Origin of the sequence: Aeromonas sp. S15(2024) (genome assembly GCF_041402265.1) — a bacterium.
GTDB classification, from domain to species: Bacteria; Pseudomonadota; Gammaproteobacteria; order Enterobacterales; family Aeromonadaceae; genus Aeromonas; species Aeromonas dhakensis.
In genome coordinates this window covers 1-46296 of record NZ_JBGLQY010000018.1, presented here as the reverse complement: position 1 = coordinate 46296, position 46296 = coordinate 1, and the positions used below count along the sequence as shown (strand labels likewise).

Genomic DNA, 46296 nt, shown 5'->3' with positions numbered 1-46296 from the left:
GCAGTGGAACCACCTGACCCCATGCCGAACTCAGAAGTGAAACGCTGTAGCGCCGATGGTAGTGTGGCATTCGCCATGCGAGAGTAGGACACTGCCAGGCACCCAATTAAAGAAGCCCGCTCATTTGAGCGGGCTTCTTTAATTGCCTACAATTTCTGATCCCCGCTATTTCTTGGTGCTATGCCTCTTCGGCCTGATCGGCACAGGGCAGCGCCATGTTGACAACCCCTTCCTCCAGCTGAATATCGATCTTGAAGCCGAGTCGCTTGGCAAGATTGATCATGCCGCGATTGCTGGGCATGGTCATGCCGGAGAGCTGGCCAATGCCGCGCTCTTTCGCGTAGCGCACTATCTTCTCCATCATCAGCTTGCCAAGCCCCAACCCTTTCAGGTCGGACCGTACCAGAATGGCAAACTCGGCATCGCTCAGATCCGGTGTCGAAATGGCGCGAACCACCCCTAAAATCTGATCTTTTCGTTCCCCATCCTGTCCTACGGCGACAAAGGCCATCTCCCGGTCGTAATCGATCTGGGTCATGCGGGCCAGCTCCTCGTGCCCCAGCTCCCCCACATCGGCGAAGAAGCGCTTGTACCTGTCTTCATCCGATACCTTGAGGACAAATTGCTTGTGGGCCGGTTCATCCTCCGGCCGGATGGGGCGCAGCAGCACATGGCTCTGATCCTTGAGCCAGGCCCCCTCTTCCAGCTCGGTGGGATAGGGACGGATAGCCAGCCTGCAGCTGCCCTCTTCATGGGGTTGCAGGGTCAGGCTGGCGTCCAGCACCACCATCTCGGCGCCGCAGGCCTGCAGCGGGTGCAGATCCAGCTGCTGGATCTCGGGGAAGGCGAGCAGCAGCTCCGACAGTTGGCACAGCACCTGGCAGAGGGCATCGATATCGAGCCGCTCCGGACTGGCCTGCTCACGGATCTTGCGACTCTTGAGCGCCCCTATGATCTGGTAGCGTGCCAGCGCCTGGTTGAGTGGCGGCAGGGCCGCCATCATCTCCTGCGGTTCAGCCCCTGATTCACCGAGCAGGATGACAGGGCCGAACACCGGGTCTTGTTGCAGCCGGATCCGCAGCTCCAGACCGCCGCTGCGCCGTGCCATCCGCTGTACCAGCAGGCCTTCGATGCGGGCACCGGGGTCGTGTTGCCTGACTCGATCCAGAATGGCGTCCGCAGCCTGGGCGACTTCGGTCGAGGTGCGCAGGTTGAGCATGACGCCGTGTACGGCCGACTTGTGGAGTATGTCTGGCGAGCGCAGCTTGACCGCGACCGGATAGCCGATCTGCTCCGCGGTCAGGGTGGCCTCGATGGCATCGGAGACGATCCAGGTCGGTAGGGTGGAGAGCCCAGCGGCCTGCAAAATGGGGTGTGCCAGATGGGTGTCGAGGGTGAGCTGTTTACGTTCCAGCGCCTGCCGGATCAGCAGTTGGCACTGGTCGACGTTGAGCCTGTCACCCTGCAGCGATGCGGGGGTTTCCATCAGCTGCTTCTGGTTACGGCGGTACTCCACCATATGCATGAAGGCGGCGACCGCACTCTCCGGGGTGCGGTAGGTGGGGAATCCCGCCTCGCTGAACAGCCTGCGCCCCTCCTGGGCTGAATATTCCCCCGCCCAGTTGGTCAGGATATTGAAGCGTCTGGCCCTGGGATGCTGTTTGACGTAGTCGATCAGGCTGCGGGCCAGGGCAGCACCGCGGGCGGTGAGTGAAGGGGCATGGATGAGCAGGATGGCGTCAGCCTCGTCCCCTTGCAGCAGGTCGTCGAGAGCCTGCTGATAGTCATTGATGTCGGCATCGCTGCCGATGTCGCGGGGCGGCATCGCCAGCTTGCCGCCACGCTCCAGCAACTTGTCGATCGCCATGTTGGCCAGGCCACGGCCATTGGAGATGATGGCGAGCCGCTCCCCCTTGAGGGTCAAGGAGTGGCTCAGGGTCTCGACGGCGGCAAACAGTTCGTGGGTATCCCGTACCCGCAGCATGCCGGCCCTGCGGATGGCGGCGTCATAGACGTTGTCGAGCCCGTTGTCCGGCTCATGGCGGCCGCTCTTGAGCACCAAGATGGGCTTGTTGCGGGCGGCGGCGCGGGCAGCCGAGAGAAAATGGCGGGCGTCCTGCAGCTTGTCCATGTAGAGCAGGATGGCGCGGGTCACGCTGTCGCGGGAGAGCTGATCCAGCAGCTGGCCGAAGTTGATATCGCAGTGATCGCCAAGGGAGATGAAGGTCGAGAAGCCGAGTTCATGCTGTTTGGCCCAATCCAGAATGGTGGTGCTGACGGCGGCCGACTGGGAGAGAAAGGCGACCTGACCGGGCTTTGCGGCAATCGGTGAGAAGCTAGCATTGATGCCCTGACCCGGCAACAACATCCCCATGCTGTTGGGGCCGAGCAGGCGGATGTCGTATTGCCGGCTCAGTCGCTGCAGTTGTTCGCGCTCAGGTGGGGTGAAATCGGCCGCCAGTATGATGGCGGCACCCGCTCCCCGCTTGCCGAGCGCCTCGATGAGGGTCAGTACCCGTTCCCGCCGGGTACAGACGATGGCGAGGTCAGGGGCAAGGGGGAGACTGTCGATGTCGGAATAAGCCAGCACGCCGGCAATGGCCTTGCTGTGCGGGCTGACCGGCAGGATGGGGCCCTTGAAATGGCCGGCGAGCAGGTGCCTTATGACCACGTGACCGGCCTTCTGCGGGTCGGTCGAGGCGCCGATGACGGCGATTGACTGGGGTTTGAAGAGCCGATCCAGGCCGCTTGGTTTCATGGGCACTCCCGTGGGTGGCGGATGGTGCCAGTGTAATATGCATTCAGCGCCGGTTCTGTGACCGGCTGCGGATCACTGCTTGGTGAGGGCGTTGGCGCGGAGGTAAAACCTCAGTTCACCCTGGATCTGACGTACCGCTGCCAGGTGGTGTTCCTGCAGATAGATGTCCTGTTCCTGATCCAGCAAGGTTGAGGGTACCCCCAGGCTTTGCAGGTACTCGTCGAACAGCAGCGAGCTGTTGATTTCGATCAGATTGGACATCATGGCGGGACTCCCTCTTCCACTCAGGTTGAACGTTCAGTCTAGTCTCTGATCTGCCCCTTGCCGTAGCTACTGTCATATTTGACATCGAGTCGCTCACATATCCGTGCTGCCACGCGCCCGGCGGTAGAGGAGGAGAGGTTATAGTGAGGAAGTGACAAGGGGAGGAGTGCAATGATCAGGAGCTGGCTATGGTGCGTCATTCTGCTGGCTGGCAGCGTGCAGGCGGCCGAGACTCCCATCAGGGCCTGGAATCTGCTGCTTGATCACCCCAATCCCGCCGTGGCTGCTCTGTTGCGACTCTCCCTCGATCTGACCGTGCCCGAATATGGCCCCTATCGGCTGATTGCCAGTCCGCCGATGGAGCAGGGTCGGGCGGTCAAGGAGTTGCAGGGGGGCGAACTGGTGCAGGTCGGGGTGTTTGCGCCCGATGAGGAGCGCGAGCGCACCCTGCTGGCCATTCATGTTCCGTTGGCGAAAGGGTTGCTGGGCTGGCGGGTGTGCCTCGTTCGGCAGGGGGACGAGGGGCTGTTCGCCAACATACGATCGCTGCCCGACTGGCGGCAGGCAGGGTTTCGCATCGGTCAGCACAGATCCTGGCCTGATACCCGTTTGCTCAAGGAGAACGGCCTCGACGTGGTGGTTGGCGGCCTCTATGAGGCCCTGTTCAACATGCTGCGTAAGCGGCGCTTCGACTGCTTTCTGCGCTCGGTCATCGAGATCGAGGATGAGCTCACACAACATCCTGATCTGGCCATTGAACCCCACCTGGTGTTTCGCTATCCACTGGCGCTGCTGTTCTTCGTCTCACCCAGGTATCCGGAGTTGGCCAAGCGCATCGAGCTGGGGCTGCAGCGGGCCCGCCAGTCCGGTGACTATGAGCGGATATTCGAGGCGGGTTTTGGCAGCACCATCCGGCGGCTGCAGCTCGATCGGCGGGTGATGCTGGAGCTGAGCAATCCGGATCTGCCGGCCGGCAGCCGCGCCATGATGCAGGATCCCTCGCTCATCTATGCACCAGTGTTGCCCGCCTTGTCAGCGCAGTGAACCCTGTCCCCGCGCCGTATCCCAGAAGGCGCGGATCAGCGGCTCTTCCAGCCGCTTCTTGAGCACCGCGATACCGACATCGAATGGCTTGAGCGCCGGCTTGGGCTCGACGATGCGTACCTTCTCACCCATGGGGCTGTGGTCGATCACCGCCGCTGGCACCAGTCCCACGCCGAAGCCGAGCGCCACCATGGCGACAATCCCCTCGTTGCCCGCCACTTCCGCATAGATGTTGGGGGCGATCCCTTTGTTGCGCAGCCACTGATCGCAGCGTTTGCGGGCCAGCCCCTGCTCCGAGAGGATCAGCGGCAGCCGCTCCCAGTCCGGCTCGCCCTGCTGGAACCACTGCCCCTGCTGCGGTGCGGTGCGGGGGGCGATGAACACCAGTGGTACCTGCTGCAGACTGGCAAATTCCAGCTTGGCGGAGAGGGCATCGGGGCGGGCGGCGATGGCGAGATCGGCCTCGTCGGCCAGGATCTTGTCCACCGCCAGCGCCGGGTCGCCGGTCTCCAGCTTGATCTCCAGCTGGGGATAGCGGCGGCGAAAGCGCTCCAGCACCTCGGGTAGCAGGAAGTAGCTGGCGGTGACCGAGCAGAACACCCGCAATCGGCCCTGCAGCGGTTCGTCGCTGCGCTTGAGCTCCTGCTTGAGCTGGCGCCACTCCTGCAGCAGCTCTCCACCAAACTCGCGCAGCTTCTCGCCCGCCGGGGTGAGCCGTACCGAGCGGTTGTCCCGCTCGAACAGCACGCAGCCGGTCTCCTGCTCCAGCCGCTGGATGGCGCGGCTGAGAGTGGAGGGGCTGACCGCCATGGCATCGGCGCTCTTGCCGAAGTGGAGGGAGTCGGCGAGGTGGAGAAACAGCTCGAGATTGCGAAGGTCCATCTTTTCAACTCCTGGTGCGGCATCTCTGCCTGAGATCCTGGGCAGTTGGCATCTACCATCTGGTAGTTCATTTTGCCGGCGATGATGAAGGGTTAACGTTTCAATTATTGCAACGTACTGTTTCGAATATATCAGTTCAGGCAATAAGTGTCCCGCGCTATAGTGGTTTCGACAACGCCGCCATCCGGCATGGAATCAATCGAACGGAGCAATCACCATGGCTAACTATTTCAACACCTTGAACCTGCGTCAGCAGTTGGCCCAGCTGGGCAAGTGTCGTTTCATGCAGCGCGAAGAGTTCGCGGACGGCTGCAACGTGCTGAAGGGCAAGAAGGTGGTGATTGTGGGCTGTGGTGCCCAGGGCCTGAACCAGGGCCTGAACATGCGCGACTCCGGGCTGGATATCTCCTACGCCCTGCGCAAGGCCGCCATCACCGAGAAGCGTGCCTCCTGGCAGAAGGCTACCGACAACGGCTTTGCGGTCGGCACCTATGAAGAGCTGATCCCGACCGCCGATCTGGTGCTGAACCTGACTCCGGACAAGCAGCACTCCGACGTGGTCAAAACCGTGATGCCGCTGATGAAGCAGGGCGCCGCACTGGGCTACTCCCACGGCTTCAACGTGGTGGAAGAGGGTCAGCAGATCCGCTCCGACATCACGGTTGTGATGGTCGCGCCCAAGTGCCCGGGTACCGAAGTGCGCGAAGAGTACAAGCGCGGTTTCGGCGTACCGACCCTGATCGCCGTTCACCCGGAGAACGATCCCCAGGGTGAAGGCATGGCCATCGCCAAGGCGTGGGCCTCTGCCACCGGCGGCGACCGTGCCGGCGTGCTGGAATCCTCCTTCGTGGCGGAAGTGAAATCCGACCTGATGGGCGAGCAGACCATCCTCTGCGGCATGTTGCAGGCCGGTTCCCTGCTCTGCTACGACAAGCTGGTTGCCGAAGGGACCGACAAGGCCTACGCCGGCAAGCTGATCCAGTTCGGTTGGGAGACCATCACCGAAGCCCTGAAGCAGGGTGGCATCAGCCTGATGATGGACCGTCTCTCCAACCCGGCCAAGCTGCGCGCCTTCGAGCTCTCCGAGCAGCTCAAGACCCTGATGCGTCCGCTGTTCGAGAAGCACATGGACGATATCATCGCCGGCGAGTTCTCCCGCGGCATGATGGCCGACTGGGCCGAAGACGACGCCAAGCTGTTCGGCTGGCGCGAAGAGACCGGCAAGTCCGCCTTCGAAAACGCCCCGGCCTTTGCAGGCAAGATTGCCGAGCAGGAGTACTTCGACAATGGCGTGGTGATGGTGGCCATGGTCAAGGCGGGTGTCGAGCTGGCGTTCGAGACCATGGTGGCTTCCGGTATCTACGAGGAGTCCGCCTACTACGAATCCCTGCACGAGCTGCCGCTGATCGCCAACACAGTCGCTCGCAAGCGCCTGTACGAGATGAACGTGGTCATCTCCGACACCGCCGAGTACGGCAACTACCTGTTCGCCAACGCCGCCGTGCCCTTGCTGCGCGAGCACTTCATGCCGACCCTGAAAGCGGGCGACCTGGGTGCCAGCAAGGCGGAAGGGCAGAGCGTCGACAACCTGGCGTTGCTGGCGGCCAACGAGGCGACCCGCAACCACCCCATCGAAGCGATCGGGCAGGTACTGCGCGGTTACATGAAAGACATGAAGCGCATCGCCGTCGGCGGTTAAGCCGGCATCGGGCAGGATGATGAAGGGGCGGGGGTGACGATCCCCGTCGCCGGTCGGGCTGGACACCCGACCGGCCAGCCAGCAAAACCAGCCCGACAGCCATAAAAAAGCCCCGCTCATCGAGCGGGGCTTTTGCATTCAGAAAGGCTGGCTAAATCAGGCTTTCCACGCTTTCCAGGTGTTGATCAGACCGTTGGTGGAGCAGTCGTGGCTGGTGACCGCTTCGGCAGTGTTGAGCTCCGGCAGGATCTTGTTGGCCAGCTGTTTGCCCAGCTCCACGCCCCACTGGTCGAAGCTGAAGATGTTCCAGATTGCGCCCTGTACGAAGATCTTGTGCTCGTACATGGCGATAAGAGCACCCAGGGTTTTCGGGGTCAGGCTCTTGAACAGGATGGAGTTGGTTGGGCGGTTGCCTTCGAACACCTTGAACGGCACCAGATCCTTGACCTGCTCCAGGGTCTTGCCAGCCGCCAGGAACTCGGCTTCGACCTGCTCCTTGCTCTTGCCGAAGGCCAGCGCCTCGGTCTGGGCGAAGAAGTTGGCCAGCAGTTTCGGGTGGTGGTCACCGATCGGGTTGTGGCTGATGGCCGGTGCCAGGAAGTCACAGGGGATCAGCTTGGTGCCCTGATGGATCAGCTGGTAGAAGGCGTGCTGGCCGTTGGTGCCCGGCTCACCCCAGATGATGGGGCCGGTCTGGTAGTCAACCGGCTTGCCGTTGCGATCCACGTACTTGCCGTTGGACTCCATGTTGCCCTGCTGGAAGTAGGCCGGGAAGCGGTGCATGTACTGGTCGTACGGCAGAATGGCTTCGGACTCGGCACCATGGAAGTTGTTGTACCACAGGCCAATCAGCGCCAGCAGCACCGGCACGTTCTGCTCATAGGAGGCAGTGGCGAAGTGCATGTCCATCTCGAAGGCACCTTGCAGCAGGGCTTCGAAGTTCTCGAAACCGACGGACAGGGCGATGGGCATGCCGATGGCTGACCAGGAGGAGTAGCGGCCGCCAACCCAGTCCCAGAACTCGAACATGTTGTTGGTGTCGATGCCGAACTCGGCCACGGCCTTGCCGTTGGTGGAGAGGGCGGCGAAGTGCTTGGCAACGTGGGCCTTGTCACCGGCGATCTTGATGAACCAGTCGCGGGCGGTCAGGGCGTTGGTCATGGTCTCCTGAGTGGTGAAGGTCTTGGAGGCCACCAGGAACAGGGTGGTTTCCGGATCGATCTTCTTCAGGGTCTCGGCGATGTGGGTGCCATCGACGTTGGAGACGAAGTGCATCTGCAGGTGGTTTTTGTAGGGACGCAGTGCCTCGGTGATCATCACCGGGCCCAGATCGGAGCCACCGATACCGATGTTGACCACGTGCTGGATCGCCTTGCCGGTGTAGCCTTTCCATTCGCCGCTGATGATCTTCTCGCAGAAGCCCTTCATCTTGGCCAGCACGGCGTTTACTTCCGGCATCACATCCTTGCCGTCACACTCGATGGGGCGGTCGGAGCGGTTGCGCAGGGCCACGTGCAGTACCGAGCGGCCTTCGGTCATGTTGATCTTGTCGCCATTGAACATGGCGTCGATCGCGCTGCGAAGATCGGTCTCTTTGGCCAGATCAACCAGCAACTTGAGGGTTTCTTCGGTGATCAGGTTCTTGGAGTAGTCGACCAGGATGTCGCCACCGAAGGTGAGGGAGAATTTGTCGAAACGCTGGGGATCCTGGGTGAACAGATCCTTGAGCCGGGTCTCTTTGTTCGCTGCAAAGTGGGCTTCCAGTGCCTGCCAGGCCTGGGTCTGGGTTGGATTGATGTTTTTCATAGGATTATCAGTCTTCCAAGTTGTGTATGAACCTTGCAGGCAAGGCTCCCGCCAAACCTTATTATTCGAGCACTATACCGGGCCCATTATACCGAGCCCATGGTGCGGCCCGTGTAACAGAGCTTTACCAATTGTCTGCCATCGACCGAGTTTACAACCAAAACGCTGCGATTATGAGTCACTCATGGCAGCCGGATCTTGCGTTTGCGCATACTTGGTCGGGCTTGCTGCCGTTGAAAGGGCTTTCAGGGCGGGGGCATGCTGCGGGCGGGGTGGCAACCTGGCATGGCAGCCAAAAGAGTATTCGATAGACGCCTTTTCGCTCATTTCATGCGCAGGCGCAAATTGTCGGCGGCCCAAGATGGCTAGCATGGGTGTCGCATGGACGAGATCTCCCAGGGATGGCTACTGTCTGGAGTGAGGAGATCGCTATGAAAGCTGTGTTGTCCCTGTTTGCCCTTAGCCTGATCGCCACCGGCCTCATCGGCCTGTTGACCCTGGTGCTGACCAGTGCGGCCCCTACCTTGCCGCTGCGGGTACTGGCGGTGATCGGTGCCGTGCTGGGGGGATATGTGCTGGTGCAACCGCTGCTCAACCGGGTGGCAAGTCGGCTGGTGTAAGCCGACGTCCCCGGAATGCTGAAAACAAAGTCCGGCCCATTGTGGCCGGCTTTTTTATGGCCGTGTTCACCCCTGCCGCAGCCAGAGACGACAATGCCAGCCCGAAGGCTGGCATTGTGGGTGGCTGCAAAACCGCGTTTACGCCTGCGGCTTTTGCATGTGCATGACCATCTGCGGGAAGGGGATCTCGATGCCTTCGGCATCGAAGGTGAGCTTCACCTTCTCGTGGAAGTCGAACCAGACTCCCCAGTAGTCGCCGGTCTTGACCCAGGGGCGCACGACTATGTTGACCGAGGAGTCGGCCAGCGCGGCGACGGCGATGGTGGTGGCCGGCTCCTTGAGGATGCGCGGCTCTTCGTTCACCAGCCGCTCCAGGATCTGCTTGGCCTTGCGGAGATCCGAGCCGTAGCCGATGCCGAAGGTCATGTCGACGCGGCGGGTATCCATGCGCGAGTAGTTAACGATAGTGCCGTTGAGGATGGCGGAGTTGGGCACCACCACCATCTTGTTGTCACCTGAGGTGAGAGTGGTGGTGAACAGCTGAACGGATTGCACCACGCCATTGGTGCCTGCCACCTCGATGAACTCGCCTGCCTTGATGGGGCGGAAGATGATCAGCAGGAAGCCGGCGGCGAAGTTGGAGAGCGAGCCCTGCAGCGCCAGACCGATGGCCAGACCGGCGGCACCGATAATGGCGACGAAGGAGGCGGTCTGCACCCCGACCCGGCCCAACGCGGCGATCACCACGAACACCAGGATGGCGTACTTGAGGATGCTGCCGACGAAGTGGGTGACAGTGGTGTCCAGCTTGCGGGACTGCATCACCTTGACCACGGCGCCGCTGATGAGGTTGGCGGCGATGTAGCCGACCAGCAGGGTGAGCAGGGCGGCCGCGATGTTGACGGCATACTCGATCAGCAGGCCCTGGTTGTTGACCAGCCAGGTCTGCGCTTCGGTAATGATTTCGGGTTCCATAGGGTGTCCTGTCAGGCGATAAAAGGTTTATGACGCATGAATCTAACATTGGCATGCGACAGTCCGGGTCGCATCTGGTGCTCACCGCCTCTTTTGTGCCACAAAAAACAAGGGAGGCCAAGGCCTCCCTCTTTACTGCAATCCATCTGGAGCGGCGTGGCCGCGGCTGATTGCGAATGCATTGTCGCCGGGCGTACTGCTCAGCTCTGCAGCAGCTGGCTGCGGATAAACTGCCACTGATCTTCAAACCCGGCGGTGGGTTTGATTTTGAACTCGGAGCGGACGAACTGACTGATCCGCCCCTCGGTATAGGCCAGCAGCAGGTTGGCCAGCATGGTTTCGTCGAGCTGGAAGCCCTGGCCTTCGCGCAGCCGTTTTTCCCGCAGCACCTGCTTGATCTGGGTCTCCAGCTTGTCGAACAGGATGCTGATGCGATCCCGCAGCCGGTCGTGCTCGCCCAGCAGGGCGTCGCCGTTGAGGATGCGGGTGATACCGGGATTGCGCTCGGCGAACACCAGCAGCAGCTGCAGTATGTGGTGACAGCGGCTCATGGTGTCCTTCTCTTCGGCCATGATCAGGTTGACCCGTGACAGCAGGGAATCTTCGATAAAGTCGATCAGCCCCTCGAACATCCGCGCCTTGCTGGGAAAATGTCGATAGAGGGCTGCCTCGGAGACCCCCACCTCGGCCGCCAGACGGGCCGTGGTGATGCGCTGGCCTGGGCTGGTCTCCAGCATGTGGGCGAGCGCCTGCAGGATCTGATCGCGCCGACTCTGTTTCTGATTACTGCTTGCCATGGATTCCCCTAAAAAAACAATGGCCTGATTCTGTTATTAGGCACCGCCGCTCGGGTCGGTGTGGTCTGTTATTGGCGACCAGAAGAACCAAAACCGCCTTCACCCCGTTCGCTCTGATTGAACTCATCGACCAGTTGGAAGCTGGCCTGAACCACCGGCATGATCACCAGCTGGGCGATGCGCTCGCCGGGCTGCATGGTGAACGCCTCTTTGCTGCGGTTCCATACCGAGACCATCAGCTGGCCCTGGTAGTCGGAATCGATGAGGCCGACCAGGTTGCCCAGCACGATGCCGTGTTTATGGCCGAGGCCGGAGCGGGGCAGGATGGTGGCGCACAGGCCCGGATCCTGGATGTGGATGGCCAGCCCGGTCGGTACCAGGGTGGTATCACCCGGGGCCAGCGTCAGCGGGGCATCCAGCAGGGCGCGCAGATCCATGCCGGCGGAGCCCGGTGTGGCGTAGGCAGGCAGCGGATAGTCGGTGCCGATGCGGGCATCCAGAATCTTCAGTTCAATTTGTGTTGTCATAAATCGTTTTTATTGGAGTGGAGGTGGTCGATTGACTGGCTCAGCGCCGGTAATGGCGTGCAATCAGGGCAATCAGGTGACGAGCCAGCGTCAGCTTATCGGCCAGAGGCAGAGGGGCTTGACCCCCTTGCCAGAACACGGTGAGGGCATTGTCATCGGCATTGAAGCCCTGGCCCGCACGGGATACGTCGTTGGCGGCGATCATGTCCAGCCGCTTACGCTGCAGTTTGTCGAGGGCGTATTGTTCCACATCCACGGTTTCTGCGGCAAATCCGACGGTGAAGGGTTTGTCTGACAAGGCCCCCACGGCGGCGATGATGTCGGGGTTTTTGACCAGGGTCAGCTGCATCTGGTCGTTGTCGCCGGTCTTCTTGATCTTCTGCTCGGCCACCTGGGCGGGGCGATAATCGGCGACGGCGGCGCAGCCGATGAAGAGGTCGCTCTCGCCGACCCGGCTCATGACCGCCTGGTGCATCTGCTCGGCGCTCTCGACGTCGACGCGGGTGACGCCGGCCGGGGTGGCCAGTGCCACCGGGCCGCTCACCAGTGTCACCTCGGCACCCGCTTCACGGGCGGCGCGGGCGATGGCATAGCCCATCTTGCCTGAGCTGTGGTTGCTGATGTAGCGCACCGGATCGAGTGCTTCACGGGTCGGCCCGGCAGTCAGCAGCAGCCTGACGCCGGCCAGCAGCGGCTCGGCGGCGAGCTGCTGGCAGCAGCGTTCAACCAGCTCGAGGGGATCCAGCATCCGGCCCGGGCCCACGTCACCGCATGCCTGGCTGCCGGAATCCGGCCCCCACAGCAGGATGCCGCGACTGGCGAGGGTCTTGAGGTTGGCCTGAGTGGCGGCGTTGAGGTACATCTGCTGATTCATGGCCGGCGCCAGCGCCACCGGTGCCGGGGTGGCCAGGCAGAGGGTGGTGAGCAGCTCGTCGGCCATGCCGGCGGCCATGCGGGCCATCAGATTGGCGCTGGCGGGGGCGATCAGCACCAGATCGGCCCACTTGGCCAGCTCGATGTGGCCCATGCCCGCCTCGGCAGCGGGATCCAGCAGACTGTCGGCCACCGGGTGGCCGGAGACGGCCTGCAGGGTCAGCGGGGTGATGAACTCCTTGGCGGAGCGGGTCATCACCACCCGTACCTCGGCGCCCTGATCTTTCAGGCGGCGCACCAGCTCGGCACTCTTGTAGGCGGCGATCCCGCCACTGACACCCAACAGGATGCGTTTATCGGCCAATCTCATCTGCTGTTTCTCTTCCGGCTCACTCTGACTGGTCGGCTAAGATACCACAGGCAGCAGTGGACGACAGAGGCTGACATGGGGGTCTTGTGGCCGGGCTCCCGTGATTTCTTTGCTATGTTTTCTCTCAATAGCGCGAAGGAGAGACAAATGAGCATCAAGGAGTGGCCAGAGGATGAACGACCCCGTGAGAAGCTGCTGCGTCACGGCCCGGGCGGCTTGTCCGATGCCGAGCTGCTGGCGATCTTCCTGCGCACCGGGGTCAGTGGCCTGAGTGCGGTCGATCTCTCCCGCAACCTGTTGAATCAGTTCGGATCGCTGCGCAATCTGCTGGGGGCGGACCGACGTGCCTTCTGCGAGGCGCATGGCCTGGGCCCAGCCAAATATGCTCAGCTGCAGGCGGTGCTGGAGATGGGTAAACGTCATCTGGCGCAGCAGCTGCAACGGGGGGATGCACTCACCTCGCCCCAGCTGACCCGAGACTATCTGCAGGCCCAGCTGCGGGATCGGCCGCGGGAGGTGTTTGCCCTGCTGCTGCTCGACAATCAGCACAGAGTGATTCAATTCGTTGAACTTTTTTACGGCACCCTCGACTCGGCGAGCGTCTGGCCCAGAGAAATCGTGCAGATCGCACTCAAACATAATGCAGCCGCCGTGATTCTGGCGCATAATCACCCGTCCGGCGTCGCCGAGCCCAGTAGGGCCGACCGCCAGATCACGGATCGGATCACGGCCGCCCTGGCCCTGATCGATATCAGAGTGCTGGATCACTTGGTGATCGGTGATGGCATCACGGTTTCTTTCGCCGAGCGCGGTTGGTTATGACTGTGCTCTGGCTCCGTATTAGTTGATCTTTGATCACGGATGCTGTATAAAATGCCGCCTTCTGTTTGCCCCGCAATCGAAGGCCAGCGGGGCAGATATTTGCTCGAGCAATGAAGTAAGATTTGGAGAGACTGACATGTCTAGAGTATGCCAAGTAACCGGCAAGCGCCCGGCAGTTGGTAACAACCGTTCGCACGCTAACAACGCTACCAAGCGTCGTTTCCTGCCGAACCTGCACACTCACCGTTTCTGGGTTGAGAGTGAAAAACGCTTCGTAAGCCTGCGCGTATCCGCAAAAGGCATGCGTATCATCGACAAGCGTGGCGTTGAAGTGGTTCTGGCTGAACTGCGCGCCAGCGGTGTTAAGGTATAAGGAATTAGATCATGGCTAAAGGTATTCGCGAGAAGATTCGCCTGAACTCCAGCGCCGGTACTGGTCACTTCTATACCACTACCAAAAACAAGCGCACCATGCCCGAAAAAATGGAAATCAAAAAGTTTGATCCCGTTGTTCGTCAGCATGTGATCTACAAGGAAGGCAAAATCAAGTAATTACTTGATGCTGCATTCCCAAAAACCCGGCCCTGTGCCGGGTTTTTTTATGGCTGGAATTCAGTACACTGCCGGTTCGAAGGGAGGCTTGTCATGTTCAAATTGAGCCGCAGAGGCTGGAACAACGTGATCATTGTGGTGGTGCTGATCGTGATCACCCTGTTGCACCGGCTGGAGATCGCCCAGCAGGAAAACACCGCCAAGCGGGCGCGTCCGCTGTTGCCGGAGAGCGCCGTGGTGCTCACCTGGCAGGGGCCGAGCTGGCAGATAGAGCGCATCGGACAGGGCTGGCGCAGCGGGCCGGATCTGGGGCTCAGCAGTGCCCAGCTGGCGGCGCACATCGAGGCCTGGCAGGGCTGGTTGCTGCCGCCCGGCGAAGCCGTGCGCGGCAATCCGGTTACCCTCAAGATCTGGGTCGCTGGCCAGAGCGACCCCATCGAGGTGGGGCTCTATCAGGATGACGGCAAGTTTGCCGCCCTGCTGCCCCCCTCGACCTGGCTCAGCCTGAGCCAGGAGCAGTATCGCAGCCTGCTGCGTCCCGCTCCCTAACCCATTTTTCAGCGTCAGCACGAGGATCCCATGCCTGAATTACCGGAAGTCGAAGTCAGCCGCCAGGGCATCTCGCCCTGGCTTACCGGCATCAAGGTCACTAGGGTGGTGGTGCGGGACGGCCGTCTGCGCTGGCCGGTGCCGGGGGAGATCCAGGAGCTGGTGGACCTCACCATCCACCGGGTCAGCCGCCGCGCCAAGTACCTGCTGCTGGAGACCGACTTCGGTACCGCCATCCTCCATCTGGGCATGTCGGGCAGCCTGCGGGTGCTGGACATCGGCACCCCGGCCGAGAAGCACGATCACGTGGATATCGAGCTCGAGAACGGCAAGCTGCTGCGGCTCAACGATCCGCGCCGCTTCGGCGCCCTACTGTGGACCCGCGAGCCGGCCGAGGCGCATGCGCTGCTGGCCAAGCTGGGGCCTGAGCCGCTCACCGACGCCTTCAACGCCGATTACCTGCGTGAGCGTGCCAAGGGGCGCAGCACTGCCATTAAAACCTTCCTGATGGACAACCAGGTGGTGGTCGGGGTAGGCAACATCTACGCCAACGAGGCGCTCTATGCCGCTGGCATTCATCCCAAGCGGGCGGCGGGCAACATCAGCGCCGAGCGGCTGGGCACCCTGGTAGGGGAGATAAAGCGGGTGCTGGCCGAGGCGATTCGGCAGGGCGGCACCACCCTCAAGGATTTCACCAGTGCGGATGGCAAACCGGGTTATTTCGTGCAGCAGTTGCAGGTGTACGGGCGGGGTGGCCAGCCCTGTTTTCACTGCCACACCCTGCTCAGCGAAATCCGGCTGGGGCAGCGCACGACCGTGTTCTGTTCCCACTGTCAGCGCTGAATCGCGGTTTTTTCGGCCTGAAACGGCCAAGTTGTAAGAGAGTATTTCCAGTCTGTTGAATATTTGCTCGCCCGTCACTACTATCTCGGCCGTTCAGGCGGTTTGAGACAATAAAATGACAGCTAAATCAATAGACTGGGACCATTTGTCCCAGCAGGGGCACTATTGTGCCCAAAAAATGGCGCGCTTCCTCTATCCCGATGACAGCGCCCGCAAAACCTTCAATCGCGCCAAGTTCGTGCTGCGCAGCCTGCTCTATCGGCAACAGCTGAGCCGGGTGTTCGAGCTGTTCCAGGCCGAACCGCTCAAGGCCCTGCCTGCCCACTATCCCGAGCTGCTCGACAAGCCGATGCGACCCTATCGCTTCGCCGGCTCCACCGCGACCGAGCGGGCCGAGATGCTGGAAAACCACTATCGGCTGATGCTGGCTCGCTACCCGGATCTGATCGACCCGCTCTATCTGGGGGATGGCATCGAGCTCGGCCGTTATCCCGAGAGCGGCTGCCGCATCGTGCTGCGCCACGACGGCACCTTCCGCCGCGAGGCGGAGCTGGCCCTCTCCATCGTCGACCCGCAGGGCAAGCGGCTCTACAGCTGCGCCTTCTCGCTGGCCGGCACCCCCAACCGGCTGGCGGTGGTGATCGGTTCGGTACAGGGCCCGGAGCCCTGCATCGAGCAGGCGCAGGACAAGGTGCGTGCGCTGACCAAGGAGGGCCACGGTCTACGGCCCAAGTCGCTGGTGGTGATGCTGGTGATGCAGCTGGCCGAGGCGATGCAGGCCGAGCATATCTCGGCGGTGCGGATGAAGGCTCACATCTATCAGGCCCGGCGCTACAGCAAGAAGAAGAAGGCCTGTCTGCAGGCGGACTATGACGAGCTGTGGCAGGAGTTCGGTGCCACCGATCTGGACGCCAACTTCGTGCGGCTGCAGCCCGCCCAGCGCAAACCGCTGGAGGAGATCGCCTCCAAGAAGCGGGCCATGTACCGGCGCCGCTACGAGTGGCTCGATCAGCTGACCCTGGCAGGCCAGCAGCTGCTGGGCCCGCGTCTGGCGGGCTGAGTCGCACAGGCCCCCAGCAGCAAACAGGCTACCCTCGGGTAGCCTGTTTCGTTGTTACTTGGTCTGTTTGGCCTTGATGGCGGCTGCCACTATGGGGTCGACGAACTGGCGGATGTCGCCGCCGTGCAGGGCCACCTCCTTCACCAGGGTGGAGGAGATGAAGGAGTTCTCCTCGGCCGGGGTGAGGAACACGCTCTCCAGCTCCGGCATCAGGCGGCGATTCATGTTGGCCAGCTGAAACTCGTATTCGAAGTCGGAGACGGCGCGCAGACCGCGGATCAGCACGTTGGCCTGCTGCTCCCTGGCGAAATCCACCAGCAGGCCGGAGAAGCCGACCACCTTGACGTTGGGAAGGTGGGCGGTTACCTGGCGGGCCAGCTGCACCCGCTCGTCCAGATCGAACAGCGGCCGCTTGCTCGGGCTGTTGGCCACCCCGACCACCACCTGGTCAAACAGTCTGGCGGCCCGGCCGATGAGATCGGTGTGGCCGTTGGTGACGGGATCGAAGGTGCCGGGATAGATTACCTTGTTGGTCATGCTGCTGATTCCTGCAACCGGGAAATTTGGTCGCATTATAGGGTCTGTTGGGGGATTGGCGCGACCGCCTTGGGGCGAGTTTTGGCGCCCCGATGGTGGCTTTGCCGCGTCAAATCAGCACCGACGGGCGTCTTCGCTTGAGAATAGCGATACATCAGGCAAGAATACCGCATCGCGCATCAAGCCTCCTTGCGTTGGTGACAGGGAGCAAAGGGATTTTTTATGAAACGTATTCTGGTAGTCCGCAATGACAAGATTGGTGACTTCATGCTGGCCTGGCCGAGTTTTGCCATGCTCAAGCGCTCCATGGAGTGTCATGTGACTGCCCTGGTTCCCGCCTACACGGCGCCGCTGGCCCGCCTCTGCCCCTGGATTGACGAGATCATCCTGGATCCGGGCTCACGGGCCGACAAGGAACAACAACGTGCCTTGCAGGCACGCATCAAGGCGGCCGCCTTCGATGCCTCCATCTGCCTCTTCTCCAACTCCCGCAACGCCATGCTGGTGTGGAAGGCGCACATTCCCTACCGGCTGGCGCCGGCCACCAAGCTGGCCCAGGTGCTCTACAACCAGCGCCTGATCCAGCGCCGCTCCCGCTCCCAGAAGCCGGAGTACGAATACAACCTGGATCTGGTGCGCCGTTTCCTTGCCGACCAGCAGGTGAGCGCGGTGGAGCCGCAGGGCCCCTACCTCAGCTTCGATGCCGAGAGCCTGCAACAGGTGCGCGAGCAGGTTGCCGCCCGCCTGCGGCTCGATGCCGGCCGCCCCTGGCTGATGGTGCATGCCGGCAGCGGCGGCTCGGCCAACAACCTCTCCATCGAGCAGTACGCCCGCCTCATCATCAAGCTCAACCAGGCCTGTCCCGAGCTGCAGTGCATCCTGACTGCGGGGCCGGGGGAGGAGAAGATCGCCGAACAGCTGGCGGCCGAGCTGCTGGCCCACGGCGGCAACGGCTGGATCTACCGCTCCGAGGAGGGGCTGCCCAAGTTCTGCCAGGTGATGGCCAACGCCGCCCTGTTCGTGGCGGGCAGTACAGGGCCGCTGCACATCGCCGCGGCGCTGGATGTGCCCACTATCGGCTTCTTCCCGGCGCACCGCTCGGCGACGCCGCTGCGCTGGCGTCCGCTCAACAGCGAGGGGCGCCACCTGGCGTTCAGCCCGCCGGAAGACAGCGATCACCCGGAAGACATGAGTCAGCTCGATCCCAAGACCATGGCGGCGGCGATCGCCCGCTGGGCACCGCCGTTCTGGCGCAGCGAGCAGTGATAGCGGATAGCGCAAATGCAGACAGGGCCCTTCAAGGGCCCTGTCTCGTATGGGGGGCTGCTCGCTGGCAGCCCCCGTCTGCGGCGGTTTACTTGTCCGCCTGTTCCGGTGCCTGCGGCTGCTGGCGGATCCAGAGGTCGGCGTACTTCACGAAGGTGGAGTGGGCCGACAGGATGGCCAGCAGGAGCCCCTGCTTGCCGTCGAGGAAGCCGGCCTTGAGCAGGTACATCTTGAGGAAACAGCCCAGCGCGTGCACCAGCCCCTGGCCGAGGGAGCCCTTCTTGCCGCGGGCGGTGCGCTGATCGGCCCAGGCGCGGGCATAGCCGGCGGACTTGACCAGGTAGTGCTCCAGATCCCGATAGGTGAAGTGGAGCAGGTCGCCGTGCAGGTTGACGATCTTCATGTTGGCACGTACCTCCACCTTCTCGTGCACCAGCACCTCGTTGTAGCTGGTGAGATCCTTGGGATAGAGGCGCAGCACCCGGTCCGGGTACCAGCCGCTGTGGCGGATGAAACGGCCGAACACCCAGGAGAGGCGCGGGATCGAGTAGATGGTGTCGCTGGCCGGGTTGGCCATGACGGCGGCGATGGCGGCTTTCAGCTCGGGGGTGAGCCGCTCGTCCGCATCCAGCCACAGCACCCAGTCGGATTGCACGTGGGACTGGGCGAGCCGGCGCTGGCGGCCGAAGCCCGGCCACACCGGGTTGACGAAGAAGCGGGCGCCGAATTCGGCGGCGATGGCCGGGGTCTCGTCCTGGCTGCCGGAGTCCATGATGACGATCTCGTCGACCAGTCCGTCGAGGGAGGCGAGGCAGGGGCGCAGGTTTTCGGCTTCATTCTTGACGATAAGGACAGCCGCCAGAGTCGGTTTGTTCACGGATTAAAGGCTCTTGTTGGCGCCCGACTGGCGGGCCATGCTCAAATTGGCGCCCATTCTAGCCTAAAACGGCAGGCGGAGCATGGTTCCGGCGGCGGGATACGAGTCGGTTTCAAATGGGTTGTTTTTTGGCGCCAGGATGCATGGCAGCGGGATCTTCTGTTATTTCTCGGGCCATTCTTCGGGCATAATCTCGGCCAGCAACGATTAACCGCAGGGCGTGGCCCTGGAGAAGTGCGAGATGAAAATATTGGTGATCGGCCCCTCCTGGGTCGGCGACATGGTGATGTCCCAGAGCCTCTACAAGGCGATCAAGGCCAACCACCCCGACAGCGAGCTGCACGTGATGGCGCCCGCCTGGTGTGGTGCCCTGCTGGAGCGGATGCCGGAGGTGGACAAGGCCATCCCGATGCCGCTTGGCCACGGCGACTTCAAGCTGGGAGCCCGCCGTCGGCTCGGCAAGCAGCTGGCGGCCGAAAAGTACGATCAGGCCATCATCCAGCCCAACTCCATGAAGTCGGCGCTGATCCCCTGGTTTGCCCGCATCCCGGTGCGCACCGGCTGGAAAGGCGAGCACCGCTTCGGCCTGCTCAACGACATGCGCAGCAACAAGTCCGCCTTTCCGCTGATGGTGGAGGCCTACCTGGCACTGGCCTATCCCAAGGCGCAGATGAAAAGCCGGGCCGACATCCCGACCATCCCCCAGCCGGCCCTCAACGTCGATCTCGTCAACCAGGAGAAGGCGCTGGCGCGGCTCGGGCTGGATCGCGCCCGCCCGGTGCTGGTGCTCTGCCCGGGGGCCGAGTTCGGCCCGGCCAAGCGCTGGCCGGAGGGCCACTACGCCGTGGTGGCACAAAAGCACCTCGACGAGGGCTGGCAGGTGTGGATCTTCGGCTCCGGCAAGGACGTGGCGGTGGCCAATACCATCCGCGACCGGATCAATCCGCTGTCGCGCCCCAACTGCCACGTGCTGGCGGGCAAGACCAGCCTGTACGAGGCGATCGACCTGATGGCGCTGGCCGGGCGGGTGATCGCCAACGACTCCGGCCTGATGCACGTCGCCGCCGCCCTCAACCGGCCGCTGATCGGGGTCTATGGCTCCACCTCGCCGCTCTACACGCCGCCGCTGGCGGACCGGGTCGAGATCGTCCACACCGACATCGAGTGCCGCCCCTGCTTCAAGCGCACCTGTAAGTTCGGTCACCTCAAGTGCCTGATCGAGCTGATGCCGGAGCAGGTCATCGAGGCCGGCCGCCGGCTGGAGTGCAGCGAGACGCCGGCCCCGCCGCTGGCACCCGGTGAACCGCCCCGTTTTGTCGCCGAGCCGGGCAAGCGCGGGGAGCCGCACTAGCATGGGCTATCGGCTGCTCTACAACCTGCTGATCCACCTGGGGCTGCCGCTGGCATTGCTGGCGCTCTACAAGCCGAAGAGGGGCAAGCCCGGTTTTGGCAAGCGCTGGGCCGAGCACCTGGGGCTAACGCCCGCCACCGGGCAGGAGGCGCCGCTCTGGATCCATGCGGTGAGCGTGGGAGAGACGCTGGCCATCAGCCCTTTCATCCGCGCCCTCAAGGCTGAGCGGCCCTTCTTGCCGATCCTGCTCACCACCACCACCCGTACCGGCGCCGAGCAGGCCGCTAGGCTGGGGGATCTGGTGGAGCACCGCTACGCGCCGCTCGACTACCCCTGGGCGGTGGCGGCGTTCCTCAAGGCCGTCAAACCGCGCGCGCTCTGGGTGATGGAAACCGAACTGTGGCCGAACTGGCTGGCCGCCTGCGAGGCGCGCCACCTGCCGGTGACCATCATCAATGCCCGCCTCTCGGAGCGATCCTGCCGGCGTTACGCCCGTTTTCAGGGCGCCTTCGATGCCCTCAGCCGGCCGCTGACCCACCTGCTCTGCCAGCACCAGGACGATGCGGATCGCTTCTATCGGCTGGGGTTGGGGCGCGAGCGGCTGGCGGTGACCGGCTCCATCAAGTTCGACATCCAGCTTGATGAGCAGGTGCAGGCCAAGGGCCGCGCCCTGCGCCAGCTGCTGGGGACGGATCGGCCGGTCTGGATCGCCGCCAGCACCCATCAGGGGGAAGACGAGCAGGTGCTGGCCGCCTTTGATCTGTTGCTCAAACGTCATCCCTCTGCGCTGCTCATTCTGGTGCCGCGCCACCCCGAGCGGTTCGAGCGGGTGGCGGCGCTGTGCGCCCCCTATGGCTGCGTGCGGCGCACGGCGGGCAGTGCGGTGGGCGAGCGCGACAAGGTCTACCTGGGGGATACCATGGGCGAGCTGCCGCTGATGCTGGCAGCGGCCGACGTGGCCTTCGTCGGCGGCAGCCTGGTCAAGGTGGGCGGCCACAACCTGCTGGAGCCGGCGGCGCTCGGCAAACCCTGTCTGAGCGGCCCCGCCTACTTCAACTTCAGCGACATCACCCGCCAGCTGGTGGCCCAGGGTGGCGCCGCCGTGGTGGCCGATGCCGCCGAGCTGGGGGAGCAGGTGAGCGCGCTGCTGGCCGACGAGAGCCGGCGCCGGGAGATGGGCGAGCAGGCCCGCGCCGTGGTGCTGCGCAACCAGGGGGCGCTGGCACGCACCCTGTCTCACTGCCTCGCCAGCCTGGAGAACGACTGAGTCGGGAGTGGTGGGCATAAAAAAACGGAGCGCTTCGCGCTCCGTTTTGCATTTCAGAGGCCGGCTCAGCGCATGATAAGGCCAAGCAGTATCCCCACCACGCCGAAGTCGGCATCGCTGAAGGTGGTGTTGGCAAAGCCGAGATCCCCCAGCACCGGCAGCAGGAACACCGGCAGGAAGGTGATCAGCAGGCCATTGGCGAAGGCCCCGAGCATGGCACCGCGACGGCCGCCGGTGGCATTGCCGAACACCCCGGCCGCCGCGCCGACGAAGAAGTGCGGCACGACACCCGGAATGATGACGGTGAGCCCCAGCAGGTAGAGCAGCACCATGCCCACCAGGCCGGCGGCAAAGCTCGACAGGAAGCCGATCAACACCGCATTGGGGGCATAGGGGAAGACGATGGGGCAATCCAGCGCCGGCTTGGCGTTGGGCACCAGCTTGTCGGAGATCCCCTTGAAGGCCGGCACGATTTCGGCGATGACCATCCGTACCCCCTGCAGGATCACGTAGACCCCGGCGGCGAAGGTGATGGACTGCATCAGGGAGAACATGAACCAGTGCTTGCCCTTGGCGACTTCCGATACGTAATCCGCACCGGCAAACAGAGAGGTGATGAGGAAGATGATGCCCATGGTGAAGGAGATGGCCACCGGGGTATCGCGCAGGAACAGCAGGCTCTTGGGCACCTGCACCTCTTCGCTGCTGTGGGCCTTGTTGCCGAACTTGGCGCCGATCCAGCCGGCCAGCACGTAGGAGCAGGTGGAGAAGTGGCCGAGTGCCACGTCATCGGAGCCGGTGATCTGCTTCATGTAGGGGTGGGCGAGGGCCGGGAACAGCACCATGGTCACGCCGACCACCAGGCTGCCCATCGCGATGAGCGGGATACCGCTCATGCCGCCGGCGGAGAGGATGGCCGCCACCATCATCGACATGAACAGGGTGTGGTGACCGGTCAGGAAGATGAATTTCCACGGGGTGAGCCGGGCGATCAGGATGTTCACCAGCATGGCGAAGAACATGATCATCGCCATCTCCTTGCCGAACGACTGCTGGGCGATGGAGACGATGGCCTCGTTGTTGGGGACGACCCCCTTGATGCCGAAGGCGTGCTGGAAAATGGTGGCAAAGTCACCCAGCGAGTTCACCACCAGGGTGGCGCCGGCCCCCAGGATGACGAAGCCCATGATGGTCTTGACCGTGCCCTTGATGCACTCGGTCACCGGTTTCTTCTGGGCGATCAGGCCGATGAGGGCGATCAGGCCAACCAGCACGGCCGGCTCCGACAGCACGTCAAACATCAGAAAATTGAAAAATTCCATGGTCAGCTCCAAGCAGATGGAAGCGGCGGCTCACCGGCCGCCCAGACAGTCGCAAAGGGGTTAGAGTGCGCCCAGCTCGCGCAGGGCGATGGCGAGTTTTTCTTTCATGGCGGCCTTGTCGACCATGTTGTCCAGCGATACCAGCCGGCCGTCGACCCCCATGCTGATCAGCTGTTCGGCGATGTCGCGGGTGGCGACAAAGATCTCGGCGCTCTCGCTGCCGGCGGAAGCGAGATCCCGGTGATCCACCTCGGCCGTCACGGCCAGCTCCTTGAGAATGCTCTTGATGCTCATCTCCATCATCAGGCTGGTACCCAGGCCGTGTCCGCATACAACCAGAATCTTCATGTTCTCTTCCTCTATCGGGCGCAGGGCGCCACTCAATAACGCGCCAGGATGCGCAAGATGTCGTCTTTGCTGGTGGCCGCCATGATGGCCGCCACGTCTTCTTCATTCATGAACAGCTCGGCCAGCTGGGCGATGGTCTCCACGTGGGAGTTGCTGTCGCTGGCGGCCAGGGTTACCAGCAGCCGGACCGGGTCGTTGCCCTCGAAGCCGAAGTTGACCCCCTCCTTCAGCACGGTCAGCGCCAGTCCCAGCCGGTTGACGCCGTCTTCCGGGCGGGCGTGGGGCATGGCCAGGCCCGGGCCCAGCACGTAGTAGGGGCCGAGCTCTTCGTGGGAGCGATAGAGCGCCGCCACATAGGATGGCTCTATGGTGCCGTTGGCCAGCAGGGGGGCGGTGGCCAGCTCGATGGCGTGACGCCAGTCGCGGGCGCCCGCTTCGATGGAAATGACCTCCTCGGTCAGCAATTGGGTCAGCATGGCAGTGTCCGGGCTGGATAAGATGGCGCCAATCTAGCGATCTTGCCGGCTGATAACTGTGAGCCTGATCGCGAAAGTTAGCGCTACCAGATAGCGCTAACATCGATCTGTGATAGCGCTATCATTTCTCTCACAGAAGGGATTCATCCTGCCCCTTGTCGGCCTCAAAGGGGGTAAAATCCGGTTTGAGCAAATAGTCAGTGCCCCACTTTTGCCTTAAAGTGAGTACCCGTATGCCGAGGAAGGGAAAGGATGTCAGAAGCGAAGAAACGCCGTAGCACGGGTCGGGTGACCCTCAACGATGTGGCCCAGCTGGCTGGCGTGGGGGCCATGACGGTGTCGCGCGCCCTGCGCACCCCCGAGCTGGTATCCGACAAGATGCGCGAGCGCATCGAAGCGGCGGTGGACGAACTCGGCTATATCCCCAATCGGGCTGCGGGGGCGCTGGCGTCCGCCACCTCCCAGACCATAGTGGTGATCGTGCTCAGCCTGACCGACTGCGGCTGCGGCGAGGTAATTGCCGGACTGCAGCAGAGCCTGCGCCGGGAGGGTTACCAGATCATGCTGGGGGATGCCCAGCACCTCAAACAGCAGGAAGAGAGCCTGCTGACCAGTTTCTTGCAGCACAATCCGGCGGCCGTGGTGCTGTTTGGCAGCGATCCCGGCGAGACCATCCGCATGCGGCTGAAGGCGGCTCGCCTGCCGGTGGTGGAGGTGGGGGCCATGGCCCGCAGCCCCATCGACATGAACGTCGGGGTCTCCAACTTCGATGCCGGCTATCAGCTGACCCGCCACCTGATCGAGCGCGGCTACCGCAACATCGGCTTTCTCTGCGCCCGCCAGGAGCAGTGGATGCTGCAGCAGCGCATGCAGGGCTGGCAGAAGGCGCTGCTGGACAATTACCTCTCCCCCGACGCCATCATCAACACCTCGGAGCGACCCAGCTTCAGCACCGGGGCGGCCATGCTGGGGGAGTTCCTGCTGCGCTGGCCCGAGCTGGATGCGCTGGTCTGCGTCAACGACGAGCTGGCGGCCGGGGTGCTGTTCGAATGCCAACGCCGCCACCTGAACGTGCCGGGCAAGCTCGCCATCGCCGGTTTCGACGATCTGGACGTGGCGCGCGCCTGCTATCCGGCCCTCACTTCGGTTCGCATCCCCTATCAGCGGATGGGGCAGGAGGCGGCCGATCTCATCTTGCGTCAGCTGGCCGGTGAACCCGTCATGGGCTCGGCGCTGACCCTCGACTTCCAGCTGCAGAAGCGGCAAAGCAGCTGACCCTTTTCACACTCATCAAAGAGGCAACCATGTTCAAGGCTCTGTTACTGGAAAACCAAGAAGGCAAGACGGTACCGACCCTCACCCGGCTGGGCGAGAGCCAGCTGCCGGAAGGCGAAGTGCGGGTGGCGGTGAGTTACAGCTCCATCAACTACAAGGACGGGCTGGCCATCACCGGCAAGGGCAAGATAGTGCGCCAGTGGCCGCTGGTGCCCGGCATCGACTTTTCCGGTACCGTGCTCGAATCTGCCGACGAGCGTTATCAGCCGGGCGACAAGGTAGTGTTGACCGGCTGGGGTGTGGGGGAAGGGCACTGGGGCGGCATGGCCGAACAGGCGCGGGTCAAGGCCGACTGGCTGGTGCCGCTGCCGGCCGGGCTGGATGAGCGCCAGGCCATGTGCATCGGCACCGCCGGCCTGACCGCCATGCTCTGCGTGCTGGCGCTGGAAGAGGCGGGAGTGACCCCGCAGAGCGGCGAGATCCTGGTGACCGGCGCCGCCGGCGGGGTGGGCTCCACTGCCGTCGCACTGCTGGCCGCGCTGGGTTATCAGGTGGCGGCGCTGACCGGTCGTCCCGAGGAGCAGGGCGAGATGCTGACCGCGCTCGGTGCCAGCCGCATCGTGCCGCGCAGCGAGCTGCTGGAGCCTGCCAAGCCGCTCGAGAAGCAGCTGTGGGCCGGGGCGATCGACAGTGTCGGCAGTCAGGTGCTGGCCAAGCTGCTGGCCCAGATGAACTACGGCGGCGCTGTGGCGGCCTGCGGTCTGGCGGGCGGCTTCGATCTGCCCACCAGCGTGATGCCTTTCATCCTGCGCAACGTGCGGTTGCAAGGGGTCGACTCGGTGATGTGCCCGCTGGCACGTCGCCAGCTGGCCTGGCAGCGACTGGCCCGGGATCTGCCCGCCAGCTTCTTCGCGCAGGCGGTGACCGAGATTGGACTGGAGCAGGTGGTGGAGGCCGCCGAGGCCATCACCCAGGGCAAGATTGCTGGCCGCACCCTGGTCAAACTTTGAACTCCCGCTGACTGGCGAGCCCCATTTTTCTGGATAGACTTTGAGTGCGGGTGCACTATCCAAGGAGAATGAGCATGGGTGGACACAAGCCGGATTACGACCTCGACGACGAGTGGGAGCCGGAATCCTGGGAGGACGAGCTGGATGAATGGGAAGACGAGAGCTGGCAGGACGATGACCCTCTCGACGACCAGTAATCCGCGTATTGAATACACAGGCGGGCCTCGGGCCCGCCTGTTTTTTTGGGCGGCTCACAGGAATGGGGACGGGCACTTGGAGGCCGGCGGCGGGCTGGCTAGAATGAACTGCCCAAACGACACTCAAGGATGATTATGCGACTCTCGGTGATAGTGTTTGCCGCCCTGCTTGGGGGCTGTGCCTCCCACTCGGATGATCCGTGCGAGAAGGTGTGGAGCGAGGTGGGGGAGGCGGATGGCAAGCTGGGCCTCACCGCCGAGCGGGTCGAGTTCCATCAGGCCCAGTGCGGCGAGAAGGTGGATGCCGAGCTGTGGAAACAGGGACACCAGAAGGGGCTGGCCTGGTACTGCCGGCCGGAACATCTCTATCTGGCAGGCCGTTCCGGCGAGGAGTACCGCGGGGTATGCCCCAACGACGTCCAGGCGCGCCGGCTGTTCGAGCAGGGGCGCCAGGGCTGGACCGATCAATAGCCGGTCAGGCTTCTTTCTCTTTCAACCGCAGCGGCTGACACAGATAGCTCTTGTCGTTGGCGCTGCGGGCACACTTGCCGCAGACGAACTTGGGTTTGCGCACGATTTTGCGCAGGGTCTTGAGATCGGCCGGGATCTCGCTGCGACGCCATTCACACAGGGTCTTGTTGCCCATTCCGACTACCTCGACAACTCAGTGGGCCCTAGTGTAATCAATTTTCATTTCTAAAACAGCGAGCGGGCCCGGATGATCGCATGGCCCGCTCGTGATGGGGGGACCTTACTGATAGAGGAATTTGGTGAAGATGAGCTCGCGTATCGCCTTCTTGCCGCTCTCTTTCACCAGCAGTTCGTTGGCCCGGGTCTCGCACTCCTTGCGCAGGTCTTCACGGCTGACCAGGGACTTGATCTGATCGGCGGTCTTGCTGCCCATCAGGCGGATGATGGCGTCGCGGATCAGGGGGTCATGCTGCTCCAGCAGCTTGAGGTCGGCCTCGTTCTCGGCCATCAGCTCCACCGTCACCCGGACGTAGCCGAGGGTTTTACCGTCGCTCAGGTAGTTGGTGATGATGTCGGGATCCAGCAGGTGGTAGAGGAATCCCGGCTTGGCCGCCGCCGCTTCTCCTTCTGCGGGTGCTTCCCCCCCTTCGGAGGCATAGGCCTGGAGTGCACCGCAGCTCAGCAACAACACCAGCAGAAATTTGAATAGCTTCATATGGATGGCTCATCAGCAAGAGATACCCCATTTTTGATGTTGCCATCGGGGCCGTCAAGCACGGATGTTCTTACAATTCTCGATTGATTTACGGATAATAAACCGGATTTTAACCTGATAACGGAAATCTCCGGATGGTGAAGCTGTGAAGTCCGAGTTGACTGTTCCCCTTGTCCGGCTGGAGCCCTGGCGGACTCCCGCGCAGTGCGAGCCGCCCGAGGTCTTGCTGCCCTGGTTGCTGGAGGCGGACTCCATGACCCGGCGCCTGCGCCGCCACAATCACCACTTTTCGGTGCAACTGCTCGGCAACCGCAGCGTCCCCCTCGATGCCGACGAGCAGCAGCTGGTGGCCGCCGATCATCCTGCTGGCCTGTGCCGCGAGGTGATCCTGCACGGTGATCGTGGGCCGGCCCTGCTGGGCTGGACCCTGTTCGCCGAGGCCGCACTGCCGGACAGCGGCTTGCGCGAGCTGGGCGAGCAGCCTCTGGGTGAGCGTATCTTCGGTGACGAGCCTGCCCGGCGCGATCACCTGCAACTGGCCTGTTTCGAGATTGCGAGCAATCCCTGGTGCCCGGCCGGCATCGTGTGGGGACGCCGTTCCCGTCTGTTTCTGGGGCAATGGCCACTGCTGGTCCATGAACTCTTCTTGCCCTCTCTGTCATGCAACAAGGAGCTGGAGTGAATCTGTTAACCAAGGAGCGGGGACTGGCCTACGTGCAGTTGGCTCGCATCGACAAGCCCATCGGTACCCTGCTGCTGCTGTGGCCGACCCTGTGGGCGCTCTGGCTGGCGGCCGATGGCCTGCCGGATCTCTGGACCCTGCTGGTGTTCGTGGTGGGGGTGTTTCTGATGCGCTCCGCCGGTTGCGTCATCAACGACTATGCGGATCGCAACTTCGACGGTCACGTCAAGCGTACCGCCGGCCGGCCGCTGCCCATGGGCAAGGTCAAGCCGCGGGAGGTGCTGGCGCTGTTCGCCGTGCTGGCGCTCATCTCGTTCGCCCTGGTGCTGACCATGAACCCGCTCACCATAGGCCTGTCGTTCGCGGCCCTGCTGCTGGCGGTCTGCTACCCCTTCATGAAGCGCTACATCCCGATCCCCCAGCTGGTGCTCGGCATGGCCTTCTCCTGGTCCATTCCCATGGCTTACGCGGCCCAGGCCAACGCCCTGCCGGCCGTGGCCTGGCTGGTATTTCTCGCCAACCTGCTGTGGACCATCGCCTACGACACCGAGTACGCCATGGTGGATCGGGACGACGACCTCAAGCTCGGTCTCAAGTCGAGTGCCATCCTGTTCGGCCGCCACGACAAGCGGATCATAGGCGCGCTGCAGCTGCTGACCCTGCTGATCCTGCTGCTGGTGGGTCAGCTGAGCGAGCTGGGATCCAGCTACTACTGGTCGCTGCTGGCGGCGGCGGCGCTGTTCGTCTATCAGCAGCGGCTGATCCGGGAGCGGGCGAGGGAAGCCTGCTTCCAGGCGTTCCTCAACAACAACTACGTGGGGGCGCTGATCTTTGCAGGTGTCGTGATCAACTACCTGTGAACTCGCGTTCCCCAATGAAAAAGGCCGCAACATGCGGCCTTTTTCATTGATGTGTCCCGGCTCAGGTCCGGTTGCCCGCCTGAATGGTACGGCGGATCTTGGTGCTGAGCAGTGGCACTATGTTGTCGGCCAGCGCCTGGAAGCGGCCCAGATCCGGCTTGCAGCCCGGATCCAGATAGCCTTCGCTGCGCAGGGTGTGGATCAGGGTGCTGAACAGCTTCTGGTCGAAGAACTCGGGGGCGTTGATGCCGTGCAGGGTGCCGAGGCGTTCCGCCATCATCAGGCCGTCCGCCTCCAGCTGCTCCGCCTCGATGCGGGGCTGGGCCAGCACCCGGGTCAGTACGATGGCGTAGCGCTGCAGGGTCTCCTGGATGCTCTCGGCCAGGAGCAGCAGGCGGGTCTGGTTGACCGGATTGACCCAGAAGCCGCCGTCGCGGGCCTCGATCAGCTGCTGGCGCTGCAGTTCGGCCAGCAGGGCATCGATCAGCTCCGGCAGCTCATCTTCTTCGTAGCGAAGGAACAGCTCGGTCTTGAGCAGCGGGTAGATGTCGATGCAGCGGGCGACGATCTCGCCGCGGGAGATCCCCTCGCAACGTTCGATCAGGGCCGCCACCAGCGAGGGCATGGCGAACAGGTGCAGTATGTTGTTGCGGTAGTAGGTCAGCAGGATTGCCTGATAGCGGTCCAGGCTGATGATCTGCCCCAGCTTGTCCTCGCTCACCTCGAACTTGTTGAGCTCCATCGCCTGATCCAGCAGGGTCTTGGCATCCTCGGCCGGCATGGTGCTGTGCGGGCTGTAGGGCACCTGCTTGAGCAGGTCCAGATAGGTGTTGAGCTGGGCCTGCAGTTCGTCGCGGGTGAGGGCATGGCGTTCGGCGGCCAGCAGCGCCAGCGCGCTCAGGGTCAGGCCGTTGACGGCGGCGGCGCCGTTGATACGGGTCATCAGCAGCTCGGCCAGCTGGTTGACGGTGCCAGCCATCCACTCGGGACGCTCCTCCTCGCCGATGTGCTCCTTCCAGGTCGGCACGTGTTCGTTGAGGTAGCTGTTGAGGGTCAGTGGCTCGCCGAAGTTGACGAAGCCGCGGCCGTAGTTGCGCAGCTTGCGCAGGATGCCGAGCACCTGCAGGAAGCTCTCCTTCTCCTTGCGGCTACCCTTGAGCTCGTTGTGGTAGGTGTTCACCTCCATCACGTGCTCATAACCCAGGTAGACGGGGACGAAGGTGAGCGGCCGATCGAGCCCGCGCATCATGGCCTGCAGGGTCATAGCCAGCATGCCGGTCTTGGGTGGCAGCAGGCGACCGGTACGGGAGCGACCGCCCTCGGTGAAGAACTCCACCGAGTAGCCCTTGGCAAACAGCAGGTTCAGGTATTCCCGGAATACCGTGCTGTAGAGCGGGTTGCCCTTGAAGGTGCGGCGGATGAAGAAGGCGCCGCCGTGGCGGAAGATCGGGCCCGCCGGCCAGAAGTTGAGGTTGATGCCGGCCGCGATGTGGGGCGGCACCATGCCCTGGTGATAGATGACGTAGGAGAGCAGCAGGTAGTCCATGTGGCTGCGATGGCAGGGCACGTAGACGATCTCGTGACCCTCCTGGGCCAGCTGGCGCACCTTCTCGGCGCCGTTGACCGACAGGCCGCGATAGAGCTTGTTCCACAGCCAGCCGAGGAAGCTTTCGCCGAGCCGGATCAACCGGTAGGAGAAGTTGGAGGCGATCTCGTCCATGTAGCCATGAGCCCGTTTCTGGGCTTTATCGAGGCTGATCCCCTCGCGCTGGGCCTCTTCCTCGATGGCCTGCTGGATCACGCCAGAGTCGAGCAGCTGCTTGAACAGCAGGTTGCGGTTGGGCAGCTTGGGCCCGGTGGCGGCCAGCTGCTGGCGGCTGAAGTGGGTGCGGGCCACCCGCGCCAGTTTGTGGGCGATGGCCTCGTCGGTGCCGTGCTTGTCTGCCATGTAGCGCAGGGAGAGCGGCGGAGAGAAGCGCACCAGGTTCTCGCGTCCTTTCAGGATCACGATCAGCGCCTTCTTGAGGCGGTTCGGCGCCAGACTGCTGATGATGTTCCAGCCGGAGGCCTCCTCGCCTTCCCGACCCGGGGCACGGCCCCAGAACAGGGTGACGGGCACCACCTGGATGTCCAGTGCCGGATCCTGTTTGTGCAAATCCAGCAACTGGTGGAACTCCTGCAGGAAGGGGAGCGGCTTGCTGCGCTTGCCAAACAGGGGAGGCGGACGATCCAGACAGACATAGCGCGGCAGCAGCTGGCCGTTCAGCTCCAGCGGCGTGAAGGGGCCGGGCAGACCGAGATCCTCGCAGCACTGCTGCAGGGTCATCAGGTCGGTGATCGAGCTGGTCTTCAGGGCATAGACGATGGGTCTGGCCGGATCCAGCTTGAGTTCCGTGATGGGGTTTTCCGGCAGGCTCTTGTGATTGACCAAGCCGCTGACCGGCCATTGCAAGATGGCTCTGGAAATCTTCTGTCCAAGGGACATGTGCGTCTGCTCTCCAAAAAAATGCGGCGTGAGCATAGCAAATCACCGACTGCTTGTCGCCGAGAGGTACGATGAGTCGGCTGCGCGGGATCAAAACCATGGCAAATGAACAGAGGGCCGCGACAAATGTCAGCTGCGGCTTGCCTTGGCCACTGCACTGTATATACTGCCAGTGTGCTGTATAAAAAGACAGGTGCCCATGCTATGAAACCCCTTACTCCCCGCCAGGCCGAAGTGCTGGAGTTGATCAAGGCGAACATGAACGAGACCGGCATGCCGCCGACTCGCGCCGAGATTGCCCAGAAGCTTGGTTTCAAGTCGGCCAACGCGGCCGAGGAACATCTGAAGGCCCTGGCCAAAAAGGGGGTCATCGAGATCATGCCAGGCACGTCCCGCGGCATCCGCCTGCTGCTCGAAGAGGAAGAGCAGCTGGAAGAGAGCGGTCTGCCGCTGATCGGCAAGGTGGCTGCCGGCGAGCCCATCCTGGCGCAGGAACACATCGAGAGCCACTACCAGGTGGATCCCGCCCTGTTCCACCCGCGGGCAGACTTCCTGCTGCGGGTACAGGGCATGAGCATGAAGAACATCGGCATTCTGGATGGCGACCTGCTGGCGGTGCACAAGACTCAGGAGGTACGCAACGGTCAGGTCGTGGTGGCGCGGCTCGACGAAGATGTCACCGTCAAACGCTTCCAGCGCAAGGGCAGCCAGGTGTGGCTGCTGCCGGAGAACGAAGAGCTCTCCCCCATCGAGGTGGATCTCGCCAGCCAGCACCTCACCATCGAGGGGCTGGCGGTCGGTGTCATTCGAAACGCCGATTGGATGTAATCCGTGCCAACAAGGCCTCCCATGGGAGGCCTTGTTGTTTCTGCGCTCCTTTCCCCGTGATTTCAATCAGATCCTGATACCCGGCACTTTTGTCTGCGGGCGCTCGCCGCAGGCGATTCATTTCAGATATATCATTTGGTAAGGCTGGCTCACTGGCGTGAGCCGCCCCCCGATGCTCGGCAAGACGCGCAGCTTCGCGTCGCTGGTGGCAGGAACCCCGAGGGCAGCAGGGAATAACAAGCGCTTCGCGCCCGGTGCAGGCAGCATGTGTGCCTCGCCCGGGGGCAGAGGCGTCAGCGGGATAGAAGGGAGAGTGGCCAGCAGGGCGCCGGCAGTCGGCACAACAGCGGCACACTCGTGCAGTCGACACGCGGCAGTCATCGGGTCGCCCCTTGCGGTGGTGGACGGTGCCGGTCGACGTGACCTGTTGATCAAGGAGGACAGGTATGGCTTCAAGCTCGCCATGGGATCCGGGTCTGGCATCGCCCGTTTCTTCCATCACCCGTTTCATCAAGGGTAACCGGATGACCCGTTTCTACGCGCTCTGGGTACACCACAAGGGCGCCTGCTGGACCATCTGGCTGGGGTGCCCGAAGGACAAGATTGTCCGCCTGGTGCGCCTGTTTCACAGCCATCACGAGCAGGGGTTGGCCGATGATCTCTGGACCGCTCCTGTCATCCCGCTGCGCGCCTCGAGCCGCCGCCTGCACGAGCGGCGCCGACAACAACCCTGACCCCGTTGCAAGACAGCCCCACCTCCCGGTGGGGCTGTCGTTTTGGGCGATCCGGCGTCGCTTTGCAGACCCTGGCGTCATCTTCTGACCAAAGTTGGCCAGCGAACAGGCAACCGTGACAAGGGAGTGACCGGCCTGGTGCTCACTGGGTTACAATAGCCCTTTCATTCGGGCCCGGCTGGCGGGCATGTCGACGTAAAGGGTTTGTTTTTTATGGTGAAACCACGTTACCCCTTGCTGTTTCTGCTGCTGGTCGGGGGCATGATGGGCGGTTTTTACTGGAGCCAGCCCTCCCTGCCCGAGCACGCCGACTACTACCCGGCGGGGCGGGACATCAATCCGTTTGCCTTCACCGATCAGGATGGCCAGCCCTTCGTGCCGGCCAGCCTGACCGGCCACTGGACCTTCCTGTTCGTCGGCTACACCTTCTGCCCCGATATTTGCCCGACCACCCTGGCGGATCTGCGTTCCGTCTATCCCGAGCTGAAAAAAATAGCTCCGAGCAGCCAGGTGGTGTTCATCTCGGCTGATCCGCAGCGGGACGACGTGGCCCGCCTCAAGACCTATACCGCCTTCTTCAACCCGGAGTTCAAGGCGGCAACCGGCCCTCACGACAAGCTGTTTCCCTTCGTGCGCAATCTGGGGCTCATCTACTCCATCGCCGATCAGGGGGAGAAGGATTACCTGATCGACCACTCCGCCTCCATCGTGCTGATCAATCCGGCCGGCAAACTGGAAGCCGTGTTTCGCCCCCGTCTGAGCGAGGACGGGGTGCCCAGGGTAGTGATGGCGAGTATGGTGTCGGACTTTGCCCGGATAGTGCGGCTGGATGGCGAATAGTGATGAGCAACGGACGTCCTCCGGCATGTTGACCCCCGTCTGGTGGCGAGACGGGCGCCGCCATCGCGCCGTGTTTGCCCTGGCCCTGCCCATGGTCTTCTCCAATGTCACCACTCCGCTGCTGGGGCTGGTGGACACCTGGGTGATCGGTCATCTCGGCCAGGCCTGGTTCCTCGGTGGCGTGTCGGTTGGGGCCACCCTCATCAACCTGCTGTTCTGGCTGCTCGGCTTCCTGCGGATGTCCACCACCGGCCTGACCGCCCAGGCCCATGGCGCCAGCAGCCCGGCCGGCCAGCTCGACACCCTGGCCAGGGCGCTGGGTCTCGCCATCGCACTGGGGCTGGCGTTGTTGCTGCTGTTGCTGCCGTTGCTCCCCACCCTCATCGCCCTCAGCGGTGGCTCCGCCGAGGTGCAGCACTATGCCGCCGAGTACGTCTCGGTACGGATCTGGAGCGCCCCGGCGGCGCTCTGCAACCTGGTGATCATGGGCTGGTTGCTGGGCATGCAGGATGCGCGCAGCCCCATGTTGCTGCTGATCTTCACCAACCTGGTCAACATGGGGCTCGATGCCTGGTTCGTGCTGGGGCTGGGCTGGCAGGTGAAGGGGGTCGCTGGCGCCTCGCTGCTGGCGGACTACAGCGCGCTCGGGTTGGGACTCTGGCTGGTGAGCCGTCACCTGCGTCGGTTGGCGCCGACGGCGTGGCAGGGGGCCTGGCAGCGCTGGCGTCAGTGGCCCGCGTTGCTGCGACTGCTGGCCCTGAACCGGGACATCTTCATCCGCTCCCTCTGTCTGCAGCTCTGTTTCGCCTTCATGACCCTGCAGGGGGCCAGGCTGGGAGACGTGGCGGTGGCCGCCAATGCGGTGCTGCTCAACTTTTTGATGCTGATCTCCTACGGGCTGGACGGCTTCGCCTATGCGGTGGAGGCCATGGTGGGGCGCGCCATCGGACGGCGGGATCGGCAGGGACTGCGAGAGGCCATCGGCCTCAACCTCGGCTGGGCGCTGCTGATTGCGCTGGGCTTCAGCCTGCTGTTTGCGCTGGGAGGCAGCCGGCTGATTGGGTACATCACGGACCTGCCGGCGGTGATCGCTGCGGCCAATGCGCAGCTGCCCTGGCTCATCGCCATGCCGTTGCTGGCGGTCTGGTGTTTCCTGCTGGACGGGGTTTTCATCGGGGCGACCCGAGCCAGGGAGATGCGCAACAGCATGCTGGTGGCGGCCCTCGGCGGCTTCTTCCCGGTCTGGTGGCTCTGTCAGAGTTGGGGCGTGGCGGCCTTGTGGGCCGCGATGGCGGCCCTGATGGCGGGACGGGGACTGACGCTGGGCTGGCTCTGCTGGCAGCTGGAGCGCGATGGTCGGCTGCTCCACTCACCCCACGGGGCGGGGGAGGCGCAGCAGGCCTCCTCCTGAGCCCGCTATCTACTCAGGCAGATCCGGTTCAGACCTGCAGCGAGCCCGGGTAGCCCAGCTGGCGCCAGCTTTCGTAGACGAATACCGCCACCGCGTTGGAGAGATTGATGCTGCGGCTCTGGGGCAGCATGGGGATGCGCAGCCGCTGCTCGAACGGCAGGCTCTCGATGATCTCGATGGGCAGGCCGCGGCTCTCGGGCCCGAACAACAGGGCATCCCCGGCGGCAAACTGCACTGCCGAATGGGCGGTGCGCCCCTTGGTGGTGCAGGCAAATACCCGCGTCGGCGCCACCGCCGCCAGGAAGGCCTCGAAGTTCGGCCAGCGCTTCACCTCGGCGAACTCGTGATAGTCGAGTCCCGCCCGTTTCACCCGCTTGTCATCCCACTCGAACCCCAGCGGCTCTATCAGGTGCAGCCGATAGCCGGTGTTGGCACAGAGGCGGATGATGTTGCCGGTGTTGGGCGGAATTTCCGGTTGGTAGAGCACGATGTCGAGCATGACGGCGTCCTGATGGGGCGAAAAGGGCGCCAGCATACCCAGCGCCCGGGCGGATGAAAAGGGCCTGCTCAGCCGATGGGCAGGCGGATGGTGATGGTCAGCCCGGCCGGGTGGTTACTGCTGGCGCGGATGGTGCCGCCGTGGCGCAGGATGGCCTCCGCGGCGATGGCCAGCCCCAGCCCGGTGCCGCCGGTCTTGGCGTTGCGGGCATCATCCACCCGGAAGAAGGGCAGGAACAGCTGCGGCTGCTGCGCCACCGGTACGCCTGGGCCGTCGTCGCGGATGGTCATCACCCACTCCCGACCCTCCCGGTACCAGTCCACCTTGATGAACTCGCGGGCATATTTGAGCGCGTTGCGCAGCGGGTTTTCCAGCGCCCTGGCCAGCAGATCGGGCCACATCCGCAGGGAGTCGGTGGGCAACGGCGGCAGCCGGAGCTGCTTGCCGCTCTGGTTTGCCTCGAACATGGCGTCGTCCAGGATGGGTTCCAGCAGATCGGCCAACGGCATCACCACCGGCGCCTCCACATGTTGCTGCACCCGCGACAGATCGAGCAGGTCACCGATCAGCTTGTCGAGCCGGCCTATCTCCGATTCGATCCGGGCCAGCTCGTTGCTGTCACCCTGCTTGCGGCGGATCAGCGCCTGCGCCAGCTGGATGCGGGTGAGCGGACTGCGCAGCTCGTGGGAGATGTCGGAGAGCAGCTGTTTCTGCTTCTGGATCATGTTCTTGAGGGTATCGACCATGTGGCTGACGTGATCCGCCAGCTGGCCTATCTCGTCCCGCCGCCCCAGGTTGGGGATCTGCGCCTCCAGATTGCCCTCCGCCAGTTGGGAGACCGACTGCTGCAGTTGCAGGATGGGGCGGGTCAGCCGCCAGGCCAGCAGCAGGCAGAGCGGGGTGCTGACCAGCATGGCGATGCCGAGGATCTGGATCGGGTGATCCAGGATCTGGATGAACAGGAACAGATAGGAGTTCTCGACGTTGAGGCCGAAGTAGACGTGGTAGATCTGGCCGCGATGCTCCATCTGGAAGGGGCCGGCGATGGCCCGCTTGTGCTCGCTGCCCAGCATGGGCTTGGCCGGGTTGTCCGAATCGAGCATGAAACGGACCACGAACTTGCTCAGGCGGGTGCTGGACTGCATCTGTCCCTTGGCATCGCGCAGGTAGATGTTGTCCACCGGCAGCAGGCCGGCGGCGTCGATGGCCTGGGCCAGATCGAAATCCTGAGTGGGATCCGCCCCCTTCTGCAGCGCCTTCAGATTGTTGTTGAGACGGGCGATCTCGTGGGCCGGCAGCGGGATGATGTTGCGGGGATCCAGGGTCGGCAGGATCACCACGGCGGCCACCACCAGCAACAGCATGAACCAGAACCAGAGGAAGATCTGGGTGGAGAGACCGTTGAAGGTGCGGGCCGTTCTCATGCCTGTTCCAGCCACAGGTAGCCACGGCCGCGCACCGTCTTGAAGCGGGGCTGGCCGTCGGTGCGCTCAGGCAGCTTCTTGCGCAGGTTGCTCAGGTGCATGTCGATGGCGCGATCGAAGGGCTCCAGCTTCTTGCCCAGCACCAGCTCGGAGAGCTGGCTCTTGCTGACGATCTGGCCCGGGTTGCGCAACAGGCACTCCAGCAGGCCGAATTCGGTGGCGGTCAGCTCCAGCAGATCGCCGTGGCAGCTGGCCTGCTGCAGGCCGGGCTGCAGCACCAGATCCATGAAGCGCACCTCGTCCGAACTGCCGCCGCGCTGGGGCTGGCTGCCCTGGGTGCGGCGCAGGATGGCGCGCACCCGGGCCAGCAGTTCCCGGTCATCGAACGGCTTGGCCAGATAGTCGTCGGCCCCCGCCTCCAGACCGTTGACCCGATCCTGGCTGTCGCCGCGGGCGGTCAGCATCAGCACCGGGGTGTCGTGGGTCTTGCGCAGTCGGGTCAGCATGGCGAAGCCGTTGAGCTTGGGCATCATCACGTCCAGCAGGACCAGGTTGAAGTGCTGTTCGGCCAGCCGCTGCAACCCCTCTTCGCCATCCTCGGCGACGGTCACCTGGAAGCCTTCCAGGGTCAGAATTTCGGTGAGCAACTGGGTCAGCTCGAGATCGTCGTCGACCAGGAGTATTTTGTGCATCTGAAGTCATTCCGCTGATTTTTCGCGCCAGACTGGCGCAGGGGTCAGGGTATAATAGATTTTTAACCGCAAGAGGAAAGCCGGTTTTGAGCCATCAACAATATTCCCGCTGGGTGACGCTGGCCAGCATGGCCGCCGTCACCACCGCTACCCTGCTGATCACCGGCAAGCTGATCGCCTGGCTGATGACCGACTCCTCGAGCCTGCTGGCCTCCCTCACCGACTCCTTCATGGACGTGAGCGCCTCCATCATCAACCTGCTGGCCATTCGCTACGCCTTGTCACCGGCCGACGACGAGCATCGCTTCGGCCATGGCAAGGCGGAGTCGCTGGCCGGGCTGATCCAGTCAGCCTTCATCTCGGGCTCCGCGCTGCTGCTGGTGATGCACGGCATCTCCTCCCTGCTCAAACAGGCGCCGCTGGAGCGGCTCGAGGCGGGTCTGTGGGTCAGCGGCGGCTCCATCGTGCTGACCCTGCTGCTGGTCAGTTTCCAGAGTTTCGTCATCCGCAAGACCAACAGCGTGGCCATCAAGGCCGACATGCTGCACTACCGCTCCGATCTGCTGCTCAACGGTGGCGTGCTGCTGGCACTGGTGCTGGCGGGGCAGGGCTGGTACTGGGCCGACGGCCTGTTTGCCATCCTGATCGGGCTGTTCCTGCTGTGGGGGGCGCTGCACATCGGTTATGAATCGGTGCAGGCGCTGCTCGATCGTCAGTTGCCAGCCGAGGAACAAGCGAGAATAATGGCCCTCTGCTGTGCCGTCGAAGGTGTACACGGGGTGCATGATCTGCGCACCCGCCAGTCCGGTCCGACCCGCTTCGTGCAGTTGCATCTGGAACTGGACGATCAGCTCCCTCTGGTCAAGGCCCATCAGATTGCCGATGAAGCCGAACTGGCGGTTCGTCAGGCATTCGAGCGCATGGATGTCATCATCCACATGGACCCCATCTCCGTGGTGCACAAGGAACAGCAAGGCACTCCCTCAGAACAACAGTAGGCTGCAACATGGATGATCTGGTTGCCAGAACCTGGCAAAAAATTCAGCAAGAAGCGGCGAGCATGGCGACCGAAGAGCCCATGCTGGCCAGCTTCTTCCACTCTACCATTCTCAATCACAAGAACCTGCGTTCGGCCCTCAGCTTCCAGCTGGCCAACAAGCTCGACAGCGCTACCATGCCCGCCATCGCCCTGCGCGAGGTGATCGAGCTGGCCCTGCGCAGCGAGCCCGAGCTGCTGACCATGGTCGCCGCCGACATCTGTGCGGTGCAGGAGCGCGACCCGGCGGTCGACCTCTTCTCCACCCCGCTGCTCTACCTCAAGGGGTTCCACGCCCTGCAGGGCTACCGGGTCGCCAACTGGCTGTGGCGCCAGGGGCGTCGTTCGCTGGCGCTCTACCTGCAGAACCAGATCTCCGTGGTGTTCGGGGTGGACGTGCACCCGGCCGCCCGCATTGGCAAGGGCATCATGTTTGACCACGCCACCGGCATAGTGGTGGGCGAGACGGCGGTGATCGAGGACGATGTCTCCATCCTGCAGAGCGTCACCCTGGGCGGTACCGGCAAGGAGAGCGGCGATCGCCATCCCAAGATCCGGGAAGGGGTGATGATAGGGGCGGGCGCCAAGGTGCTCGGCAACATCGAAGTGGGCATGGGCGCCAAGATCGGCGCCGGCAGCGTGGTGATCAACCCGGTGCCGCCGCACACCACCGTGGCGGGCGTGCCCGCCAAGATCGTGGGTCGTCCGGAGTGCGAGAAGCCGTCGCTGGACATGGATCAGTGTCTCTGATCCCCTGACCGAGGCGAGTCGATGGCCAAGCGCTGGTCGGGTTATCTGATCCTGGGGATGTGGCTGCTCAACCTGCTGCACCTCTATCTGGGGTTCTCCCCCTGGCCGGCGGCCATCGCCGCCTGGGGAGCCTCCCTGCTCACCTGGCCCTGGCTGGTGGGGGCGGCGCGCCGTCAGGCGCTGGCCCTGTACGGGGCGGCACTGGCCCTGCTGATCTTCTCCTGCTGGCAAGGCGCTAGCCTCCGGCCGGCGGACTGGCTGCTGCCCAACATCAACATGCTCACCATGTTTGCGGCGGTGAGCACCCTCAATCTCGCCACCTCGGGCCTGCTGACCGGCACCACCTCATGGCAAGGGCGCAAGGGGCTGTGGAGCACCATGGCCAGCCTCAACCTGCTGGGGGCCGTCATCAACCTCTCGGTGCTGTTCATCATCGGCGATCGGCTGGAACGGAGCGGCACCCTGGAGCGGCGTCAGGTACTGGTGCTGAGCCGGATCTTCTGCGCCGCGGCCTTCTGGTCCCCCTTCTTCGTCGCCATGGCGGTGGCGCTTACCTATGCCCCCGGTCTGCAACTGTCGCAGATCCTGCCGTTCGGGCTGGTGGCGACCCTGCTGGCGATGGGATTGACCGCCTGGCAGGTGGAGCGGCTGGGGGTGGTGGATTTTGCCGGCTACCCGCTGCGGCTGCAGACCCTGGGGCTGCCGGTCGCCCTGGCCGGGCTGGTGCTGCTGATCAAGCAGATCTGGCCGGATCTCGGCATCCTGGCGGTGATCGCCCTGGTGGCGCCGCTGCTGGCGTTTGCCTTTATGCCGAGCACGGGGCGAGGCCCTGCCCTCAAGCGGCAGGTGGTGGAGCGCTTTCCCGCCATCGGCGGTCAGATTGTGCTGTTTCTGGGGGCTGGCCTGCTGGCTGCCGGCATTAACAGCGCCTTGTCGGTACTCGAGCTGGGCGGCGGCCACGGCTTGCCCTTCTTCCATCACTTCGGCTGGCTGGAGGCCTCGCTCACCCTGCTGCTGATCCTGTTGGTGGCCATCGTCGGAGTACACCCGCTCATCAGCATCTCCGGGCTGGCGCCGCTGCTGTGGCCACTGGCACCGGATCCCAGCCTGCTCGGCATGACCTTTTTGCTGGGGTGGGGGCTGGCCACCGGCACCAGCCCGCTCTCCGGCTCCAACCTGGCGCTGGCCTCCCGTTACAACCTGAGTGCCGGGGCCATTTTGCGCGGCAACCTGCTCTACGGCCTGCTGATGTACGGGGTTGCCTGTCTGCTGCTGGGGGCCTATATCGCCCTGCACAGCTGAGGCGTCCGGTTGATGTGAATAGGGGAGCAGATCGGATGCAATGGCGGCTTGTGCGGGCCCTGCCGTGGCCCCGGCGCAGGATGCGAGAAAAATAGACGCATATTTAGTCAATACATCCATGGAAGGCGCATTTTACAGCGCACCGGCTTGTTTGTGCCGATGCCATCAGGGTATGCTGGCTTCACGCGCTTGAATCGCCCTCTGTGGGGCATCGCAATTGAACATACAGGTATGCATATGTCACTAGAAGTCCTTGAGCAACTCGAATCCAAAGTACAATCCGCCGTCGACAACATCTCCCTGCTGAAGATGGAGCTGGACGAGCTGAAAGAGCAGAACAGCAAGCTGCAAGACGAGAACCATCAGCTGCGCAACGAGCACGTTGCCTGGCAAGAGCGTCTGCGTGCCCTGCTGGGCAAGATGGATCAGATGGGCGAAAGCATCTAATCCGTCGCTATACGCGAGAATTGAAAACGGGCCGCTCCATGAGCGGCCCGTTTGTTTGGGTCAGGCTGGCAATCAGAGCGCCAGCAGCTGCTTGACGGTCTTCTCGATGCCGTCTGCGGCCTCCACTATATTGCTGGCCAGCATATAGGCGGGGGTGGAGATCACCTTGCGCTCCTGATCCACCACGAACTCGTTGACCGGGCAGTTGAGATGGCTGCCCCCCATCGCCTCGATGGCGTTGGCGGTGCCCTCGTCATGGCCTATGGTAGCCAAGGTGCCGGCGCCGTAGATGAGCGGGATCATGGCTGGTGCGATGCAGATATAGGCCGCCGGCTTGTTGGCCTTGGCAAAGCTCTGGCAAGCCTTCAACACGTCCGGCTGGATTTGGCACTCGGCTCCCTTGATGGCGAAGTCGCACAGGTTCTTGGCGGCGCCGAAGCCGCCCGGCACCAGCAGGGCATCGTAGTTGGCTGCATCCAGCTCGGCCACGTCCTTGATCTGGCCGCGGCAGATGCGGGCTGCTTCGACCAGCACGTTGCGGCTTTCCCCCTCGCTGACCTCGCCGGTCAGGTGGTTGATGACATGCAACTGCGCGACGTTCGGGGCGAAGCATTGAACCGTTGCTCCCTGACGGGCCAGTGCCAGCAGACTGATCACGGCCTCGTGGATTTCGGCCCCGTCAAAGACGCCACAGCCACTCAAGATCACGGCCACTTTTTTCATGACAGACTCCTCGTTGTTGAAAATGTGAGCCAGGATGGATTGTTGTACTTTTGTATGGTTATCGTTCGTCCTCCGCTGGTCAAGTCATCTTGCTGTGCTAGGATTGTTTCGTTTCGGATCCTGCCGCGTTTACTCCCTTAAATCTTTTTCCACATTGATCGAGATCATTTCAACGGTCTGGCGATCGGTTTTAATGATCTCAAATCATTGTTATATATGCATTTTTCATTTTTTATCCACAGTGGTTTCACTGGGCTTCATCAGTCACTCCATTTTTGAGCACAGAGTTATCCACAGCGTGGCAGTCGATGAGGCTCCCTCGGCCGGGTCGCCCCCCCTCTTGGTGTGAGGGGGGCCCTGTGGCATCCTAGCGGCTGTTTATCTCTGGCAGGACGATTTCATGGCCCCTAGCAATCCCCTTATTCTGGTCGACGGCTCCTCTTATCTTTACCGCGCCTTCTTTGCCTCTCAGCAGGCCGATCTGCGCACCTCGACCGGTTTGCCGAGCGGCGCCGTCCGTGTCATGGCCAACATGATGCGCAGCCTGCGCAAGCAGTACCCCGACTGCCATGTGGCCGTGGTGTTCGATGCCAAGGGCAAGACCTTCCGCGACGACATCTATCCCGAATACAAGGCCAACCGGGCCAGCATGCCGGATGATCTGCGCAGCCAGGTCGCCCCCATCCACCAGATGATCAAGGCAATGGGCTTCCCCTTCCTGATGGTCGAAGGGGTGGAAGCCGACGACGTGATCGGCACCCTGGCCCGTCAGGCGACCGAGAAACAGCTGCCGGTGCTGATCAGCACGGGGGACAAGGACATGGCGCAGCTGGTCTCCGACCATGTCACCCTGATCGACACCATGAAGGACGTGAAGACCGATCGGGAAGGGGTGATCGAGAAGTTCGGCGTACCGCCCGAGCTCATCATCGATTACCTGGCGCTGATGGGGGACAAGGTGGACAACATTCCCGGCATGACCGGTGTCGGCGAGAAGACTGCACTGGCACTGTTGCAGGGGATAGGCAGCATCGACGAGATCGCAGCCAACCTCGATAAGGTGGCGGCACTCGGTTTCCGCGGCTCCAAGGCATTCGCAGACAAGTTCCGCGAGCAGGAGGAGCAGGTACGCCTCTCCTATGTGCTGGCTACCATCAAGACCGACGTCGAGCTGGAGCAAAGCCTGGAAGAGCTGGAGCTTGGCCCCATCGACAAGGAGGCGCTGCTGGCGGTCTATCGCGAGTATGAGCTGCGCAACCTGATAAAAGAATTGGAGTCCGGCGCTGAGGAAGGGACCGCTTCGACCGAGGGGGATGAAGACGCCGCTCCCCAGGAAGCGGCCATCGAAACCGACTACCGCTGCATTCTGGACGAGTCCGAGTTTGACGGCTGGCTGGCCCAGCTGCAGGCGGCGCCGTTGTTTGCCTTCGATACCGAGACCACCAGTCTCGACTATATGGAGGCGCGCGTCGTGGGCGTCTCCTTTGCCATCGAACCGGGCAAGGCGGCCTATGTGCCCTTCGGCCACGACTATCTGGGGGCGCCGGTACAGCTGACCGAGGCCGTGGTACTCGGCAAGCTCAAGCCGCTGCTGGAAGATCCGGCCCGCCTCAAGGTGGGGCAGAACCTCAAGTACGATCGCAACGTGCTGCTCAACCACGGCATCGAGCTGCAGGGTATCGCCTACGACACCATGCTCGAGTCCTATGTGCTCAACTCCACCGCCAGCCGCCACGACATGGATTCGCTGGCCCGCAGGTATCTGAACGTCGAGACCATCTCGTTCGAAGACATCGCCGGCAAGGGAGTCAAGCAGCTCACCTTCAACCAGATCGAGCTGGAGCAGGCGGCCCCCTACGCGGCGGAAGATGCCGATATCACCCTGCGTCTGCATCAGGCGCTGTGGGGCAAGCTCTCTGCGGAGCCGGGTCTCGCCAAGGTGTTCAGCGAGATCGAGCTGCCGCTGCTGCCGGTGCTGGCGCGGATGGAGCGACTCGGTACCACCATCGAGCCCAAGCTGTTGCATCAGCAGAGTCAGGAGATCGAAGTGCGGCTGGCAGAGCTGGAGAAACAGGCCCACGAGCTGGCCGGGCAGGAGTTCAACCTCTCCTCGCCCAAGCAGCTGGGGGAGATCCTCTTCACCAAGCTGGGGTTGCCGATCATCAAAAAGACCCCCAAGGGCGCGCCATCCACTGCGGAAGAGGTGCTGGCCGAGCTGGCGGAGACCTATGAGCTGCCGCGCCTCCTGATGGAGCACCGTGGTCTGGCCAAGCTCAAGTCTACCTACACCGACAAGCTGCCGCTGATGATCAAGCCGCAGACCGGGCGGGTGCACACCTCCTATCACCAGGCGGTGGCGGCGACCGGGCGGCTCTCGTCCACCGACCCTAACCTGCAGAACATCCCGGTGCGCAACGAACAGGGGCGTCGCATTCGGCAGGCCTTCATCCCGTGCGCCGGTTACAAGCTGGTTGCGGCGGACTATTCCCAGATCGAGCTGCGGATCATGGCCCACCTCTCCGGTGACAAGGGACTGCTGACCGCTTTCGCCGAGGGCAAGGACATCCACAAGGCGACCGCTGCCGAGGTCTTCGGGGTTGAACTTGATGCGGTGACCAGCGACATGCGTCGCAGCGCCAAGGCGATCAACTTCGGCCTCATTTATGGCATGAGCGCCTTCGGTCTTGCCAAGCAGCTGGGCATCGGCCGTGCTGAGGCGCAGAAGTACATGGATCTCTACTTCGAGCGCTACCCGGGCGTGCTGGAGTACATGGAGCGCACCCGCCAGCAGGCGGAAGCCCAGGGCTATGTCGAAACCCTGTTTGGTCGCCGCCTCTATCTGCCGGACATCAAGTCGCGCAACGCCGGTCTGCGCAAGGCGGCGGAACGGGCCGCCATCAACGCCCCCATGCAGGGTACGGCCGCCGACATCATCAAGCGCGCCATGATCAACGTGGATGGCTGGATCCGGGGCATTGAAGACCAGTCGATCCGCATGTTGATGCAGGTGCACGATGAACTGGTGTTCGAGATCCGCGAAGAGAAGCTGGAGGAATACATCGCCATCATCAAGGAGAAGATGTCAGCCGCCGCCGAATTGCATGTGCCGCTGGTGGTCGAAGCGGGCACCGGTGACAACTGGGATCAGGCCCACTGATCGCTGGCAGTCGTCATCGACACCTATATAGCTATAATAAGACGCGAAGCCCGGCCTCATGCCGGGCTTCCTGTTTGTGGCTATCTGGATTCAGACCTCTTGCAGGTATTCGTCCTTGAGCAGCACATAGTTGTCGGCCGAGGTTTTGAGGAAGGCGATCTCGGCCGGCTTGAGCGGGCGAGCCTGCTTGATGGGATTGCCCATATAAAGAAAGCCGGCCTCGAGTCGCTTGCCCGGTGGCACCAGACTGCCGGCACCGATCATCACATCATCTTCGACCACGGCCCCGTCCAGCAGGATGGCACCCATGCCGACCAGCACCCGGTTGCCAATGGTGCAGCCATGCAGCATCGCCTTGTGGCCGACCGTGACATCTTCCCCGATCAACAACGGATAGCCGGCCGGGTTGCTGGCACTCTTGCGGGTCAGGTGCAGTACTGTGCCGTCCTGAATGTTGCTGCGGGCACCGATGCGGATATGGTTGACGTCCCCTCTGGCGGCCACCATGGGCCAGATGCTGGCATCGTCACCCAGCTGGATATCGCCCACCAGGGTGGCGCAGGGGTCTACATATACCCGTTTGCCCAGTTGCGGGCGTTTTCCCTTGTAAGGTCTCAGTCGCAAGTCCATCTTGGCCTCCTTGTTTTCGGCCATTCTAGCAATTCGGCGCTGGTTTCTGTGGATAAGTTTGTATAAAAGCTGTGCCTGGATATGAATAACTAAAAAAGTGTGCTTTTTTGCAATTTTATTGCAGGGGAGGGGTTGCCAGAACGAATTCACTCCCTATAATGCGCCTCCATCGACACGGCAAGCGGCAACGCAAACAGCCGGGTCGGTCGCCTCGAAAAGCCTTTGAAAATAAGGCTTGACTCG

General features: G+C 63.0%; 48 protein-coding genes and 1 rRNA gene. 28 read left to right on the top strand and 21 right to left on the bottom strand.

Annotated features, from left to right (window positions below):
- Positions 1–100: ribosomal RNA gene (rrf, locus tag ACB033_RS22165) — 5S ribosomal RNA — on the top strand; the annotation flags it as partial.
- A gap of 78 nt (positions 101–178) precedes the next feature.
- On the opposite strand, the gene ACB033_RS22160 is transcribed toward rrf, so the two are convergent.
- Together ACB033_RS22160 and ACB033_RS22155 are read right to left on the bottom strand one after the other, a co-directional pair.
- On the bottom strand, positions 179–2758 hold the full coding sequence (locus ACB033_RS22160) for a bifunctional acetate--CoA ligase family protein/GNAT family N-acetyltransferase (RefSeq protein ID WP_139726424.1): 2580 nt from the start codon (positions 2756–2758) through the stop codon (positions 179–181).
- Between the two features lie 72 nt (positions 2759–2830).
- Positions 2831–3022 carry a hypothetical protein gene (locus tag ACB033_RS22155; protein WP_005307455.1) on the bottom strand — a complete coding sequence of 64 codons (192 nt, stop codon included), beginning with the start codon at positions 3020–3022 and terminating at the stop codon, positions 2831–2833.
- Positions 3023–3193: 171 nt separating this feature from the next.
- On the opposite strand from ACB033_RS22155, the gene ACB033_RS22150 reads away from it, so the two are divergent.
- The gene (locus tag ACB033_RS22150; RefSeq protein ID WP_371140759.1) at positions 3194–4066 is read left to right on the top strand and encodes a hypothetical protein; all 873 of its coding nucleotides are present in this window, start codon (positions 3194–3196) and stop codon (positions 4064–4066) included.
- Here the strand turns inward: ACB033_RS22150 and ilvY are convergent.
- Positions 4055–4948: an HTH-type transcriptional activator IlvY gene (gene ilvY / locus ACB033_RS22145; RefSeq protein ID WP_139726422.1), complete on the bottom strand. Its 894-nt coding sequence runs from the start codon at positions 4946–4948 to the stop codon at positions 4055–4057. The two genes, ACB033_RS22150 and ilvY, sit on opposite strands and share 12 nt — an antisense overlap.
- 217 nt (positions 4949–5165) lie before the next feature.
- Here ilvY and ilvC point away from each other — a divergent pair, with 217 nt between their 5' ends.
- Positions 5166–6647 (top strand): ketol-acid reductoisomerase, encoded by a 1482-nt coding sequence (gene ilvC / locus ACB033_RS22140; protein ID WP_139726421.1) that lies wholly within the window; start codon positions 5166–5168, stop codon positions 6645–6647.
- Between the two features lie 156 nt (positions 6648–6803).
- Here the strand turns inward: ilvC and pgi are convergent, their stop codons facing one another.
- Positions 6804–8453 carry a glucose-6-phosphate isomerase gene (pgi, locus tag ACB033_RS22135; RefSeq protein ID WP_139726420.1) on the bottom strand — a complete coding sequence of 550 codons (1650 nt, stop codon included), beginning with the start codon at positions 8451–8453 and terminating at the stop codon, positions 6804–6806.
- Between the two features lie 431 nt (positions 8454–8884).
- Here pgi and ACB033_RS22130 point away from each other — a divergent pair, with 431 nt between their 5' ends.
- Entirely contained in the window at positions 8885–9073 is a 189-nt protein-coding gene (locus ACB033_RS22130) for a holin (protein WP_139726418.1), read from the top strand.
- A gap of 138 nt (positions 9074–9211) precedes the next feature.
- Here the strand turns inward: ACB033_RS22130 and ACB033_RS22125 are convergent, their stop codons facing one another.
- The 4 genes from ACB033_RS22125 to coaBC form a co-directional block, all read right to left on the bottom strand.
- Positions 9212–10048, bottom strand: coding sequence for a mechanosensitive ion channel domain-containing protein (locus tag ACB033_RS22125; RefSeq protein WP_005307473.1), 837 nt, complete (start codon positions 10046–10048; stop codon positions 9212–9214).
- 200 nt (positions 10049–10248) lie between these two features.
- On the bottom strand, positions 10249–10845 hold the full coding sequence (gene slmA / locus ACB033_RS22120) for a nucleoid occlusion factor SlmA (RefSeq protein ID WP_005307475.1): 597 nt from the start codon (positions 10843–10845) through the stop codon (positions 10249–10251).
- 68 nt (positions 10846–10913) lie between these two features.
- On the bottom strand, positions 10914–11372 hold the full coding sequence (dut, locus tag ACB033_RS22115; protein ID WP_139726417.1) for a dUTP diphosphatase: 459 nt from the start codon (positions 11370–11372) through the stop codon (positions 10914–10916).
- Positions 11373–11412: 40 nt separating this feature from the next.
- Entirely contained in the window at positions 11413–12615 is a 1203-nt protein-coding gene (gene coaBC, locus ACB033_RS22110) for a bifunctional phosphopantothenoylcysteine decarboxylase/phosphopantothenate--cysteine ligase CoaBC (RefSeq protein WP_010635526.1), read from the bottom strand.
- Between the two features lie 147 nt (positions 12616–12762).
- On the opposite strand from coaBC, the gene radC reads away from it, so the two are divergent.
- The 6 genes from radC to ACB033_RS22080 all read left to right on the top strand — a co-directional run bounded on the left by radC (position 12763) and on the right by ACB033_RS22080 (position 16441).
- Positions 12763–13437, top strand: coding sequence for a DNA repair protein RadC (radC, locus tag ACB033_RS22105; RefSeq protein WP_005307485.1), 675 nt, complete (start codon positions 12763–12765; stop codon positions 13435–13437).
- A 136-nt stretch (positions 13438–13573) separates the two neighbouring features.
- A complete protein-coding gene (rpmB, locus tag ACB033_RS22100; protein ID WP_005307492.1) occupies positions 13574–13810 on the top strand; it encodes a 50S ribosomal protein L28 in 237 nt (78 codons plus the stop codon).
- Between the two features lie 11 nt (positions 13811–13821).
- Complete coding sequence (rpmG, locus tag ACB033_RS22095; protein ID WP_005307500.1) at positions 13822–13989, top strand: 50S ribosomal protein L33; 168 nt, start codon at positions 13822–13824, stop codon at positions 13987–13989.
- 93 nt (positions 13990–14082) lie between these two features.
- Complete coding sequence (locus ACB033_RS22090) at positions 14083–14538, top strand: hypothetical protein (protein ID WP_139726416.1); 456 nt, start codon at positions 14083–14085, stop codon at positions 14536–14538.
- Between the two features lie 30 nt (positions 14539–14568).
- The gene (gene mutM, locus ACB033_RS22085) at positions 14569–15381 is read left to right on the top strand and encodes a bifunctional DNA-formamidopyrimidine glycosylase/DNA-(apurinic or apyrimidinic site) lyase (RefSeq protein ID WP_010635525.1); all 813 of its coding nucleotides are present in this window, start codon (positions 14569–14571) and stop codon (positions 15379–15381) included.
- A 178-nt stretch (positions 15382–15559) separates the two neighbouring features.
- A complete protein-coding gene (locus ACB033_RS22080) occupies positions 15560–16441 on the top strand; it encodes a VirK/YbjX family protein (RefSeq protein ID WP_010635524.1) in 882 nt (293 codons plus the stop codon).
- A gap of 54 nt (positions 16442–16495) precedes the next feature.
- Here the strand turns inward: ACB033_RS22080 and coaD are convergent, their stop codons facing one another.
- Positions 16496–16978 (bottom strand): pantetheine-phosphate adenylyltransferase, encoded by a 483-nt coding sequence (gene coaD, locus ACB033_RS22075; protein WP_017780816.1) that lies wholly within the window; start codon positions 16976–16978, stop codon positions 16496–16498.
- Between the two features lie 222 nt (positions 16979–17200).
- Between coaD and ACB033_RS22070 the strand changes: the two genes are divergently transcribed.
- The gene (locus ACB033_RS22070; RefSeq protein WP_005307516.1) at positions 17201–18244 is read left to right on the top strand and encodes a glycosyltransferase family 9 protein; all 1044 of its coding nucleotides are present in this window, start codon (positions 17201–17203) and stop codon (positions 18242–18244) included.
- Positions 18245–18332: 88 nt separating this feature from the next.
- On the opposite strand, the gene ACB033_RS22065 is transcribed toward ACB033_RS22070, so the two are convergent.
- On the bottom strand, positions 18333–19121 hold the full coding sequence (locus ACB033_RS22065) for a glycosyltransferase family 2 protein (protein ID WP_017766505.1): 789 nt from the start codon (positions 19119–19121) through the stop codon (positions 18333–18335).
- 241 nt (positions 19122–19362) lie between these two features.
- On the opposite strand from ACB033_RS22065, the gene waaF reads away from it, so the two are divergent.
- Positions 19363–20472: a lipopolysaccharide heptosyltransferase II gene (gene waaF / locus ACB033_RS22060; RefSeq protein WP_139726415.1), complete on the top strand. Its 1110-nt coding sequence runs from the start codon at positions 19363–19365 to the stop codon at positions 20470–20472.
- 1 nt (position 20473) lies between these two features.
- A complete protein-coding gene (gene waaA / locus ACB033_RS22055; protein WP_139726414.1) occupies positions 20474–21739 on the top strand; it encodes a lipid IV(A) 3-deoxy-D-manno-octulosonic acid transferase in 1266 nt (421 codons plus the stop codon).
- A gap of 65 nt (positions 21740–21804) precedes the next feature.
- Here the strand turns inward: waaA and ACB033_RS22050 are convergent, their stop codons facing one another.
- Genes ACB033_RS22050 through ACB033_RS22040 form a run of 3 tightly spaced genes read right to left on the bottom strand, consistent with a single transcriptional unit; the run spans position 21805 to position 23885 of the window.
- Positions 21805–23061 (bottom strand): PTS ascorbate transporter subunit IIC, encoded by a 1257-nt coding sequence (locus tag ACB033_RS22050; protein ID WP_139726413.1) that lies wholly within the window; start codon positions 23059–23061, stop codon positions 21805–21807.
- A 60-nt stretch (positions 23062–23121) separates the two neighbouring features.
- Positions 23122–23409, bottom strand: coding sequence for a PTS sugar transporter subunit IIB (locus ACB033_RS22045; RefSeq protein WP_005307531.1), 288 nt, complete (start codon positions 23407–23409; stop codon positions 23122–23124).
- Positions 23410–23441: 32 nt separating this feature from the next.
- Complete coding sequence (locus ACB033_RS22040; protein ID WP_017780820.1) at positions 23442–23885, bottom strand: PTS sugar transporter subunit IIA; 444 nt, start codon at positions 23883–23885, stop codon at positions 23442–23444.
- Between the two features lie 252 nt (positions 23886–24137).
- Between ACB033_RS22040 and ACB033_RS22035 the strand changes: the two genes are divergently transcribed.
- From ACB033_RS22035 to ACB033_RS22020, 4 genes are all read left to right on the top strand, one after another.
- A complete protein-coding gene (locus ACB033_RS22035) occupies positions 24138–25160 on the top strand; it encodes a LacI family DNA-binding transcriptional regulator (protein ID WP_371140758.1) in 1023 nt (340 codons plus the stop codon).
- A 29-nt stretch (positions 25161–25189) separates the two neighbouring features.
- A complete protein-coding gene (locus tag ACB033_RS22030) occupies positions 25190–26170 on the top strand; it encodes an MDR family oxidoreductase (protein WP_139726412.1) in 981 nt (326 codons plus the stop codon).
- A 74-nt stretch (positions 26171–26244) separates the two neighbouring features.
- Positions 26245–26367 carry a hypothetical protein gene (locus tag ACB033_RS22025; protein ID WP_005307545.1) on the top strand — a complete coding sequence of 41 codons (123 nt, stop codon included), beginning with the start codon at positions 26245–26247 and terminating at the stop codon, positions 26365–26367.
- 135 nt (positions 26368–26502) lie between these two features.
- Positions 26503–26838, top strand: coding sequence for a DUF2799 domain-containing protein (locus ACB033_RS22020; protein ID WP_010635514.1), 336 nt, complete (start codon positions 26503–26505; stop codon positions 26836–26838).
- A gap of 4 nt (positions 26839–26842) precedes the next feature.
- On the opposite strand, the gene ACB033_RS22015 is transcribed toward ACB033_RS22020, so the two are convergent.
- Complete coding sequence (locus tag ACB033_RS22015; protein ID WP_005307551.1) at positions 26843–27013, bottom strand: hypothetical protein; 171 nt, start codon at positions 27011–27013, stop codon at positions 26843–26845.
- Between the two features lie 105 nt (positions 27014–27118).
- Complete coding sequence (locus ACB033_RS22010) at positions 27119–27553, bottom strand: flagellar basal body-associated FliL family protein (RefSeq protein ID WP_005307553.1); 435 nt, start codon at positions 27551–27553, stop codon at positions 27119–27121.
- 145 nt (positions 27554–27698) lie between these two features.
- Here ACB033_RS22010 and ACB033_RS22005 point away from each other — a divergent pair, with 145 nt between their 5' ends.
- Positions 27699–28235, top strand: coding sequence for a chorismate lyase (locus ACB033_RS22005; protein WP_017766515.1), 537 nt, complete (start codon positions 27699–27701; stop codon positions 28233–28235).
- Positions 28232–29095: a 4-hydroxybenzoate octaprenyltransferase gene (gene ubiA, locus ACB033_RS22000; protein ID WP_017783657.1), complete on the top strand. Its 864-nt coding sequence runs from the start codon at positions 28232–28234 to the stop codon at positions 29093–29095. Before ACB033_RS22005 ends, ubiA begins: the two co-directional genes overlap by 4 nt.
- A gap of 61 nt (positions 29096–29156) precedes the next feature.
- Here ubiA and plsB read toward each other — a convergent pair whose 3' ends face one another.
- Positions 29157–31580, bottom strand: a complete 2424-nt coding sequence (gene plsB, locus ACB033_RS21995; RefSeq protein ID WP_019840092.1) for a glycerol-3-phosphate 1-O-acyltransferase PlsB — start codon at positions 31578–31580, stop codon at positions 29157–29159.
- 204 nt (positions 31581–31784) lie between these two features.
- On the opposite strand from plsB, the gene lexA reads away from it, so the two are divergent.
- The 4 genes from lexA to dinF all read left to right on the top strand — a co-directional run bounded on the left by lexA (position 31785) and on the right by dinF (position 35393).
- Positions 31785–32408 carry a transcriptional repressor LexA gene (gene lexA, locus ACB033_RS21990; RefSeq protein WP_005307564.1) on the top strand — a complete coding sequence of 208 codons (624 nt, stop codon included), beginning with the start codon at positions 31785–31787 and terminating at the stop codon, positions 32406–32408.
- 446 nt (positions 32409–32854) lie between these two features.
- Positions 32855–33142, top strand: coding sequence for a hypothetical protein (locus tag ACB033_RS21985; RefSeq protein WP_005307567.1), 288 nt, complete (start codon positions 32855–32857; stop codon positions 33140–33142).
- Positions 33143–33355: 213 nt separating this feature from the next.
- Positions 33356–33982, top strand: a complete 627-nt coding sequence (locus tag ACB033_RS21980; protein ID WP_005307570.1) for an SCO family protein — start codon at positions 33356–33358, stop codon at positions 33980–33982.
- A complete protein-coding gene (gene dinF / locus ACB033_RS21975) occupies positions 33972–35393 on the top strand; it encodes an MATE family efflux transporter DinF (protein WP_139726411.1) in 1422 nt (473 codons plus the stop codon). The genes ACB033_RS21980 and dinF overlap by 11 nt, the downstream gene beginning before the upstream one ends.
- Positions 35394–35421: 28 nt before the next feature.
- On the opposite strand, the gene trmL is transcribed toward dinF, so the two are convergent.
- The 3 genes from trmL to ACB033_RS21960 form a co-directional block, all read right to left on the bottom strand.
- On the bottom strand, positions 35422–35892 hold the full coding sequence (trmL, locus tag ACB033_RS21970; protein ID WP_005307574.1) for a tRNA (uridine(34)/cytosine(34)/5-carboxymethylaminomethyluridine(34)-2'-O)-methyltransferase TrmL: 471 nt from the start codon (positions 35890–35892) through the stop codon (positions 35422–35424).
- 68 nt (positions 35893–35960) lie between these two features.
- Positions 35961–37316, bottom strand: a complete 1356-nt coding sequence (locus tag ACB033_RS21965) for an ATP-binding protein (protein WP_139726410.1) — start codon at positions 37314–37316, stop codon at positions 35961–35963.
- Positions 37313–38008, bottom strand: a complete 696-nt coding sequence (locus ACB033_RS21960) for a response regulator (protein WP_010635506.1) — start codon at positions 38006–38008, stop codon at positions 37313–37315. Before ACB033_RS21960 ends, ACB033_RS21965 begins: the two co-directional genes overlap by 4 nt.
- 86 nt (positions 38009–38094) lie before the next feature.
- On the opposite strand from ACB033_RS21960, the gene ACB033_RS21955 reads away from it, so the two are divergent.
- The 4 genes from ACB033_RS21955 to ACB033_RS21940 all read left to right on the top strand — a co-directional run bounded on the left by ACB033_RS21955 (position 38095) and on the right by ACB033_RS21940 (position 41543).
- Positions 38095–39006: a cation diffusion facilitator family transporter gene (locus tag ACB033_RS21955; RefSeq protein WP_010635505.1), complete on the top strand. Its 912-nt coding sequence runs from the start codon at positions 38095–38097 to the stop codon at positions 39004–39006.
- 8 nt (positions 39007–39014) lie between these two features.
- Positions 39015–39794, top strand: coding sequence for a serine O-acetyltransferase (gene cysE / locus ACB033_RS21950; RefSeq protein WP_005307587.1), 780 nt, complete (start codon positions 39015–39017; stop codon positions 39792–39794).
- A 21-nt stretch (positions 39795–39815) separates the two neighbouring features.
- Entirely contained in the window at positions 39816–41096 is a 1281-nt protein-coding gene (locus ACB033_RS21945; protein ID WP_139726409.1) for a hypothetical protein, read from the top strand.
- A gap of 237 nt (positions 41097–41333) precedes the next feature.
- On the top strand, positions 41334–41543 hold the full coding sequence (locus tag ACB033_RS21940; RefSeq protein WP_005307594.1) for a cell division protein ZapB: 210 nt from the start codon (positions 41334–41336) through the stop codon (positions 41541–41543).
- Positions 41544–41615: 72 nt separating this feature from the next.
- Here the strand turns inward: ACB033_RS21940 and elbB are convergent, their stop codons facing one another.
- Positions 41616–42266 (bottom strand): isoprenoid biosynthesis glyoxalase ElbB, encoded by a 651-nt coding sequence (gene elbB / locus ACB033_RS21935; RefSeq protein WP_139726408.1) that lies wholly within the window; start codon positions 42264–42266, stop codon positions 41616–41618.
- Between the two features lie 400 nt (positions 42267–42666).
- Here elbB and polA point away from each other — a divergent pair, with 400 nt between their 5' ends.
- Complete coding sequence (polA, locus tag ACB033_RS21930; RefSeq protein ID WP_139726407.1) at positions 42667–45423, top strand: DNA polymerase I; 2757 nt, start codon at positions 42667–42669, stop codon at positions 45421–45423.
- Between the two features lie 90 nt (positions 45424–45513).
- Here polA and ACB033_RS21925 read toward each other — a convergent pair whose 3' ends face one another.
- A complete protein-coding gene (locus ACB033_RS21925; RefSeq protein WP_010635500.1) occupies positions 45514–46053 on the bottom strand; it encodes a gamma carbonic anhydrase family protein in 540 nt (179 codons plus the stop codon).
- Between the last annotated feature and the right edge of the window lie 243 nt (positions 46054–46296).

What these genes read in the sequence shown, in the direction of transcription:
- ACB033_RS22050 (WP_139726413.1), bottom strand. Translation starts at nt 23,061, where the DNA reads ATGGAATTTTTCAATTTTCTGATGTTTGACGTGCTGTCGGAGCCGGCC.
- ACB033_RS21945 (WP_139726409.1), top strand. Translation starts at nt 39,816, where the DNA reads ATGGCCAAGCGCTGGTCGGGTTATCTGATCCTGGGGATGTGGCTGCTC.
- cysE (WP_005307587.1), top strand. Translation starts at nt 39,015, where the DNA reads ATGGATGATCTGGTTGCCAGAACCTGGCAAAAAATTCAGCAAGAAGCG.
- ACB033_RS22080 (WP_010635524.1), top strand. Translation starts at nt 15,560, where the DNA reads ATGGCGCGCTTCCTCTATCCCGATGACAGCGCCCGCAAAACCTTCAAT.
- plsB (WP_019840092.1), bottom strand. Translation starts at nt 31,580, where the DNA reads ATGTCCCTTGGACAGAAGATTTCCAGAGCCATCTTGCAATGGCCGGTC.
- ACB033_RS22040 (WP_017780820.1), bottom strand. Translation starts at nt 23,885, where the DNA reads ATGCTGACCCAATTGCTGACCGAGGAGGTCATTTCCATCGAAGCGGGC.
- elbB (WP_139726408.1), bottom strand. Translation starts at nt 42,266, where the DNA reads ATGAAAAAAGTGGCCGTGATCTTGAGTGGCTGTGGCGTCTTTGACGGG.
- ACB033_RS22070 (WP_005307516.1), top strand. Translation starts at nt 17,201, where the DNA reads ATGAAACGTATTCTGGTAGTCCGCAATGACAAGATTGGTGACTTCATG.
- ACB033_RS22125 (WP_005307473.1), bottom strand. Translation starts at nt 10,048, where the DNA reads ATGGAACCCGAAATCATTACCGAAGCGCAGACCTGGCTGGTCAACAAC.
- trmL (WP_005307574.1), bottom strand. Translation starts at nt 35,892, where the DNA reads ATGCTCGACATCGTGCTCTACCAACCGGAAATTCCGCCCAACACCGGC.
- ACB033_RS22150 (WP_371140759.1), top strand. Translation starts at nt 3,194, where the DNA reads ATGATCAGGAGCTGGCTATGGTGCGTCATTCTGCTGGCTGGCAGCGTG.
- coaBC (WP_010635526.1), bottom strand. Translation starts at nt 12,615, where the DNA reads ATGAGATTGGCCGATAAACGCATCCTGTTGGGTGTCAGTGGCGGGATC.
- ACB033_RS22090 (WP_139726416.1), top strand. Translation starts at nt 14,083, where the DNA reads ATGTTCAAATTGAGCCGCAGAGGCTGGAACAACGTGATCATTGTGGTG.
- slmA (WP_005307475.1), bottom strand. Translation starts at nt 10,845, where the DNA reads ATGGCAAGCAGTAATCAGAAACAGAGTCGGCGCGATCAGATCCTGCAG.
- rpmG (WP_005307500.1), top strand. Translation starts at nt 13,822, where the DNA reads ATGGCTAAAGGTATTCGCGAGAAGATTCGCCTGAACTCCAGCGCCGGT.
- ACB033_RS22155 (WP_005307455.1), bottom strand. Translation starts at nt 3,022, where the DNA reads ATGATGTCCAATCTGATCGAAATCAACAGCTCGCTGCTGTTCGACGAG.
- ACB033_RS22015 (WP_005307551.1), bottom strand. Translation starts at nt 27,013, where the DNA reads ATGGGCAACAAGACCCTGTGTGAATGGCGTCGCAGCGAGATCCCGGCC.
- waaF (WP_139726415.1), top strand. Translation starts at nt 19,363, where the DNA reads ATGAAAATATTGGTGATCGGCCCCTCCTGGGTCGGCGACATGGTGATG.
- rpmB (WP_005307492.1), top strand. Translation starts at nt 13,574, where the DNA reads ATGTCTAGAGTATGCCAAGTAACCGGCAAGCGCCCGGCAGTTGGTAAC.
- lexA (WP_005307564.1), top strand. Translation starts at nt 31,785, where the DNA reads ATGAAACCCCTTACTCCCCGCCAGGCCGAAGTGCTGGAGTTGATCAAG.
- coaD (WP_017780816.1), bottom strand. Translation starts at nt 16,978, where the DNA reads ATGACCAACAAGGTAATCTATCCCGGCACCTTCGATCCCGTCACCAAC.
- ACB033_RS22020 (WP_010635514.1), top strand. Translation starts at nt 26,503, where the DNA reads ATGCGACTCTCGGTGATAGTGTTTGCCGCCCTGCTTGGGGGCTGTGCC.
- polA (WP_139726407.1), top strand. Translation starts at nt 42,667, where the DNA reads ATGGCCCCTAGCAATCCCCTTATTCTGGTCGACGGCTCCTCTTATCTT.
- ACB033_RS22025 (WP_005307545.1), top strand. Translation starts at nt 26,245, where the DNA reads ATGGGTGGACACAAGCCGGATTACGACCTCGACGACGAGTGGGAGCCG.
- dinF (WP_139726411.1), top strand. Translation starts at nt 33,972, where the DNA reads ATGGCGAATAGTGATGAGCAACGGACGTCCTCCGGCATGTTGACCCCC.
- ACB033_RS22045 (WP_005307531.1), bottom strand. Translation starts at nt 23,409, where the DNA reads ATGAAGATTCTGGTTGTATGCGGACACGGCCTGGGTACCAGCCTGATG.
- ACB033_RS21960 (WP_010635506.1), bottom strand. Translation starts at nt 38,008, where the DNA reads ATGCACAAAATACTCCTGGTCGACGACGATCTCGAGCTGACCCAGTTG.
- ACB033_RS22030 (WP_139726412.1), top strand. Translation starts at nt 25,190, where the DNA reads ATGTTCAAGGCTCTGTTACTGGAAAACCAAGAAGGCAAGACGGTACCG.
- ACB033_RS21980 (WP_005307570.1), top strand. Translation starts at nt 33,356, where the DNA reads ATGGTGAAACCACGTTACCCCTTGCTGTTTCTGCTGCTGGTCGGGGGC.
- ACB033_RS21925 (WP_010635500.1), bottom strand. Translation starts at nt 46,053, where the DNA reads ATGGACTTGCGACTGAGACCTTACAAGGGAAAACGCCCGCAACTGGGC.
- ACB033_RS22035 (WP_371140758.1), top strand. Translation starts at nt 24,138, where the DNA reads ATGTCAGAAGCGAAGAAACGCCGTAGCACGGGTCGGGTGACCCTCAAC.
- ilvY (WP_139726422.1), bottom strand. Translation starts at nt 4,948, where the DNA reads ATGGACCTTCGCAATCTCGAGCTGTTTCTCCACCTCGCCGACTCCCTC.
- ACB033_RS21965 (WP_139726410.1), bottom strand. Translation starts at nt 37,316, where the DNA reads ATGAGAACGGCCCGCACCTTCAACGGTCTCTCCACCCAGATCTTCCTC.
- dut (WP_139726417.1), bottom strand. Translation starts at nt 11,372, where the DNA reads ATGACAACACAAATTGAACTGAAGATTCTGGATGCCCGCATCGGCACC.
- radC (WP_005307485.1), top strand. Translation starts at nt 12,763, where the DNA reads ATGAGCATCAAGGAGTGGCCAGAGGATGAACGACCCCGTGAGAAGCTG.
- ACB033_RS21940 (WP_005307594.1), top strand. Translation starts at nt 41,334, where the DNA reads ATGTCACTAGAAGTCCTTGAGCAACTCGAATCCAAAGTACAATCCGCC.
- pgi (WP_139726420.1), bottom strand. Translation starts at nt 8,453, where the DNA reads ATGAAAAACATCAATCCAACCCAGACCCAGGCCTGGCAGGCACTGGAA.
- mutM (WP_010635525.1), top strand. Translation starts at nt 14,569, where the DNA reads ATGCCTGAATTACCGGAAGTCGAAGTCAGCCGCCAGGGCATCTCGCCC.
- ACB033_RS22130 (WP_139726418.1), top strand. Translation starts at nt 8,885, where the DNA reads ATGAAAGCTGTGTTGTCCCTGTTTGCCCTTAGCCTGATCGCCACCGGC.
- ilvC (WP_139726421.1), top strand. Translation starts at nt 5,166, where the DNA reads ATGGCTAACTATTTCAACACCTTGAACCTGCGTCAGCAGTTGGCCCAG.
- ACB033_RS22010 (WP_005307553.1), bottom strand. Translation starts at nt 27,553, where the DNA reads ATGAAGCTATTCAAATTTCTGCTGGTGTTGTTGCTGAGCTGCGGTGCA.
- waaA (WP_139726414.1), top strand. Translation starts at nt 20,474, where the DNA reads ATGGGCTATCGGCTGCTCTACAACCTGCTGATCCACCTGGGGCTGCCG.
- ACB033_RS21985 (WP_005307567.1), top strand. Translation starts at nt 32,855, where the DNA reads ATGGCTTCAAGCTCGCCATGGGATCCGGGTCTGGCATCGCCCGTTTCT.
- ACB033_RS22160 (WP_139726424.1), bottom strand. Translation starts at nt 2,758, where the DNA reads ATGAAACCAAGCGGCCTGGATCGGCTCTTCAAACCCCAGTCAATCGCC.